The sequence below is a fragment of the Enterobacter sp. UPMP2061 genome (assembly GCF_053709615.1).
This window is the reverse complement of the sequence record NZ_JBSKJP010000003.1, coordinates 286,069-343,037: the sequence shown is the minus strand read 5'-3', so window position 1 is coordinate 343,037 and position 56,969 is coordinate 286,069. Positions and strand designations below refer to the sequence as shown.

General features: G+C 53.3%; 57 protein-coding genes (1 of these 57 running past the window's edge). 43 read left to right on the top strand and 14 right to left on the bottom strand.

Going from position 1 to position 56,969, the window contains the following annotated elements; genetic code table 11:
- Together ACWKXX_RS10400 and ACWKXX_RS10395 are read left to right on the top strand one after the other, a co-directional pair.
- Positions 1-763, top strand: partial view of an ABC transporter substrate-binding protein gene (locus tag ACWKXX_RS10400; protein WP_454540821.1) — the end only. Its footprint begins 833 nt before the window's first position; only the last 763 of its 1,596 coding nucleotides appear in the window; its start codon lies off the left edge, out of view; its stop codon occupies positions 761-763.
- 134 nt (positions 764-897) lie between these two features.
- Complete coding sequence (locus tag ACWKXX_RS10395) at positions 898-1,572, top strand: DUF3313 domain-containing protein (RefSeq protein ID WP_003857221.1); 675 nt, start codon at positions 898-900, stop codon at positions 1,570-1,572.
- A gap of 32 nt (positions 1,573-1,604) precedes the next feature.
- On the opposite strand, the gene ACWKXX_RS10390 is transcribed toward ACWKXX_RS10395, so the two are convergent.
- Positions 1,605-2,501: a DMT family transporter gene (locus ACWKXX_RS10390; protein ID WP_261666250.1), complete on the bottom strand. Its 897-nt coding sequence runs from the start codon at positions 2,499-2,501 to the stop codon at positions 1,605-1,607.
- 174 nt (positions 2,502-2,675) lie between these two features.
- On the opposite strand from ACWKXX_RS10390, the gene ACWKXX_RS10385 reads away from it, so the two are divergent.
- Positions 2,676-3,548 (top strand): helix-turn-helix domain-containing protein, encoded by an 873-nt coding sequence (locus ACWKXX_RS10385; RefSeq protein ID WP_006810606.1) that lies wholly within the window; start codon positions 2,676-2,678, stop codon positions 3,546-3,548.
- Here ACWKXX_RS10385 and ACWKXX_RS10380 read toward each other — a convergent pair.
- Entirely contained in the window at positions 3,528-4,715 is a 1,188-nt protein-coding gene (locus tag ACWKXX_RS10380; RefSeq protein WP_333077198.1) for a benzoate/H(+) symporter BenE family transporter, read from the bottom strand. The two genes, ACWKXX_RS10385 and ACWKXX_RS10380, sit on opposite strands and share 21 nt — an antisense overlap.
- Before the next feature lie 71 nt (positions 4,716-4,786).
- On the opposite strand from ACWKXX_RS10380, the gene ACWKXX_RS10375 reads away from it, so the two are divergent.
- Entirely contained in the window at positions 4,787-5,314 is a 528-nt protein-coding gene (locus ACWKXX_RS10375) for a helix-turn-helix domain-containing protein (RefSeq protein WP_015570550.1), read from the top strand.
- Between the two features lie 80 nt (positions 5,315-5,394).
- Positions 5,395-7,359, top strand: coding sequence for a peptidase U32 family protein (locus ACWKXX_RS10370; RefSeq protein ID WP_015570549.1), 1,965 nt, complete (start codon positions 5,395-5,397; stop codon positions 7,357-7,359).
- Here the strand turns inward: ACWKXX_RS10370 and ACWKXX_RS10365 are convergent.
- Positions 7,356-7,589: a DUF2554 family protein gene (locus tag ACWKXX_RS10365; protein WP_015570548.1), complete on the bottom strand. Its 234-nt coding sequence runs from the start codon at positions 7,587-7,589 to the stop codon at positions 7,356-7,358. The genes ACWKXX_RS10370 and ACWKXX_RS10365 overlap by 4 nt on opposite strands.
- Positions 7,590-7,832: 243 nt before the next feature.
- Here ACWKXX_RS10365 and ACWKXX_RS10360 point away from each other — a divergent pair, with 243 nt between their 5' ends.
- The gene (locus ACWKXX_RS10360; protein ID WP_015570547.1) at positions 7,833-8,195 is read left to right on the top strand and encodes a hypothetical protein; all 363 of its coding nucleotides are present in this window, start codon (positions 7,833-7,835) and stop codon (positions 8,193-8,195) included.
- A 148-nt stretch (positions 8,196-8,343) separates the two neighbouring features.
- Here the strand turns inward: ACWKXX_RS10360 and ftrA are convergent, their stop codons facing one another.
- Positions 8,344-9,342 (bottom strand): transcriptional regulator FtrA, encoded by a 999-nt coding sequence (ftrA, locus tag ACWKXX_RS10355; protein WP_261666248.1) that lies wholly within the window; start codon positions 9,340-9,342, stop codon positions 8,344-8,346.
- A gap of 73 nt (positions 9,343-9,415) precedes the next feature.
- Between ftrA and ACWKXX_RS10350 the strand changes: the two genes are divergently transcribed.
- The 8 genes from ACWKXX_RS10350 to zinT all read left to right on the top strand — a co-directional run bounded on the left by ACWKXX_RS10350 (position 9,416) and on the right by zinT (position 17,424).
- Complete coding sequence (locus ACWKXX_RS10350; RefSeq protein ID WP_096205641.1) at positions 9,416-9,826, top strand: rhodanese-like domain-containing protein; 411 nt, start codon at positions 9,416-9,418, stop codon at positions 9,824-9,826.
- Positions 9,827-9,982: 156 nt separating this feature from the next.
- Positions 9,983-11,086 carry a cobalamin-independent methionine synthase II family protein gene (locus ACWKXX_RS10345; protein ID WP_261666247.1) on the top strand — a complete coding sequence of 368 codons (1,104 nt, stop codon included), beginning with the start codon at positions 9,983-9,985 and terminating at the stop codon, positions 11,084-11,086.
- Positions 11,087-11,286: 200 nt separating this feature from the next.
- Positions 11,287-12,558, top strand: a complete 1,272-nt coding sequence (urtA, locus tag ACWKXX_RS10340; RefSeq protein WP_015570544.1) for an urea ABC transporter substrate-binding protein — start codon at positions 11,287-11,289, stop codon at positions 12,556-12,558.
- Positions 12,559-12,580: 22 nt separating this feature from the next.
- Positions 12,581-14,155: an urea ABC transporter permease subunit UrtB gene (gene urtB / locus ACWKXX_RS10335; RefSeq protein ID WP_015570543.1), complete on the top strand. Its 1,575-nt coding sequence runs from the start codon at positions 12,581-12,583 to the stop codon at positions 14,153-14,155.
- Positions 14,155-15,228 (top strand): urea ABC transporter permease subunit UrtC, encoded by a 1,074-nt coding sequence (gene urtC / locus ACWKXX_RS10330; protein WP_015570542.1) that lies wholly within the window; start codon positions 14,155-14,157, stop codon positions 15,226-15,228. The genes urtB and urtC overlap by 1 nt, the downstream gene beginning before the upstream one ends.
- On the top strand, positions 15,228-16,025 hold the full coding sequence (gene urtD, locus ACWKXX_RS10325; RefSeq protein WP_261666246.1) for an urea ABC transporter ATP-binding protein UrtD: 798 nt from the start codon (positions 15,228-15,230) through the stop codon (positions 16,023-16,025). The genes urtC and urtD overlap by 1 nt, the downstream gene beginning before the upstream one ends.
- A gap of 9 nt (positions 16,026-16,034) precedes the next feature.
- Entirely contained in the window at positions 16,035-16,733 is a 699-nt protein-coding gene (urtE, locus tag ACWKXX_RS10320) for an urea ABC transporter ATP-binding subunit UrtE (protein WP_032103021.1), read from the top strand.
- 52 nt (positions 16,734-16,785) lie between these two features.
- Positions 16,786-17,424, top strand: coding sequence for a metal-binding protein ZinT (zinT, locus tag ACWKXX_RS10315; protein WP_017383986.1), 639 nt, complete (start codon positions 16,786-16,788; stop codon positions 17,422-17,424).
- 46 nt (positions 17,425-17,470) lie between these two features.
- On the opposite strand, the gene ydeE is transcribed toward zinT, so the two are convergent.
- Positions 17,471-18,688, bottom strand: a complete 1,218-nt coding sequence (gene ydeE / locus ACWKXX_RS10310) for an efflux MFS transporter YdeE (protein ID WP_261666245.1) — start codon at positions 18,686-18,688, stop codon at positions 17,471-17,473.
- Positions 18,689-18,881: 193 nt separating this feature from the next.
- Between ydeE and eamA the strand changes: the two genes are divergently transcribed.
- Entirely contained in the window at positions 18,882-19,781 is a 900-nt protein-coding gene (gene eamA / locus ACWKXX_RS10305) for an O-acetylserine/cysteine exporter (protein WP_261666244.1), read from the top strand.
- A 38-nt stretch (positions 19,782-19,819) separates the two neighbouring features.
- On the opposite strand, the gene marB is transcribed toward eamA, so the two are convergent.
- The 3 genes from marB to marR are packed head-to-tail and all read right to left on the bottom strand — an operon-like array spanning position 19,820 to position 20,903.
- The gene (marB, locus tag ACWKXX_RS10300; protein WP_015570538.1) at positions 19,820-20,035 is read right to left on the bottom strand and encodes a multiple antibiotic resistance protein MarB; all 216 of its coding nucleotides are present in this window, start codon (positions 20,033-20,035) and stop codon (positions 19,820-19,822) included.
- A gap of 32 nt (positions 20,036-20,067) precedes the next feature.
- Positions 20,068-20,448 (bottom strand): MDR efflux pump AcrAB transcriptional activator MarA, encoded by a 381-nt coding sequence (gene marA / locus ACWKXX_RS10295; RefSeq protein WP_001303241.1) that lies wholly within the window; start codon positions 20,446-20,448, stop codon positions 20,068-20,070.
- Between the two features lie 20 nt (positions 20,449-20,468).
- A complete protein-coding gene (marR, locus tag ACWKXX_RS10290) occupies positions 20,469-20,903 on the bottom strand; it encodes a multiple antibiotic resistance transcriptional regulator MarR (protein ID WP_017383983.1) in 435 nt (144 codons plus the stop codon).
- A 255-nt stretch (positions 20,904-21,158) separates the two neighbouring features.
- On the opposite strand from marR, the gene ACWKXX_RS10285 reads away from it, so the two are divergent.
- From ACWKXX_RS10285 to ACWKXX_RS10275, 3 genes are all read left to right on the top strand, one after another.
- Entirely contained in the window at positions 21,159-21,824 is a 666-nt protein-coding gene (locus ACWKXX_RS10285) for a MarC family NAAT transporter (RefSeq protein WP_003857180.1), read from the top strand.
- 176 nt (positions 21,825-22,000) lie between these two features.
- A complete protein-coding gene (locus ACWKXX_RS10280; RefSeq protein WP_261666243.1) occupies positions 22,001-22,420 on the top strand; it encodes a hypothetical protein in 420 nt (139 codons plus the stop codon).
- A gap of 24 nt (positions 22,421-22,444) precedes the next feature.
- Positions 22,445-22,843 (top strand): lysozyme inhibitor LprI family protein, encoded by a 399-nt coding sequence (locus ACWKXX_RS10275; protein ID WP_261666242.1) that lies wholly within the window; start codon positions 22,445-22,447, stop codon positions 22,841-22,843.
- A 48-nt stretch (positions 22,844-22,891) separates the two neighbouring features.
- Here ACWKXX_RS10275 and ACWKXX_RS10270 read toward each other — a convergent pair whose 3' ends face one another.
- Positions 22,892-24,088, bottom strand: a complete 1,197-nt coding sequence (locus ACWKXX_RS10270; protein WP_261666241.1) for a sugar transporter — start codon at positions 24,086-24,088, stop codon at positions 22,892-22,894.
- 176 nt (positions 24,089-24,264) lie between these two features.
- Between ACWKXX_RS10270 and ACWKXX_RS10265 the strand changes: the two genes are divergently transcribed.
- Both ACWKXX_RS10265 and ACWKXX_RS10260 read left to right on the top strand, forming a co-directional pair.
- On the top strand, positions 24,265-25,053 hold the full coding sequence (locus tag ACWKXX_RS10265; RefSeq protein ID WP_017693433.1) for a PhzF family phenazine biosynthesis protein: 789 nt from the start codon (positions 24,265-24,267) through the stop codon (positions 25,051-25,053).
- 22 nt (positions 25,054-25,075) lie between these two features.
- The gene (locus ACWKXX_RS10260) at positions 25,076-25,888 is read left to right on the top strand and encodes a PhzF family phenazine biosynthesis protein (protein WP_196344092.1); all 813 of its coding nucleotides are present in this window, start codon (positions 25,076-25,078) and stop codon (positions 25,886-25,888) included.
- Here ACWKXX_RS10260 and ptrR read toward each other — a convergent pair.
- Positions 25,885-26,763 (bottom strand): putrescine utilization regulator PtrR, encoded by an 879-nt coding sequence (gene ptrR / locus ACWKXX_RS10255; RefSeq protein WP_017382364.1) that lies wholly within the window; start codon positions 26,761-26,763, stop codon positions 25,885-25,887. The two genes, ACWKXX_RS10260 and ptrR, sit on opposite strands and share 4 nt — an antisense overlap.
- Before the next feature lie 99 nt (positions 26,764-26,862).
- Here ptrR and sad point away from each other — a divergent pair, with 99 nt between their 5' ends.
- The 8 genes from sad (at position 26,863) to ACWKXX_RS10215 (ending at position 35,631) form a co-directional block, all read left to right on the top strand.
- Positions 26,863-28,245, top strand: a complete 1,383-nt coding sequence (gene sad / locus ACWKXX_RS10250; RefSeq protein ID WP_261666240.1) for a succinate-semialdehyde dehydrogenase — start codon at positions 26,863-26,865, stop codon at positions 28,243-28,245.
- Positions 28,246-28,372: 127 nt separating this feature from the next.
- On the top strand, positions 28,373-29,962 hold the full coding sequence (locus ACWKXX_RS10245) for a methyl-accepting chemotaxis protein (protein ID WP_045334857.1): 1,590 nt from the start codon (positions 28,373-28,375) through the stop codon (positions 29,960-29,962).
- A 62-nt stretch (positions 29,963-30,024) separates the two neighbouring features.
- Positions 30,025-30,951, top strand: a complete 927-nt coding sequence (gene glsB, locus ACWKXX_RS10240; RefSeq protein WP_003857165.1) for a glutaminase B — start codon at positions 30,025-30,027, stop codon at positions 30,949-30,951.
- Positions 30,951-31,313 (top strand): DUF4186 domain-containing protein, encoded by a 363-nt coding sequence (locus ACWKXX_RS10235; RefSeq protein ID WP_003857163.1) that lies wholly within the window; start codon positions 30,951-30,953, stop codon positions 31,311-31,313. The genes glsB and ACWKXX_RS10235 overlap by 1 nt, the downstream gene beginning before the upstream one ends.
- Positions 31,314-31,371: 58 nt before the next feature.
- Positions 31,372-32,337: a sensor domain-containing diguanylate cyclase gene (locus ACWKXX_RS10230; RefSeq protein WP_261666239.1), complete on the top strand. Its 966-nt coding sequence runs from the start codon at positions 31,372-31,374 to the stop codon at positions 32,335-32,337.
- Between the two features lie 82 nt (positions 32,338-32,419).
- Positions 32,420-32,947 (top strand): GNAT family N-acetyltransferase, encoded by a 528-nt coding sequence (locus ACWKXX_RS10225; protein WP_023296618.1) that lies wholly within the window; start codon positions 32,420-32,422, stop codon positions 32,945-32,947.
- Between the two features lie 117 nt (positions 32,948-33,064).
- On the top strand, positions 33,065-34,516 hold the full coding sequence (locus ACWKXX_RS10220; protein ID WP_040117643.1) for a tagaturonate reductase: 1,452 nt from the start codon (positions 33,065-33,067) through the stop codon (positions 34,514-34,516).
- Positions 34,517-34,716: 200 nt separating this feature from the next.
- Positions 34,717-35,631: a bestrophin family protein gene (locus ACWKXX_RS10215; protein WP_003857155.1), complete on the top strand. Its 915-nt coding sequence runs from the start codon at positions 34,717-34,719 to the stop codon at positions 35,629-35,631.
- Here the strand turns inward: ACWKXX_RS10215 and ACWKXX_RS10210 are convergent.
- Positions 35,619-36,167 (bottom strand): GNAT family N-acetyltransferase, encoded by a 549-nt coding sequence (locus tag ACWKXX_RS10210; RefSeq protein ID WP_023303733.1) that lies wholly within the window; start codon positions 36,165-36,167, stop codon positions 35,619-35,621. The genes ACWKXX_RS10215 and ACWKXX_RS10210 overlap by 13 nt on opposite strands.
- 444 nt (positions 36,168-36,611) lie before the next feature.
- Here ACWKXX_RS10210 and ACWKXX_RS10205 point away from each other — a divergent pair, with 444 nt between their 5' ends.
- From ACWKXX_RS10205 to ACWKXX_RS10165, 9 genes are all read left to right on the top strand, one after another.
- Positions 36,612-36,944: a hypothetical protein gene (locus ACWKXX_RS10205; protein ID WP_071524110.1), complete on the top strand. Its 333-nt coding sequence runs from the start codon at positions 36,612-36,614 to the stop codon at positions 36,942-36,944.
- A gap of 497 nt (positions 36,945-37,441) precedes the next feature.
- A complete protein-coding gene (locus ACWKXX_RS10200; RefSeq protein ID WP_261666238.1) occupies positions 37,442-38,086 on the top strand; it encodes a CPBP family intramembrane glutamic endopeptidase in 645 nt (214 codons plus the stop codon).
- A 14-nt stretch (positions 38,087-38,100) separates the two neighbouring features.
- Positions 38,101-39,354: an HlyD family secretion protein gene (locus tag ACWKXX_RS10195; protein ID WP_032624257.1), complete on the top strand. Its 1,254-nt coding sequence runs from the start codon at positions 38,101-38,103 to the stop codon at positions 39,352-39,354.
- Positions 39,354-41,561, top strand: a complete 2,208-nt coding sequence (locus ACWKXX_RS10190) for a peptidase domain-containing ABC transporter (protein WP_163294039.1) — start codon at positions 39,354-39,356, stop codon at positions 41,559-41,561. Before ACWKXX_RS10195 ends, ACWKXX_RS10190 begins: the two co-directional genes overlap by 1 nt.
- A gap of 11 nt (positions 41,562-41,572) precedes the next feature.
- Entirely contained in the window at positions 41,573-41,800 is a 228-nt protein-coding gene (locus ACWKXX_RS10185; RefSeq protein ID WP_254909581.1) for a GNAT family N-acetyltransferase, read from the top strand.
- 134 nt (positions 41,801-41,934) lie between these two features.
- The gene (locus ACWKXX_RS10180; protein WP_023303737.1) at positions 41,935-42,930 is read left to right on the top strand and encodes an alpha/beta fold hydrolase; all 996 of its coding nucleotides are present in this window, start codon (positions 41,935-41,937) and stop codon (positions 42,928-42,930) included.
- Between the two features lie 44 nt (positions 42,931-42,974).
- Positions 42,975-43,715, top strand: coding sequence for a response regulator (locus ACWKXX_RS10175; protein WP_017382353.1), 741 nt, complete (start codon positions 42,975-42,977; stop codon positions 43,713-43,715).
- Positions 43,712-45,007, top strand: a complete 1,296-nt coding sequence (locus tag ACWKXX_RS10170) for an ATP-binding protein (RefSeq protein WP_261666237.1) — start codon at positions 43,712-43,714, stop codon at positions 45,005-45,007. Before ACWKXX_RS10175 ends, ACWKXX_RS10170 begins: the two co-directional genes overlap by 4 nt.
- Positions 45,008-45,142: 135 nt before the next feature.
- Positions 45,143-46,333: a cytochrome c biogenesis protein/redoxin gene (locus ACWKXX_RS10165; protein WP_261666236.1), complete on the top strand. Its 1,191-nt coding sequence runs from the start codon at positions 45,143-45,145 to the stop codon at positions 46,331-46,333.
- A gap of 6 nt (positions 46,334-46,339) precedes the next feature.
- Here ACWKXX_RS10165 and tam read toward each other — a convergent pair whose 3' ends face one another.
- Both tam and ACWKXX_RS10155 read right to left on the bottom strand, forming a co-directional pair.
- Positions 46,340-47,098: a trans-aconitate 2-methyltransferase gene (tam, locus tag ACWKXX_RS10160; RefSeq protein WP_261666235.1), complete on the bottom strand. Its 759-nt coding sequence runs from the start codon at positions 47,096-47,098 to the stop codon at positions 46,340-46,342.
- 84 nt (positions 47,099-47,182) lie between these two features.
- Positions 47,183-47,767 carry an NUDIX domain-containing protein gene (locus tag ACWKXX_RS10155; protein WP_017382349.1) on the bottom strand — a complete coding sequence of 195 codons (585 nt, stop codon included), beginning with the start codon at positions 47,765-47,767 and terminating at the stop codon, positions 47,183-47,185.
- Positions 47,768-47,853: 86 nt separating this feature from the next.
- Between ACWKXX_RS10155 and ACWKXX_RS10150 the strand changes: the two genes are divergently transcribed.
- The 6 genes from ACWKXX_RS10150 (at position 47,854) to ACWKXX_RS10125 (ending at position 56,443) form a co-directional block, all read left to right on the top strand.
- A complete protein-coding gene (locus ACWKXX_RS10150) occupies positions 47,854-48,612 on the top strand; it encodes a DeoR/GlpR family DNA-binding transcription regulator (protein ID WP_261666234.1) in 759 nt (252 codons plus the stop codon).
- 104 nt (positions 48,613-48,716) lie between these two features.
- Positions 48,717-50,009 carry a glycoside hydrolase family 28 protein gene (locus ACWKXX_RS10145; RefSeq protein ID WP_261666233.1) on the top strand — a complete coding sequence of 431 codons (1,293 nt, stop codon included), beginning with the start codon at positions 48,717-48,719 and terminating at the stop codon, positions 50,007-50,009.
- Between the two features lie 247 nt (positions 50,010-50,256).
- Positions 50,257-51,780, top strand: coding sequence for a site-specific integrase (locus tag ACWKXX_RS10140; protein WP_000331940.1), 1,524 nt, complete (start codon positions 50,257-50,259; stop codon positions 51,778-51,780).
- On the top strand, positions 51,743-53,413 hold the full coding sequence (locus ACWKXX_RS10135) for a hypothetical protein (protein ID WP_058671349.1): 1,671 nt from the start codon (positions 51,743-51,745) through the stop codon (positions 53,411-53,413). The genes ACWKXX_RS10140 and ACWKXX_RS10135 overlap by 38 nt, the downstream gene beginning before the upstream one ends.
- Positions 53,410-55,947, top strand: a complete 2,538-nt coding sequence (locus ACWKXX_RS10130; RefSeq protein ID WP_058671350.1) for a hypothetical protein — start codon at positions 53,410-53,412, stop codon at positions 55,945-55,947. Before ACWKXX_RS10135 ends, ACWKXX_RS10130 begins: the two co-directional genes overlap by 4 nt.
- On the top strand, positions 55,940-56,443 hold the full coding sequence (locus tag ACWKXX_RS10125) for a hypothetical protein (protein ID WP_001140767.1): 504 nt from the start codon (positions 55,940-55,942) through the stop codon (positions 56,441-56,443). The genes ACWKXX_RS10130 and ACWKXX_RS10125 overlap by 8 nt, the downstream gene beginning before the upstream one ends.
- A 173-nt stretch (positions 56,444-56,616) precedes the next feature.
- On the opposite strand, the gene ACWKXX_RS10120 is transcribed toward ACWKXX_RS10125, so the two are convergent.
- Positions 56,617-56,949: a helix-turn-helix domain-containing protein gene (locus ACWKXX_RS10120; protein WP_071598204.1), complete on the bottom strand. Its 333-nt coding sequence runs from the start codon at positions 56,947-56,949 to the stop codon at positions 56,617-56,619.
- Between the last annotated feature and the right edge of the window lie 20 nt (positions 56,950-56,969).

Genomic DNA, 56,969 nt, shown 5'->3' with positions numbered 1-56,969 from the left:
CCTGATGAGCAAGGCCGGTCTGAATACCGGTTTCCTGGCGTTTAACACGCAAAAGCCGCCGCTGGATAACGTAAAAGTGCGCCAGGCGCTGGCGATGGCGATTAACAAACCCGCCATCATTGAGGCGGTCTTCCACGGCACCGGCACGGCGGCGAAAAACCTGCTGCCGCCTGGCGTCTGGAGTGCCGACAGCGAGCTGAAAGACTACGATTACGATCCAGAAAAAGCGAAAGCGCTGCTAAAGGAGGCGGGATTTGCCAACGGCGTAAGCATCGATCTGTGGGCCATGCCCGTGCAGCGGCCGTATAACCCGAACGCAAAGCGTATGGCGGAGATGATCCAGGCGGACTGGGCGAAAGTGGGCGTGCAGACCAAAATCGTGACCTACGAATGGGGCGAATACCTGAAGCGTGTGAAGGGCGGGGAACATCAGGCCGCGCTGATGGGCTGGACAACGGCGACAGGCGATCCGGATAACTTCTTCGGCCCGCTGTTTACCTGTACGTCCGCCAACGGCGGGTCGAACTCAGCGAAATGGTGCTATAAGCCGTTTGATAACCTGATTGCCGAAGCTAAATCGATAACCGATCGCGATAAACGCGTGGCGCTGTACAAGCAGGCGCAGCAGATGATGCACGATCAAATGCCGGCGGTAATGATTGCCCACTCGACGATTTTTGAGCCAGTCCGTAAAGAGGTCACGGGCTATGAAATCGATCCCTTCGGCAAACACCTGTTCTGGCAAGTGGACCTGAAGGAGTAATATTTCACTGCCCGGTTTCGGTCGGGCAGTTTTTTCGCTATTTGTGCTGTCTTCGTCATTTTTTGCCACAACACATCGCCCGGTTTTTTGTTATAACTTCAAGTGCATACTTGCAGATAACATGGAATACCATCATGCGTACTCACACTTTTTTTAAAGTTGCAGTGCTTTCTGGTCTTTTGGCCCTTTCAGGCTGTGCGTCCAAAGTCGCAGCCCCCGATCAATATTCAGGCTTTTTAAAAGATTACTCAGGCTTGCAGGAGATGAAATCTGCAACAGGGAAGCCAACCCTGCGCTGGGTTGATCCTTCTTATAATGAGGCGAATTATGACAGCATTATCTGGACGCCGATAACCTATTATCCGACGCCAAAACCGACCACTCAGCTTGGGCAAAAAACGCTTGATGAGCTGTTGAATTATACCAATACCAAACTGAAAACCGCGATTGGCCAGCGTAAGCCGATTGTGACGACGCCGGGCAAACATAGCCTGATCTTCCGCGGCGCCATTACCGGTGTGAGCTCAGACAAAGAAGGTTTGCAGTTCTATGAAGTGGTGCCTGTGGCGCTGCTGGTGGCGGGTACGCAGATGGCAACGGGCCATCGCACCATGGATACGCATCTGTTCTTCGAAGGTGAGTTAATCGATGCGGCCACGAACAAACCAGTGATTAAGGTTGTTCGTAAGGGTGAAGGGAAAGAGCTGGCGAACGAGAATACGCCGATGGGCTTCGGCACCCTGAAGCAGGTTGTGGACGACATGGCGACGGATGCCACCATGTTTGATGTTCATCAGACAGCAAATTAATAAAAAACGGCCTGCTTTCGCAGGCCGTTTTTTTATGCCGTCCGGAGGCGGCGGAACCAGGTTTCCGGCTTCGTAAACATCACCATATTTCCCCCCAGAATCAACAGTAGGCCGACGATCCCGTTGAGGTGCCACACGTAACCCTCGTACACCGTTGAAATCGACAGCGCCACCAGCGGGAACAGCAGGGTGCTGTACGCGGCTTTACCAGGACCAATGCGGCCTACCAGCGTAAAGTAGGCGCCGAAGGCAATCACCGAGCCAAACAGCGCAAGATAGAGCAGCGCCCCCATATAGCTCACCGTCCATTCCGGCATAAAGCTGTCGCCCCTGAAGAGCGCGATAAAGCCCATCACGACGGTGCCGTACAGCATCGCCCAGGCGTTGGTGGTCATGGTTTCCAGCCCGTTTCGTTGATGACGCATGCTGATCATATTCCCCAGCGAGAAGCCGTAGGTGCCGAGGGCGGAAAGCCCGATGCCCGTAAGCAACGACGCGCTCCAGCCGCTGGCGAGCAGATCGTCCCAGAACAGGGTAATGATCCCGATAAGCCCCAGCGCTGCCGCCGTCCAGAAGCGGGCGGGTGGACGCTGGCCGAAGAAGATAAAGCTGTTGATGGCGTTATACAGCACGGCCATCGAGAAAATCACCGACTCAAGGCCGGTATTGATATGGGCGGCGGCGGTGTAAAAGCACCAGAAGTTGAAACAGAAAACGCAGCAGCCCTGAAGCATGCAGTAGAGATGATCCCGCAGCGCCAGCCTGCGCAGGCGGCGAAGGGCGACCAGGACGATCATCATCGTGGCGCTGGCCACGGCGAAGCGCCAGAAAATGGAGACCGGCGCTGCAACCGGCCCCTGTTGCAAAAAAATAGCGATCCAGGTCGTGCCCCAGATCACAACGACCAGCCCATAGAGTAATGCGTTCATGGTTTCTCTCTTCTCATACCGCGAAAAACAACAGTGTGGCGAAAGAAGGGGGGCCCGGCTTTCATCATCTTGCGCCGGACTTGCAAATTCTTGCGCTTTTTTCTCGCGCGATGGCTGGTAACAGGCTGCAACACTTCTTAGACTGACAGTCTGATTAATCACCTGTTTACGGCCATGTCTCTCGTTTACGACACCTTTGAAACGTTACGCCAACAAAATGCAGTGCTGCGGGAAACCGTCGCGCTCAATACTGGCATTCAACTGGCGGCGTGGTACAACAAACACGACACGATCACCGTGAAAAGCAACCATCACACCCTTAGCCTGTACGTGGCGGATGGTTATGAAAGCTATCAAAAAACGCCGGGTGGCTGGAAAAATGGCGGCGGGCCGGACCGTTTTTGTCTGATGCCGGAAGAGAGCGAATCCACGTGGGATATTCGTGACGACCTGTCGTTTGTGCACCTCTACTGCACCGATGAACACCTGCGGGACGTGGGGGAGAAAATCTGGGATAAACGACCGCTATCGCTGACGCTGGAGGAAAAAATCTTCGGCAGCGATCCGAAAATCACCGCCCTTTATCGCCAGTTTTTGCTCGGCTGCGACTGGCAGCAAAACGCCAATCAGCTCACCCTGAGCACCGCGTCGACCTTATTGCTGACGCATTTGGTCCAGCACTATTCCAGCGTACAGTGGAAGCTGCCGGTAGTGACCGGCGGGTTATCACCGTTTGTACTGCGCAACGTGCTGGCCTTTATCGAGGAAAACCTGGCGCAACCCTTAACCCTGGCGGAACTGGCGGGCCAGGCCGCACTCAGTGAGTATCACTTTGCGCGGATGTTCCGCCAGTCGATGGGGCTGGCGCCGCATCAGTATGTCATGCAGCGCCGCATGGAGAAGGCCAAAGCGCTGGTGCAGCACACGACCACGCCGCTCACCGACATCGCGCTGGCCTGCGGATTTAACTCCGCCAGCCATTTCAGTAACCGTTTTCGCAGTATGACCGGCATCACGCCGTCACAGCTACGCGCGGCGAAGGCGTGAGAAGACGGCGTAACAGATCCCACCCAGCACCAGCCCCCAGAAGGCGGAGCCAATTCCCAGGAGCGTGACGCCGCTGGCGGTCATCAGGAAGGTAACGATCGCCGCGTCGCGCTCTGCTTCATGGTTCAGTGCCTGATACAAGCTGCCGCTGATAGTGCCGAGCAGGGCCAGCCCGGCCAGCGTCTGGATGCCGCTCAGCGGCAGGGCGGCCATCAGCCCGGAAATCGACCCGCCGAACACCCCCGCCAGCAGATAAAACCCGCCTGCCGCCGCCGCGGCCAGCCAGCGTTTACTGGCATCCGGATGGGCGTCCGGGCTCTGGCAGATGGCGGCAGTGATGGCGGCGATGCATATAGAATAAACGCCGAAGGGGGATAACAGCAGCGCCAGCCCGCCGGTGGCAACGATCAGCGGTGAGACCGCCAGCGGATAGCCCGATGCCTGCATGGTGGCGAAGCCGGGCGCATTCTGCGACGCCATGGTCACCAGGAAGAAGGGTAAGCCGATACTGATCAGGCTGGTGATGGTGAACGCAGGGGCAATGAATTCCGGCATGATGACCGATAACGTCATCCTGTCCGTGACAACGTCACCTCCGGCCGAGGCCACGAACACGCCCACCAGCAGCGTGGCGACAATGGCGTACCGGGGCGCGACGGCTTTGGCCACCAGCCAGGCGGCCAGCATACTGCCGCAAAGAAAAATATGTCCCTCAAGATTGCTGAATGCCTTCAGGCCAAACTGTAACAGCACGCCCGCCAGCATAGCGGCGGCAAGCGAGTGCGGGATTAGTTTCATCAACCGGGCAAACAGGCCGGTGACGCCGCACAGCAGAATCAGCGCATTCGCGAATATAAATACCCCGATGGTTTCCGCCAGCGTCACGCCTTGCAGGCTGGTGGCGAGCAGCGCCGCGCCGGGAGTCGACCAGGCGGTCAGCACGGGGGCTTTATACCACCACGACAATGCCAGCGTGCTGATCCCCATCCCGAGCCCCAGCGCGGTCATCCATCCGGCAATTTGCTGTGTACTGGCGCCAGCCGCAGCAGCCGCCTGCCAGATAATGGCGGCAGAGCTGGCATAGCCCACCAGAACGGCAACAAAACCGGCCAGCACGGCAGGAAAGAGAGAGGCAGTCGATCGCATGGATACTCCGTTGTGCGTTATAACGTCCAGGATAAGGTATCACTGTGCGCTATAGCGTACAAGTGGTATGCTTTGCCGCAACGGGAGGAACTATGGATATCACTCAACACCTGGCAACCACACTGAAAGCGCTGCGTCAGGCGCGGGGCTGGAGCCTGTCGAAACTGGCGGAAGAGACGGGCGTGTCGAAAGCGATGCTTGGGCAAATCGAACGCAATGAGTCCAGCCCGACGGTCTCTACTTTGTGGAAAATCGCCACCGGGCTGAACGTACCTTTTTCGGCGTTTATCACTCCAGAAAGCGAACCGCAGGCGGTGTTCGATCCGCAGCAGCAGGCGATGGTGGTGAAACCGCTTTTCCCCTGGGATGAACAGCTTAAGTTCGACCATTTCTCCATCACCCTGTCGCCCGGCGCGCTGAGTGAGTCCACGCCGCACGAAGCCGGGGTGATCGAGCACGTGGTGGTGATAAGCGGTGAGCTGGACATGCAGATTGACGGTGTCTGGCGCACGCTATACGCTGATTCCGGCGTGCGTTTTGCCGGCGATAAACCGCACGCGTACCGCAACAGCAGCGCCCGGACGGTGCATTTTCACTCTCTGATCCATTATCCCCGCTAAAGCGTCGCAAAACGGTTTCACTGGCACAGACTTCTGACTACAATAGCCGCCATTTTGACCATAACGGATAACGACGAAGTATGCGCCTGCACTCCCATCATCTTGAACTGCTAAGCCCGGCCCGCGACGCCGCCATTGCCCGTGAAGCCATTCTTCACGGAGCAGATGCCGTCTACATTGGCGGCCCTGGCTTCGGTGCCCGTCATAACGCCAGCAACAGCCTGCGCGACATTGCCGAGCTGGTCCCGTTCGCCCACCGTTTCGGGGCGAAGGTGTTCGTGACCCTGAACACCATTCTTCATGATGATGAGCTTGAGCCCGCGCAGCGTCTTATTACCGATCTCTACCAGACCGGCGTTGACGCCCTGATCGTTCAGGATATGGGCGTTCTGGAACTGGATATCCCGCCGATTGAGCTGCACGCCAGCACCCAGTGCGATATCCGCACCGTTGAGAAGGCGAAGTTTCTTTCGGACGTCGGGTTTACGCAGATTGTTCTGGCGCGCGAGCTGAACCTGAACCAGATCCGCGATATCCACCAGGCGACCGACGCGACCATTGAATTCTTTATCCACGGTGCGCTGTGTGTGGCGTATTCCGGGCAGTGTAATATCTCTCACGCCCAGACGGGGCGCAGCGCTAACCGGGGCGACTGCTCTCAGGCCTGCCGTCTGCCGTATACCCTGAAAGACGATCAGGGCCGCGTGGTGGCATTCGAAAAACACCTGCTGTCGATGAAAGATAACGATCAGACGGCCAACCTCGGCGCGCTGATCGATGCCGGTGTACGCTCCTTCAAAATTGAAGGGCGCTACAAGGACATGAGCTACGTGAAAAATATCACCGCCCATTATCGTCAGATGCTGGATGCCATCATCGACGATCGCGGTGACCTGGCGCGCGCGTCCGCCGGTCGTACAGAGCATTTCTTTATTCCGTCGACGGACAAGACCTTCCACCGCGGCAGCACGGACTATTTCGTGAATGCCCGTAAAGGGGATATTGGCGCGTTCGATTCACCGAAGTTTATCGGCCTGCCGGTGGGTGAAGTGCTGAAAGTGGCGAAAGATCATCTTGACGTTCAGGTTACAGAGCCGCTGGCGAATGGCGATGGTCTCAACGTGATGATCAAACGTGAAGTGGTGGGTTTCCGCGCCAATACGGTGGAGAAAACCGGCGAAAATCGCTATCGCGTCTGGCCGAACGAAATGCCTGCCGATCTCTACAAAGCCCGTCCTAATGCAGCGCTTAACCGTAACCTGGATCACAACTGGCAGCAGGCCTTGCTCAAGACCTCCAGCGAGCGCCGCATTGCGGTGGATATCGCGCTGGGGGGCTGGGAAGAGCAGCTGATCCTGACCATGACCTGCGAAGACGGTATCAGCGTGACGCATACGCTCGACGGCCTGTTCGAGGTGGCGAACAATGCGGAGAAAGCGCTTAGCAACCTCAAGGATGGCGTGGCGAAGCTGGGGCAGACCATTTATTACGCGCGCAATATTGAGGTGAATCTGCCGGACGCGCTGTTCGTGCCGAACAGCCTGCTGAACCAGTTCCGCCGTGAAACGGCAGAGATGCTGGATGAAGCACGGCTGGCAAACTATCCGCGCGGCAGCCGTAAGGCCGAAACGGTGCCTGCGCCGGTCTACCCGGACACGCATCTCTCGTTCCTCGCGAACGTTTACAACCACAAAGCGCGTGCGTTTTACCATCGTCACGGCGTGCAGCTGATTGACGCCGCGTATGAAGCGCATGAAGAGAAGGGCGATGTGCCGGTGATGATCACCAAACACTGCCTGCGGTTTGCCTTTAACCTTTGTCCGAAACAGGCGAAAGGCAATATTAAAAGCTGGAAAGCGACGCCGATGCAGCTGGTGAATGGCGATGAAGTGCTGACGCTGAAGTTTGACTGCCGTCCGTGTGAAATGCACGTTATCGGCAAGATGAAGAATCACATCTTCAAAATGCCGCCGCCGGGAAGCATTGTGGCCTCCGTCAGCCCTGACGATTTGATGAAGACCCTGCCGAAGCGTAAAGGCAGCTAACCCGCAGAGTGGGTATCCGGTTTGCGCGATTTCTGCCAGGCATGGTGCTCGCGCAACCCCTCCGCAGACTCCTCAGCCGCGCTGCGTAACTCGTCGCTGTCAGCTTCATGACGAAGCTGATGGTCGGCGTTTTTCACATACACAAATTCATGCCCTTTGTGCTCCGCCATAATCTGCCCTGAGAACAGGGCGCTAATCACCAGCAGTAGCGAAAATTCTTTTCTGAACATCCTTTATCCCCTGAAAATACGCTACGGTCATCGTAGGGATAATTTCATAGAGTAATTATTCGACTGTTTAAATTTGAGAAAATAGACTGTCAAAAATTGTGGTCGCAATAAAACCCACTTAAGACTATTCTTAAAAGCAATATCGCCGTTGTAAACTCCCATTTCTGGTATGCAAAGAGCAGCTAGATTTATTGGGAAATCATTTACAATAAGATTTTTCTGGCTAAGGATTGGATCGAATAAATGAAAAAAATAATCGTGCTATCACTTCTGGGCGTAGTGGTTGCGGTGGGTGCTGCGGCCAGCATCTATTCAAATGAAGAACCAGAATATATTCAGTCAGCAAAAAGCCGTGTCGGATCGTATTTAACCAGCGATTACGGACGTGTCGAATGTAATAGCACCCAGGTAAGTGAAGATCGCTGGGAGCTGGGCTGTACCAATAAGGCGAGGGGCAAAACCTTCCAGTTCGCCGTTTATCCATCCGAGCAGGCGCCGTATGGGGTCTCTCGTGCGTTTTATCTCGAAGCGATTAATGATGATGCCCGCCAGAGTGCAGAGCAGGGGCTGATGCGTTATCTGCAAATTAATACCAAAGCGGGTTAATCGATTCGTTTATGCTTCGTTGAGGCTCACAGTGGTAGATTGCAGATGATCCACATCCCGGTATGGAATACCGGAGCGTAGATACCAAAATACAAATCTATCCATGCAAGCATTTACCGCCAGATTATGGCGGTTTTTTTTTGCCCGTTTATCGTACCGGCTGTGAAAATTGTTTGCGATATTGCGCGGGCGAAAGCGCAAATTGCTGCCGGAAATGGTGGCGCAGCGTGCCGCTTTGTCCAAATCCGGTTTGTTCCGCAATATTGTCGATGCTGAGCCGACTGTTTTCGAGATAATCTTTTGCCCGCTGCAATCGCGCAGTTAATAACCAGCGCGCGGGCGTTGTTCCGGTCGCGTCCTGGAAACGGCGCAGAAAGGTGCGCTGACTCATACCCACCCGCAGGGCCAGCGATTCGACGGTATGGGAAACGGCCAGATGCTGGTGAAGATAATCAAACAGCTGGCCCAGGCGCTGGCTCTCCCGCAACTGAGCCACCGGTCGGCTAAGCTGCTGGGTTTGCGAGCCGTCCCGATGAGGCGGGATCACCAGCCGACGCGCCACGCGGTTTGCCGCTTTAATACCGTAATTCCGGCGCACCACGTGCAGGCACAGATCAATCCCTGCGGCGCTTCCGGCGGAAGTGAGAATATCGCCTTCGTCCTGGTAGAGCACATCGTCGACCACGGTGATGGCGGGATAGCGCGTTTTCAGAGCTTGCGTGTAGCGCCAGTGGGTGGTTGCCTTCCGCCCGTCAAGCAGGCCTGAGGCTGCCAGAACGAAAACGCCAGAACAGATTGAGAGTAGCTGGCAGCCGCGGGCATGTGCCGCGCGGAGCGCCTGGCAGAGCGCGTCGGGTACGGGTTCGTCCAGCCCTCGCCAGCCGGGTACGACAACCAGTTCCGCCGTCTCCAGCAGACGCAGATCGCCATCGGCCAGAATACGGATCCCGCCCGTTGCCCGGAGCTCGCCGTCATCCACGCTCGCCACGGCGAACTGATACCAGTCCTCGCCCATCTCCGGGCGCGGCAAGCCAAAGATCTCTACCGCCACGCCAAACTCAAAGGTACATAAACCGTCATATGCCAGCACGACCGCGCGCGGCGAGGGATGTCTTAAGTTTGTCATCTTTTTGCTGTTTTCTGGCATAGGCGGACGCATTCATGGGCTGAATTAAGGGATAAAGTAGTGTTAACACAAACACCACAAATGAGGAAGATTCATGAGCCATGTTACTGAATTTCCGGCTGCTGAGCCGCAGGAAGCCGTGGGGCATTTCCTGCGTCGTCTGAGCGTCGAGACGGACTGCGCCGATGTCCATCACGCGGTATCCAGCGGTGAGCAGGACTTTGTTCTGCTGCACGTTGTCGGAAAACCTGAACATTTTGCCCGGCGGCATCTGCCCGGCGCGCTGCATTTACCCTGGAGCCAGATCACCGCCGAGCGGATGAAAGCGTGGCCAGAGGGCACGCTGTTTGTCGTCTATTGTGCAGGCCCGCACTGCAACGGGGCGGACAGGGCGGCGCTGAAGCTGGCGCGTCTGGGTCTGCCGGTCAAGATTATGCTCGGGGGCATCACCGGCTGGGAAGATGAGCGGTTCGCGTTTGCAGGATCTTCATCACCCGCCCTGTGAACATGAATTTATTTCAACACAGATGAAATTTTCTCGTTTGTCGGCGGCGAGCCGGTATGACATCTTTTCAGGACGTTTAGACATCCAGAAGTCTAAAGATTCAAGAGATGAATTATCACTGTGGGCAATTAACGCCGACAGACAGAGGAGATTTCCATGCAGCGACACCACGCCCCGTACCGCGCCGATGTAGTCGGCAGTTTTTTACGCCCGGATTCTGTTAAACAGGCCCGTCTGCAATTTGCCAGCGGTGAGATCGATGCCGGTCAGCTTCGCGCGGTTGAGGACGAGGCCATTCGCCATGTTGTCGAGCAGCAGTGCGCCTGCGGTCTGCATGTGGTAACGGACGGTGAATTCCGCCGCGCCTGGTGGCACTTTGACTTCTTTGACGGGCTACAGGGCGTAGAGCGTTATGATTCGCAGCAGGGCATTCAGTTCAACGGGGTGCAGACCAAAGCCCATGGCGTGCGCGTAACGGGCAAACTGGGCTTCGGCAATCATCCTATGCTGGAAGATTTCCGCTACCTCAAAAGCATCAGCGGTAACGCACAGCCGAAGATGACCATTCCGAGCCCGAGCGTGCTGCACTTCCGCGGTGGCCGCAAGGATATTGATGCCACGGTATACCCGGATCTGAAAGATTACTTTGACGATCTGGCGACCACCTGGCGAGATGCCATTCGGGCCTTTTACGATGCAGGCTGCCGCTATCTGCAACTGGATGACACCGTCTGGGCCTACCTTTGTTCAGAAGACCAGCGCCGGCAGATTCGCGAGCGCGGTGATGATGCAGACGAACTTGCCCGAACCTATGCCCGGGTGCTGAATAAGGCGCTGGAGGGCAAACCGGACGATCTGACCATCGGGCTACACGTCTGCCGCGGCAACTTCCGCTCAACCTGGATTTCCGAAGGCGGCTATGAGCCGGTGGCGGAGGTGCTGTTCGGTACGGTGAACGTCGACGCGTTCTTCCTGGAGTACGACAACGACCGTAGCGGCGACTTTGCGCCACTGCGTTTTGTGCGCCCGGGTAAACAGCAGGTGGTTCTGGGGCTAATCACCACCAAGCACGGTGAACTGGAGAACCCGGAAGGGGTGAAAGCGCGTCTGGAAGAGGCCGCGCGCTACGTGGCGAAAGAGCAGATTTGCCTCAGCCCACAGTGCGGATTTGCCTCCACGGAAGAGGGTAACAGCCTGAGCGAAGCCCAGCAGTGGGATAAAGTTCGCCTGGTGACGCAAATCGCCAGCGACGTCTGGTAACATCGTTCACAGCGCTGCATTATTACAGTGCAGCGCTGTACCATTCTGAGTCGTTTCCCGTAGATCCTCTCTTCGAACCCGTTTAAATCCTGCCTCTGCAACCTGGCACCCTTTTTGCTCTCCTGAAACTGACGTTACTTTTTCTGCGTCCGGGCGGTAACGGACGTCTTCGCACAGCTTTCTTTTTCAGGAGTGAAAATATGCACCGTCGTACCTTTATAAAAGCGTTCGCCTTGTCCGCCTCCGTGGTCGCCATGGGGGTCAGTTTTGGCGTCCAGGCCGCAGAGACCATTAAAGTCGGGATCATGCACTCACTCTCCGGCACGATGGCCATTTCAGAAACGCCCCTGAAAGATGTCGCCCTGATGACCATCGACGAAATCAACGCCAAAGGCGGCGTGCTCGGGAAAAAGCTGGAGCCGGTGGTGGTTGACCCGGCATCCAACTGGCCGCTGTTTGCCGAAAAGGCCCGCCAGCTTCTGAGCCAGGATAAGGTCGCCGTGGTGTTTGGCTGCTGGACCTCCGTATCGCGTAAATCAGTTCTGCCGGTTTTTGAGGAGCTGAACGGTTTGCTGTTCTATCCGGTGCAGTATGAAGGTGAAGAGATGTCACCTAACGTCTTCTATACCGGCGCGGCGCCTAACCAGCAGGCGATCCCGGCGGTGGAGTACCTGATGAGCGAGGACGGCGGCAGCGCGAAACGCTTCTTCCTGCTGGGAACGGACTACGTTTACCCGCGCACCACGAACAAGATCCTCCGCGCCTTCCTGCACTCGAAAGGCGTGGAAGATAAAGATATTGAAGAGGTCTACACCCCGTTTGGTCATAGCGATTACCAGACCATCGTCGCCAGTATCAAGAAATTCTCCGCGGGCGGTAAAACGGCAGTGGTCTCCACCATCAACGGTGATTCCAACGTGCCTTTCTATAAAGAGCTGGCGAACCAGGGGCTGAAAGCCACGGACGTGCCGGTGGTGGCGTTCTCGGTGGGCGAGGAGGAACTGCGCGGCATTGATACCAAACCGCTGGTGGGTAACCTGGCGGCGTGGAACTACTTTGAATCCGTCGATAACCCGACCAACCAGACCTTTGTCGCGGCCTACAAAGCCTACGCGAAAGCCCATAAGCTGCCGAATGCCGATACCGTCGTCACCAACGATCCGATGGAAGCGACCTATGTCGGCCTGCATATGTGGGCGCAGGCGGTTGAAAAAGCGGGGACAACCGACGTGGACAAAGTGCGCGCAGCAATGGCGGGCCAGTCGTTCAACGCGCCGTCCGGCTTTACGCTGACCATGGATGCCACCAACCACCACCTGCATAAGCCCGTCATGATTGGTGAAATCGAAGGCAACGGCCAGTTCAATGTCGTCTGGCAAACCGAACAGCCGGTACGCGCTCAGCCGTGGAGCCCGTTTATCGCCGGGAATGACAAAAAACCTGACCAGCCGATGAAAACCGCCAGCAACTAAGCCACCACCAGGGAGAGACGTCATGAACGCCATGCGCATAATTATTGCGATTGTGTGGCTTACCGGACTGCTGCCAGGGATGGTGCAGGCATCGGATGCCGATGATTTCGTTGCCGCTAGCCGCAGCCAGCAGACCGCCATGCTGACCCGCTGGGCAGCCACGCCGGAACCTGCACGTTTGCCGTTGCTTAAAGCGCTGCAACAGGAGAACCTCTACACCGACAGCCAGAAGAAGGCTTTTACCCGCATCGACGGCGAAATGGTTGCCCTGGGCGCGGCAAAGAGCGCCGAAGGAACGACCAAAGCCGTGCGGCTGACCAACCGGCTGCGCGTGTTAACCGTCACGGCGCTGGCGACGCATCAGCTTGTCAGTGACAGTGTCACCGAAAGGCGTCATGCCGCGCGGCAACTTCAGCGTGACGCCCAGCCGGATATGCTCGGGTTTCTGCAACAGCGGGCTAACCGCGAAACGGATGACGTCACCCGACAGTCGCTGAGGCTGGCGCTGGCAAATCTTCAGCTGGCGAGTCCGCAGGCGGAAACGCGCCTCAACGCGGTTGAACTGTTGGGACAGTCTGACGATCCGGACGTTCAGGCCACGCTGACGCCGTTCACCCGGGCGCAAACCGAGCCGGACGCACGGGTACGTGCCGCCGCCGCTGAGAGCCTGGACCGTATTCAGCACCGGCTGATGTGGGGCGAACTGCTGGGGCAGGCCTTCATGGGCTTGTCGTTGGGATCGGTACTCTTGCTGGCCGCGCTCGGGCTGGCTATCACCTATGGTCTGCTGGGGGTGATTAACATGGCCCACGGCGAAATGCTGATGCTCGGGGCGTATGCCACCTGGATGGTGCAGCAGGTTATGGCGCAGTGGATGCCTCAGTGGCTGGCGCTTTATCCGGTGGTGGCGCTGCCGGTGGCGTTTTGCCTGACGGCAGGTATCGGGATGGTGCTGGAGCGCACGGTGATCCGCCATCTGTATGGCCGCCCGCTGGAAACCCTGCTCGCCACCTGGGGGATCAGCCTGATGCTTATCCAGCTGGTGCGCATGACCTTTGGCGCCCAGAACCTTGAGGTCGCAAACCCGGCCTGGCTGTCCGGCGGGGTGCAGGTTTTCGCCAACCTGACGCTACCGTGGAACCGCATTGTGGTGCTCGGGTTTGTGCTGATGGTGCTGTTCTTCACCTGGCTCATTCTGAATAAAACGCGTCTGGGGCTGAACGTGCGGGCGGTGACGCAAAACCGCAGCATGGCGGCCTGCTGCGGCGTCCCCACCGGACGGGTAGATATGCTGGCGTTTGGCCTCGGGTCCGGCATTGCCGGGCTGGGCGGCGTGGCATTGTCCCAACTGGGGAACGTGGGACCGGAGCTGGGCCAGGGATACATCATTGATTCGTTTCTGGTGGTGGTGCTCGGCGGCGTCGGCCAGCTGGCCGGTAGCGTCGCGGCGGCCTTTGGTCTGGGGATCTTCAATAAAATTCTTGAACCGCAGATGGGCGCCGTGCTGGGCAAAATCCTGATTCTGGTGGCGATCATTCTGTTTATTCAGAAACGTCCGCAGGGGTTATTCGCACTTAAAGGGAGGGTGACAGACTGATGAGCCAGCCATTGACCTTAACACTGGCGCGCAGGGCACCGCGCTCCACGCAAATCTTCGGTAGTCTGCTGGTTGCGGCGCTGCTGGTGCTGCCTTTTCTCGCGCTGTTGCCCGCAACGCATCCGCTGGCCGTTTCTACGTGGATGTTGACGCTCATCGGCAAGATCCTCTGCTACGCAGTTGTCGCCGTCGCCCTCGATCTGGTCTGGGGCTATGCCGGTATGCTCTCACTGGGGCACGGCATATTCTTCGCCCTGGGCGGCTATGCGATGGGCATGTACCTGATGCGCCAGGCGGCCGGGGACGGGCTGCCCGCGTTTATGTCGTTTCTCTCGTGGAGCGAGCTGCCCTGGTTCTGGTGGGGAACGCAGCATTTTGCATGGGCTCTGGTGTTAATTGTGACGATCCCCGGCCTGCTGGCGCTGGTCTTCGGCTGGTTTGCTTTTCGCTCGAAGATCAAAGGGGTCTATTTCTCCATCATGACCCAGGCGCTGACCTACGCGGGCATGCTGCTGTTCTTTCGCAACGAAACCGGCTTTGGCGGCAATAACGGCTTTACCGGCTTTACCACGCTGCTCGGGTTTTCCGTCACGGCGACCACCACGCGGATCGCGCTGTTTCTCGCAACGGTCGTGCTGCTGCTTCTGGCCCTGGGCACAGGCTACGCGCTGGCGAAGAGTAAATTTGGCCGCATTTTAACGGCGGTGCGCGATGCGGAAAACCGTCTCACGTTCTGCGGCTACGATCCGCGCGGTTTCAAGCTGCTGGTCTGGACGCTTTCCGCCGTGCTGTGTGGCTTGGCGGGAGCGCTGTACGTTCCGCAGGTGGGCATTATCAACCCGGGTGAAATGTCGCCGACCAACTCGATTGAAGCGGCCATCTGGGTAGCGCTGGGTGGACGCGGCACTCTGGTGGGCCCGGTGATTGGCGCGGCGCTGGTCAACGGTGCGAAGAGCTTTTTCACCGTGGCGATGCCGGAGTACTGGCAGCTGTTTCTGGGGCTGATTTTCATCGCCGTGACGCTGTTTTTACCGCGGGGCGTGTTCGGTCTGTTTCGTAAGGGAGAGAATTAATGCAGCCCTCTGAAGGACTCTTTACCCGCCAGCTACCGGGCGACCGTTACCGCGAGCAGACCGATCCGGTGTTGCAGCTCGAGGCCATTAACGTCAGTTTCGACGGTTTTCAGGCGTTGACCGATCTCTCGCTGAACATCGGCGTCGGAGAATTGCGCTGCATCATTGGCCCTAATGGCGCCGGTAAAACCACGCTGATGGACGTGATTACCGGCAAAACCCGGCCAAAAAGCGGGAAAGCTATTTACGATCAGTCCATCGATCTGACTGCCCTGGAACCGGCGGCCATCGCCCGTCAGGGCATTGGCCGTAAGTTCCAGAAGCCGACCGTGTTTGAAGCGCTGACCGTAGGGGAAAACCTCGAAATCGCCATGAAAGCCGACAGGTCCGTCTGGGCGAGCCTGCGGGCCACGCTCAGCGGCGAGCAGCGCGACCGCGTTGATGAGATGCTGGTTTTGCTGCGGCTTGGCAGCGAGCGCGATCGCCGTGCCGGGCTGCTTTCCCACGGACAGAAGCAGTTTCTGGAGATCGGCATGCTGCTGGTGCAGGACCCGCATCTGTTACTGCTGGACGAACCCGCTGCCGGTATGACCGACGCAGAGACGGAATTCACTGCCGAGCTATTCCGAACCCTGGCAGGCAAGCATTCGCTGATGGTGGTTGAGCACGATATGGGTTTCGTCGAGACCATCGCCGACCACGTCACGGTGCTGCATCAGGGGCGGGTACTGGCGGAAGGTTCGCTTCGAGAGGTACAGGCCAATGAACAGGTAATTGACGTCTATCTGGGACGTTAAGGAGAGGTGATGTTACAGGTTAGCGAACTGAATCAGTACTACGGCGGAAGTCATATTCTGCGCGGGGTGAGCTTTGAGGCGGTCGTCGGGGAAGTTACCTGCCTGCTGGGGCGCAACGGGGTGGGCAAAACCACGCTGCTGAGGTGCCTGATGGGGCTGATCCCGGTGAAAGGCGGGGAGGTGGTCTGGCAGGGAAAGAGCATCACTCACAGTAAACCGCACCAGCGGGTGCAGTCCGGCGTGGCGTATGTTCCGCAGGGGCGGGAGATTTTTCCGCGTCTGACCGTAGAAGAAAACCTGCTGATGGGGCTGTCACGCTTCTCCGCGGGAAACGCAAGGAGCGTACCGGAGGAGATTTGGCAGCTTTTCCCGGTGCTGAAGGAGATGAAGCACCGACGCGGAGGCGATCTTTCCGGTGGTCAGCAGCAGCAGCTGGCGATAGGTCGCGCGCTGGCGAGCCGTCCACGGTTACTGATTCTGGATGAACCCACGGAAGGTATTCAGCCGTCGGTGATTAAAGAGATTGGGCAGGTGATCCGCAGCCTGGCGAACCGGGGGGATATGGCCATCCTGCTGGTGGAGCAGTTTTATGATTTTGCGGCAGAGCTGGCCGACAGCTATCTGGTGATGTCGCGCGGCAGCATCGTCCAGCAGGGGCGCGGGGAGAACATGGAGCAGGAGGGCGTTCGCGGGCTGGTTGCGATCTGAAATGTTATAATATAACATCCTCATTCTTATAAAACGGAATGAGGATTTTGCTGTGGCTGCACAACTTGCAAAAATTGCGCTGACTCTGGGAACGCTGCTGGTAAGCGGCTCGCTTTTTGCCCATTCGCACGGTCATCAGATGACGGAGGCGGAACAGAAGGCGGCAAACGGCGTCTTTGAGGATAAAGACGTCAGGGACAGGACGCTGTCTGACTGGGACGGGACCTGGCAGTCCGTTTATCCGTTCCTGCTTGATGGTTCGCTGGATCCGGTTTTCGAAAAGAAAGCGCAGAAGGGAGAAAAATCCGCTGCCGAGGTGAAGGCCTACTACCGTAAGGGGTACGCGACGGACGTGGACGCCATCGGCATTGAAAACAACGTGATGGAATTCCACCGAGGCAAAACGGTGAGCAGCTGCCGCTACGACTACAGCGGCTACAAAATTCTGACCTATGCGTCGGGGAAAAAAGGCGTGCGCTACCTGTTTGAATGCAAGGATAACGCGAGCCAGGCGCCTAAGTTTGTGCAGTTCAGCGACCATATCATCGGGCCGAAAGCCTCTTCACACTTCCATATCTTTATGGGCAACACCTCCCACGAGGCGCTGCTGAAAGAGATGGATAACTGGCCGACCTACTACCCGAATGAGATGTACAAAGAGCAGGTGGTGGAGGAGATGTTGCACCACTAGGGTGTTGGTTTTGCCGGGTGACGGCTTCGCCTTACCCGGCTTACGATTAGGGTTTTGTCGGTCGGGTAAGCGCAGCGCCACCCGACACGCTATCTTCACTTTTCACGCGCATCCCGCGCAATATCATCAGCCAGGCCGCAATGATGGCGGCCATCATAATGATAAATAATGACCAGTGCGGCAGATGGGTCAGGATGAGCCCGGTGATCATCGGGTTCGCCGCCGCGCCGAGCCAGCCCAGCGCCTGGGCGGAGAAATAGCTCGCCTTCATGCCCGGCGGGGCGATATTGTCGATCAGCATGTATTCACCCGGTGCATAAATAATTTCACCCAGGGTGAAAATCGCCGCCGCGATCCCCCAGTAAATCAGGTTCTCGCCGGAAAGCATAAACCCGCCCAGCCCGAGGATGAAAAAAAGCGTCGCGGCGGTCATTAGCGGACGGATATTGCTGGCGGTGATCTTACGTCCAAGCGCGTATTGCAGGGTGACGACCACCGCCGCGTTGACGGGCAGCACAACGGCCACCACCTTTTCTGCGAAATCACTGTCCGCATGTGCGGCGAGGACATACTGGGAAATGCAGGTGGCGAACGATCCACCCACATACGACGCCAGCAGGCCGGAGAGCGTGTACCAGAACAGCGCCCGGTCTTTCAGCAGCACCGAGGGCTGCCACGGCATTTTCTCCTCAGGGCTGTCTGAGGCTATGCTTTTCTGCACAAAGAAATGGATAAACCCGAGCGGCAGTGCGGCGCAGAAGGCGGCCAGCCAGAACGGCAGTTGCAGGCTGTACATCACCAGCAGGGTGCCGATCGGCGGCCCGATCGTCCAGCCAATGTTCAGGAAACTGTAGTTGAGTGAGAAAACGCGCGCCTTTTCGTTGGAGGTCAGCACGTCGGCAAACCATGCTTTCAGCACCGTTGAGAAGACGGAATAGGCGCAGTTAATCAGGGCAAAGAACAGCACCACCAGCGTCACGTTATTCACCAGCGGAATCGCCACAAACCCGGCGATAAAGGCCACGATGGCGATCAGCATATAGCGTTTTTTGTCGAACTTATCCGCCAGGATGCCAAACCCCAGGCTAAACACCACGCCGATGGTCAACGCCACGGTAAGGGCATAGCCAATATTCTCCACGCTCATATCGTACACGCGTGTGAGATATATGGTCATAAAGGGCAGCGTTGCCCCGCGGCCAATTGTTAATAACAATGACGATGCCAGCAGCGCTGCGGTTGAGCGCCTGATTGATGGTTTCATTTTCCTGCCCGACAAATGCTTATGCTTTTTTTGTTGTGTTATTACAGGATTATCATGGGATCGGCAGCTTGTATAGCACCCAATTTATCCGCAGGTGCTTCTCTCCAGTACCAGAATTAATGATCTTCTCGCGGGGCTATTTTTTCTGTTACCTTGAAGTGTTTACAAAATTTTAATAATTCAGGGGCGGAAAATGACGCGGAAAGACGGGCTGTTAGCGTTGCTGGTTGTCGTGGTGTGGGGACTCAATTTTGTGGTCATCAAAATGGGGTTGCACAACATGCCTCCACTGATGCTGGCGGGGCTGCGCTTCCTGCTGGTGGCCTTCCCGGCGCTGCTGTTCGTTGCCCGCCCGAAAATTCCCCTTAAGCTGCTGCTGGGCTACGGCCTTACCATCAGCTTTGGTCAGTTTGCGTTTCTTTTTTGCGCCATCAAATTCGGTATGCCTGCGGGCCTGGCTTCGCTGGTGCTTCAGGTGCAGGCGTTCTTTACCATCATTCTCGGCGCATTTGTCTTCGGCGAACGCTTGCAGGGCAAGCAGCTGGCGGGCATTAGCCTTGCGGTCTTTGGCGTGCTGGTGCTGATTGAAGGCAGCCTCAACGGTCAGCATGTCGCGCTGCTAGGCTTTATGCTCACCCTGGCGGCGGGGCTGAGCTGGGCGTGCGGCAATATCTTTAACAAACTGATAATGCAGCACGAGACGCGTCCGCCGGTCTTATCGCTGGTGGTCTGGAGCGCATTGTTCCCAATCGTGCCGTTTATGGCCGCGTCGTTTATTCTGGATGGTCCGCAGGCGATGTTGAAAAGCCTGGTGGAGATCGACCTGACGACCATTTTGTCGCTGATCTACCTGGCGTTAGTCGCCTCAATCATTGGCTATGGTATCTGGGGATCGCTGCTCGGACGCTATGAAACCTGGCGTGTGGCGCCGTTATCGCTGCTGGTACCGGTGGTCGGGCTTGCCAGCGCCGCACTGTTGCTGGATGAAACGCTCAGCGTGCTGCAACTGTGTGGCGCAGGGCTGATTATGGCCGGGCTGTATATCAACGTCTTTGGCTTGCGGGTGCGTCGGGCAACGCAGGTGCGGGGTTAAGGCAGAAAAAAGCCCCGCATTAGCGGGGCAAAAACGAATTACAGGTCGTGGTTGTAATACGGCACGCCTAATTCGTCGGATTTGTCGCTGCCAGCGCCCATGTGATTGAAGTCCCAGGGCGACTGGTTTTGCGTGGACGGCATAATCATGGTGTCACGATTATTTTGCTGCCCCGCATTGGGGGTTTGCTCCGCGAAGCTCTGGCCGGAAACCAGCACCAGCAAGGTGAGGGCGGCGGAGGCGATAAATTTCATGATTTCCTCGGTTACGTCTTAACAGGCGATGATTAACTGCAATGTTTTAGCGGATACAGATAACGGGATTCACCCGGCATACTGGTAATACGGTACTTATGAGGCGGCACGTCAAAGTAGTTCTTGAACGTACGCGTCAGGGTCTGTTGCGATTCAAATCCGTAGCGTTCCGCCAGATAGAGGATCGGCTCATTGCTTTCTTTCAGTTTTTGGGCAATCTCCGTCAGCTTGCGGCTGCGAATATATTGTCCTAATGAATGGCCGGTCTCTTTTTTAAACATCCGTTGCAGGTGCCATTTTGAGTAACCTGAACGCTCAGACACTTTCTCAAGAGAGAGTGGAGATTCCAGGTTATCTTCGATCCAGTCCAAAATGCTATGAATGGTGATAGCGTCAGTATTGCGTCTGGACATCGTCATACCTCTTTTTCTGTTTACGGCAGGATTTTCTTGAGTAAGAGCTCAAGCGTTGCCACTTCATCTGCCGATAAGTTTTTTGTCAGTTCCTGGTGCAGTGTTTGTCCTACTAATTGATGACATTGCTCACACATGGCCGCGCCATCGCTGGTCAGTTTCACCAGTACGCCACGTTTGTCATTCGGGTTAGGGCTTCGTTCTATCCATCCTTTACAGACGAGACGATCCAGCATGCGGGTTAACGCACCCAGATCGACAGAGAGCACCTTTTTCAGCTCAACCGGCGTGATACACACTTCGCAGCGAATGGAACACAGCACTTTGAACTGTGTTGCGGTGATATCCAGCGGTGACAGATAGTCATTGAGCAGGCGATCTTTTTTCTGGTTAACCATATGAATAAGACGACCCAGTGGGATTATGTCGTTAAAGAGGTCACTGGTGCTTTTCACAATGGTTGCCCTGGCAAGTAGTTTAGTCACGGCAGATATTATTGCTCAGGCAAGTATAAGTCAACTGAATGAATCGGCCGATGCCACGAAATGCTAAAACGCTTCAGGAACTTATTCTGTACGCTTTCAAATCATACAGATAATCTGGGGTTATGAATTACGCGAGACAATTATGGTTACGCTGTCGGATGGCTCCGGACGAGGATTTGCCCCTATAATTGCGATGTTGAATAAGGATAAGGACTGCGGTGCATTATGTTGGATTTGATTAAAGCAGTGGGGCTTGGACTGGTGGTGTTGCTGCCGCTGGCGAACCCGTTAACGACGGTGGCGCTTTTTCTGGGGCTGGCGGGGAACATGAACAGCGCAGAGCGCAATCAGCAGTCGATGATGGCCTCTGTCTATGTCTTTGCCATAATGATGGTGGCTTATTACGCCGGGCAACTGGTGATGAATACCTTTGGTATTTCGATTCCCGGTCTGCGTATTGCTGGCGGGCTGATTGTGGCCTTTATTGGTTTCCGGATGCTGTTCCCGGCGCACAAAGCGCACGAATCCCCGGAAGCCAAAAGCAAATCGGAGGAGCTTGAAAGCGAACCGAGCGCCAACATCGCGTTTGTGCCGTTAGCCATGCCGAGCACGGCGGGGCCGGGGACGATTGCGATGATCATCAGTTCCGCCTCAACGGTGCGTGATGGGTCGACATTTCCGCACTGGGTTATCACCGTTGCGCCGCCCATCATTTTTGCGCTTATCGCCATTATCGTCTGGGGATCATTGCGCAGCTCCGGGGCGATTATGCGCTGGGTGGGCAAGGGGGGGATTGAGGCTATCTCCCGTCTGATGGGCTTCCTGCTGGTCTGTATGGGCGTGCAGTTTATTATTAACGGCGTGCTGGAGATTGTTAAGACGTATCATTGAGAACGTTGCCGGGTGGCGGCTTCGCCTTACCCGGCCTACTCGCAATGGATATAATTCTTATGAATATAAATACATTCTGAAAATCGAATTTTTTCTGCATTAATATAATCCACTGCCTTGCTGTGTATTACCGCTTAAAGTAACGTTCAGCATTCATTTCTTTTCGGGTTATAGACATGCGAGCAAAATATTCATTTATCGCAGTGAGTACACTGCTTTTTTCATTAAATGCCTATGCTGGGTTGTTTGATTCCACGCCAGATTTCAAATGCGGTCGCGATGATGCCATCTCTGCTGCTCAGTCAAAAATAAGAGATGATGCAGTCAGTAAGTTACAGGTAGCTTATCTCGCTAACCCCTCGGATTTCTACGGTAAACCGCTCAAGGACTACATTGCAAAAGCTAATGAAATCGCAATTGTAATGGCAAATGTCACAACAAAATCGTCTGATGACGAAGCGCAGGCGCGGAGCTGTAGCGCGACTGTCACGCTCACTGTGCCTTCTGAAATCATGGGTTACATTGCATCCTACCCTGACAGACTGAGACGTATAATTAACGATGGTGGAAAGGTGCTTAACAATAGCGTTCAATGAGACAAGTTTACCTACTCGTTATCGATGGCGGATAATGGGAAAGATATTTCAGTTTCATATGAATACAATAATAAAGATTATATCTCTGAATCAATAGCGGCGATGGCTACCCTCGCCATGAATAAAGATGAACTTCAAAAGGCTGAACTCAATAATAAATTAAATATTGCCGCGCGTAATTATTCTGATAGCGATCGCCAGTTAAACGAACTATGGAAGTATCTTCCTGATTCCGTCAAAGCTTCGATGAAAAAGGAGCAGAACATGTGGATCAATGAAAAAGCTAAAAAATGCGGCAAAATAAGCGATGCGTCTTCTGCAACCACTCCTCTGGCAACGAGAATCGGTATCTATGATTGTCAGACCAAAATGACAGATGAAAGATTCCGTTATCTTGGCGGTGATGAAGAACACGGATATTAATGCTTCGTAGGCCGGGTAAGGCGAAGCCGCCACCCGGCATAACAAACGTCAACCGTGGCTGGACTGTTCTTCCATCGCGACCGGCCATTTACGGAAGATAAGCACCGACCAGATCAGCGCGATCAGCGCCGGAATCGCCCCGAGATAACCAATGGCCGACATCGATACATGCAGGCTGATCTGATTTCCCACCAGCGCACCGGCTCCAATCCCCAGATTAAAAATCCCGGAGAAGAGCGACATCGCTACGTCCGTGGCGTCCGGGGCCAGCGCCAGCACTTTGACCTGCATTCCCAGACCAATAATCATGATTGCCACGCCCCAGAACAGACTGAGGATCGCCAGATGACTCTCGCTGCCTGCCGCAGGCATCAGTAACAGCAGGCATGCCAGCAGCAGACCAATCGCACTGCTTACCAGCGCAGACGCGTGCTTATTGCCCAGCTTCCCGAACAGGATGCTGCCGATAATCCCCGCGCCGCCCAGGATCAGCAGCAGAACGGTGGCAAAGTTAGCGCTAAAGCCCGCCACAACCTGAACAAACGGCTCAATATAGCTGTAGGCCGTGTAATGGGCGGTCACCACAATCACGGTCAGCAGATAGATGCTCATCAGCGCCGGTCGACGCATCAGCAGCGGCAGACTTTTCAGCGAGCCGGAGTGTTCGCTGGGCAGTTTTGGCAGCAGTTTGATCAGACACACCAGGGTGATCAGCGCCCCCATGCCGATGGCAAAGAAGGTGGTGCGCCAGCCGAAGTATTGTCCCACAATGCGCCCGATCGGCAGGCCTAACACCATCGCCAGCGCCGTTCCGGTGGCAATCAGGCTCAGCGCCTGGGCGCGTTTTCCCGCCGGAGCCAGACGAATGGCGAGGGACGCGGTGATCGACCAGAAAACGGCATGGGCAAACGCGATGCCGACGCGGCTGATGACCAGCACGGTAAAGCTCCATGCCATAAATGACAGCACATGGCTGGCAATGAACACCACAAACAGCCCAATCAGCAGCTTACGACGTTCCATCTGGCTGGTCAGCAGCATAAACGGCAGCGACATCAGCGCCACCACCCATGCATAGATGGTCAACATAATGCCAACCTGTGCCGTTTCCATATGGAAGCTGGCGGCGATATCGGACAGCAGCCCAACCGGAACAAATTCCGTGGTGTTGAAAATAAACGCTGCGATGGCGAGCGTGACCACGCGTAGCCACGCGACCCTGCGGGAAACCGTGTGTGTTGTCATAGGGATATCTGGGATTCGTTGCCTGAAAGATGAGGAGACGATCTTAAAGCCTTAAACGGCGAAAACTCAACCGTTATGTGATGTGAATCACAAAATTTACCTTCATGCAGCGGTAGCGAACGGGGTTGTTTTCATCGAAGATAAAGAACAACACAACAAAAACAGGCGGTAACACGATGCAGGAGATTGATTTTTATCTGGTAGATGCGTTCAGCGCATCCTCCTTTGGCGGCAACCCGGCGGTGGTGTGCCCGCTCGACGCGTGGCTACCGGATGAGACGTTACTGCGGATGGCACAACAGCATAACCAGTCAGAAACCGCGTTTTTTGTGTGTACCAAAGGGGGGATCGAGTTGCGCTGGTTCACCACGCTCACCGAGGTTAATCTCTGTGGTCACGCGACGCTTGCCGCGGCGTATGTACTTTTTCACGAACTGGATTATCCGGACTCACGCCTTCATTTTGACACCGCCTCTGGTCGCCTGACCGTCAGTCGTGAAGGTGACTGGATGACGCTGGACTTCCCGGCCTGCCCGACGCAGGCACAGACGCCGCCACCGGAGATGCTCACCGCACTCGGTATCAGCCACTACGTCGAGGCGCGAAAAGGCCGCGCCTGGGTGCTGGTACTGGAGAGCCGCGAGCAGGTTGAAGCCCTTAATCCGGATTTCTCCGCCATGACGCCGGGCGAGCATAAAGTGGCCGTCACTGCCCGGGACGAGGGGGAATACGACTTTGTCAGCCGTTTCTTCTCGCCAGGCGTGGCCGTGCCGGAAGATCCTGTCACCGGCTCCGCGCACACCATGCTGATCCCGTACTGGAGTGAACGGCTTGGCAAAACACAGATGTTTGCCCGCCAGGTTTCTGCCCGTGGTGGCGACGTACGCTGCGAACTCAAGGGCGACCGCGTGCGGATGGGCGGGCAGGCGGCACTGTATCTGAAGGGCACAGTATTTCTGCGCTGAACAAATCTAAGAGGAACCAACGATGCAGGAAATTGATTTTTATCTGGTAGATGCCTTCAGCGACAGGGCGTTCGGCGGCAATGCGGCGGCGGTGTGTCCGCTGGAAGCGTGGCTGCCGGATGAGACGCTGCTGAAGATGGCGAAGCAGCATAATCAGTCAGAGACGGCGTTCTTTGTCCGAACGGATAACGGGTTTGAACTGCGCTGGTTTACCACGCAGGATGAAATTAACCTGTGCGGCCACGCAACCCTCGCGGCTTCTCACGTTATTTTCGAATACCTGGATTATCCGCATACGGAAATCACCTTCACCACGCGCTTTGTCGGCGAACTGACGGTACAACGCAGCGGCGACTGGCTGACGCTTAATTTCCCGGCGTGGTCAACCGAGGTTGTCGATACTCCACCCGCGGTGCTGTTCAGCGCGCTGGGCATTAACGCGGCAAACGAGGTGCGTGTGGGGCGTGACTACATGGTGGTGCTCGACAGCCAGCGGCAGGTGGAAGCGCTGACGCCGGATATCGCGGCTATGCTCCCGCTCGGGAAAATGGTCTGCGTTACGGCGCCGGGGGATGAGTATGATTTCGTCAGCCGCTTCTTCTGCCCGGGGGAAGGGGTACCGGAGGATCCGGTGACCGGATCAGCTCACAGCATGCTGATCCCGTACTGGAGCGAAAAGCTCGGAAAAACGCAGATGTCGGCCCGCCAGGTCTCCTTGCGCGGCGGGGATCTGCGCTGCGAGCTGAAAGGCGACCGCGTGCTGATTGGCGGGCAGGCCACGTTGTATATGAAGGGGAAAATTTTCCTTCGACTCCAGGACTACGTTCAACATTAACAACTGGGCGCTGGTGGCTGACGCTCGTTGAGCAGCGCGATAAAAGCCTCGAGCTGGCGGGTCATCGCCCCGCGTCGCCACACCAGCCAGGTGGTGAGCCAGCGCCAGTTTTCCGCCAGCGGCCACGCCGCCACCTGATGATGGCCCGGCATGCTCTCCAGCATGGAGCGGGGCATCAGCGCAATGCCTGCCCCGGCAATCACGCAGGCGAGCATCCCGTGATAGGACTCCATCTCATGGATCCTTCCCGGCGTGACGCGGTCGGCATGGAACCAGCTCTCCAGATGACGCCGGTAAGAACAGTTGGCGCGAAAGGCATACACGTCGCTGCCGCTCACCTGCGTGGCTTTTGATACTTCCGCGTGACCCGCAGGGGTGACCAGCATCATCTCTTCCCGGTAAACCGGCATCCCTTCCAGTTCCGGGTGCGAGAGCGGCCCGTCGACAAAGGCGGCGCTGAGCGTCCCCTCAAGCACGCCGTCAATCATCGTACCGGAAGGTCCGGTGGACAACGCAAACTGAATGCGCGGATAGCGCTGGTTAAACCGCGCCAGACTTTCCGGAATGCGTACGGCGGCGGTACTTTCCAGCGCGCCGAGCGAGAATAATCCCTGCGGTTCATCCCCGGCGACGACCATTCGCGCTTCGTCGACCAGCGCCAGGATCTGCTTGCTGTAGCGCAAAAAATTGTGCCCGGCGGGGGAAAGCCGCAGGCGCTGATTCTCGCGAATAAACAGTTCCACGCCGAGATCCGCTTCTAGCTGTCGGATGCGGGTGGTGAGGTTTGACGGCACCCGGTGTACCTTCTGCGCCGCCTGGGTAATGCTGCCGGTCAGTGCGACGGCGTTAAACATCTCAAGCTGAGTTAAGTCCATACCATTCTCAATTCGTGAATAAGGTGGTGAGTATTATTCATTTTTAAGAAATAGCAGAGTAGGCCACAATCAATCAACTGTTATTACGTGGAGAACATCATGACCTATTCATCTGCTACCCATGCCCACTCTGTCAACCCGGCTACCGGCGAAACGCTGGCTGCTTACCCGTGGGCAACGTCCCATGACGTTGAGCGTGCCATTGCGCAGGCGGATACCGGTTTTCGTCAGTGGCGACGCGAAAGCGTGGCGCACCGGGCGCAAAAACTTCGCGATCTGGGTGCGGCGCTGCGTAGTCGTGCGGAAGAGATGGCGCAGACTATCTCCCGGGAGATGGGCAAGCCCATTATGCAGGCGCGTGCGGAGGTGGCTAAGTCCGCCAGCCTTTGCGACTGGTACGCTGAACACGGCCCGGCGATGCTGCACCCGGAATCTACCCAGGTCGAAAATGCGGTGATTGAGTACCGCCCGCTTGGCCCCGTTCTGGCGGTGATGCCGTGGAACTTCCCGCTCTGGCAGGTGCTGCGCGGTGCGGTGCCGATCCTGCTGGCAGGGAACAGCTATCTGCTTAAACATGCGCCTAATGTGCTCGGCTCGGCGGAGCTGATCGGGAAGGTATTCGCGGATGCCGGTTTCCCGGAGGGGGTCTTTGGCTGGGTGAACGCGACGAATGACGGCGTCAGCCAGGCGATTAACGATCGTCGTATCGCGGCGGTGACCGTAACCGGCAGCGTTCGGGCTGGTGCGGCAATTGGCGCGCAGGCGGGCGCGGCGCTGAAGAAATGCGTGCTGGAGCTGGGCGGTTCCGATCCGTTTATCGTTCTGAACGATGCCGATCTGGATCTGGCCGTCAACGCGGCGGTGGCCGGACGTTATCAGAATACCGGGCAGGTTTGTGCGGCGGCAAAACGCTTTATTGTGGAAGCGGGCGTGGCGGACGCCTTTACCCAACGCTTTGTTGACGCGGTCAAGGCGCTGAAGATGGGCGCACCGGATGAGGAAGATAACTATATTGGCCCGATGGCGCGATTTGATCTTCGCGATGAACTGCATCAGCAGGTGCAGGCTACGCTGGCGGAAGGGGCGACCCTGCTGCTGGGCGGAGAGAAGATGTCCGGGACCGGTAACTATTATGCCCCAACCGTACTCGGCGGCGTCACCCCACAGATGACGGCCTTTCGTCAGGAGCTGTTTGGTCCGGTGGCGGCAATTACCATCGCGAACGATGCGGCGCACGCATTGCAGCTGGCTAACGACAGCGATTTTGGCTTATCGGCGACGGTCTTTACCGAGAACGATGCGCTGGCTGAAACCTTCGCGCGTGAGCTGGAGTGCGGCGGGGTGTTTATCAACGGCTACAGCGCCAGCGATGCGCGCGTCGCGTTTGGCGGGGTGAAGAAGAGCGGCTTCGGGCGAGAGCTTTCTCATTTCGGTCTGCATGAGTTCTGTAATGTGCAGACGGTGTGGAAGGATCGCGTCTAGTCTTGTTGCCGGGTAAGACCAGGCCGCTACCCGGCAGTTCACGTTTCCTGTCATTTTTGCGTAATGGTTCTGTCATTTTCGTTTCGTAGACTCGCTCGCGTCTAACGTATTGTTACAGAAGAAAATTATGAACCTAACGCAAATTTTTAGTCGTCTTGCGCCGCGCTTTATTCCTCGTCAGTTTGGCCTGTTGACCGGCATCTTTTGTATCATTGGCCTTTTCTCCGCCCTGCAACTCTCTTCCTCCTTCCTGCTCACCGCCTCCCTGAATGAAGCCCAGCGTAACGAACAGCGCAATCAGCTGGCCTGGCAGCAGCAGAGCAGGCTGGATCAGGCCCGTATTTCTCTGCTGGCCGCAAGCGATCTGCTCAACCGCTCCGGCGTGTACTTTATGCAGGATAAAGAGACCGGCTCGGAAGGGAGCTGGCATAGCCTGATGGACGAGGCGCAAAAATCCCTGGCGGCGTCACAGCAGGCATGGCAGGCCTGGCTCGCGCTTAATCCGCCGAAAGACGACGGGCTGGTTAACAGCTATCAGCTGTTTTTCGACGCCATCCGAGAGCAGGCGGAGGGGCTGGTGAAAACCAACAGCATCGACCTCTTTTTCGCCGTACCCGCCCAGGCGTTTCAGACCGATTTTAATGACAATTTCGCACGCTATCAGCAACGAAGTGAGAAGCAGACGATACAGGGGCGTCAGTCGCTCATGGAACAACTCTCAGGCCTGCAACGGCTGTTCCTGTTTGCGCCGCTGGTGCTACTGGCCATTGCCATAGCCGTCTGGTTCGGAATGGCGAAGTGGGTGATATCCCCGCTACGCCGTCTGATTATCCAGATTAACCAGCTTGCGGCAGGGGATTTGTCAGGCACGCCGCCTGACGTTGTGCGCTTTAACCGTGAAATCAGCCAGCTCAGCGGCAGTATTACCGCCATGCAGCGCGGGCTCCAGCAACTGGTGACCCAGGTCAGCGAGGCCACTACCTCCATGGTTGAAAATATCGGATCGCTTGCGCAGGGGAATCAGAAGCTTTATCAGCAGTCTACGCGACAGGCCAAAGAGCTGGAGGAGGTGACCGCACACATCGCCGATCTCGAAACCCACGTTGAGGGGAACACGGGTTATGCAAAACTCGCCCGCTCGCGCGCGGATGAAGCCCGACAGGCTGCCGCTGGTGGGGAGCAAATGATGTCAGCGGTGAATGGCTCGATGCAGACGATCGTCGACCGATCCTCAGAGATGCGCGGGATCGTCGCGATGATCGACAGCGTGGCGTTTCAGACCAACATTCTCGCCCTCAACGCTGCCATTGAAGCCGCCCATGCAGGAGAGCAGGGGCGCGGATTTGCGGTGGTTGCCCGGGAAGTGGGGCTGCTGGCCAGAAAAAGCAGTCACTCTACGCAAACCATCCAGGCGCTGATTAACCACTCGCTACAGGGCATTGAAGAAGGTTCTCAGGTGGTAAACCGTCTGGAAGAGAATTTGCAACAGGTCACCGGGCTGGTGGCGAATCTGAGCAGCTTGCTGAATGATATTTCGCTGGCCACCCTGAATCAGGGGGACAGCATTCATCAGATGACCCGTCAGCTTCAGGCGCTGAATCAGGTATCGCGTCGGACAGATGTGCTGGTTAGCGAAGCGTCAAATGCCTCTGAGCGCCTGCATCAGCAGTCCGATCTTTTGTTGCAGGCCGTCTCGCGTTTTCGTCTCCCTGCCTGACGTGACGTATCAGCCTCTGTTATACTCGCAGCCCGTTTTAGCCTGAGGGCAAGGAGCAAAGTGTGGCTGCGGTCATCCATAATGAGATGCTGGACGAGATTCTGGCGCAGGTTCGTCCGTTACTGGGTCAGGGTAAGGTTGCCGATTACATTCCCGCGCTGGCTTCGATCAGCGGTAATAAGCTCGGTATCGCCATTTGTACTGTCGACGGTCAGCGTTTTCAGGCGGGAGACGCGCTTGAGCGCTTTTCGATTCAGTCGATCTCAAAAGTGCTTAGCCTCGTTGCCGCCATGCGCCAGTATGACGAGCAGGAGATCTGGCAGCGGGTGGGCAAAGATCCGTCCGGTCAGCCGTTCAACTCCCTTCTCCAGCTGGAAATCGAACAGGGTAAGCCGCGTAACCCGTTTATTAACGCCGGGGCGCTGGTGGTGTGCGATATGCTGCAAAGCCGGCTGAGCGCGCCGCGCCAGCGGATGCTCCAGATTGTGCGGCAGCTTTCCGGCGTGCAGGACATCGCCTACGATCCGGTGGTAGCGCGCTCTGAGTTTGAACACTCTGCACGTAACGCCGCCATCGCCTGGCTGATGAAGTCCTTCGGCAACTTTCATAATGACGTTGCCACGGTGCTGCAAAACTATTTTCATTACTGCGCGCTGAAGATGAACTGCGTCGAACTGGCGCAGACTTTTCTGTTTCTGGCGCATCAGGGCCATGCCCCGCATCTGGGCGAGGACGTTGTCTCCCCGATGCAGGCCCGGCAGATCAACGCCTTAATGGCAACCAGCGGGATGTATCAGAATGCCGGGGAGTTTGCCTGGCGCGTGGGGCTGCCGGCTAAATCCGGCGTTGGCGGTGGGGTCGTGGCGATTGTCCCTCACGAGATGGCGATTGCCGTCTGGAGCCCGGAACTGGACGAGACCGGAAATTCACTGGCGGGCGTGGCGGCGCTGGAACAGCTGACCAAACGCCTTGGACGGTCCGTATACTGATGTCCACGTTAGATCCTCTGTTCGCGCGCCTGGCTCGCTCCACGTTCCGTTCACGATTTCATTTAGGGACGAAAGAGCGGCAATACTGCTGGGATAAGGGCGCGGAGACTATCGATAAGCATGCTGCTGATTTTGTCGCCGCGCGGCTGGCGCCTGCACACCCGGTGAATGACGGTAAGCAGACGCCAATGCGCGGCCATCCGGTTTTTATCGCCCAGCATGCCACGGCAACCTGCTGTCGGGGCTGTCTGGCTAAGTGGCACGCTATCCCGCAGGGCGTGCCGCTGAGTGCGCAGCAACAACAGTATATCGTCAACGTAATCCATCATTGGCTGGTCATAGAGGTAAATCGTGCCTCCTGAACTGACAATGTCTCTGTTTAAGCTACGCTTTTACTAATGCTCAGCGTCAGGAGACGTTATGAAGGCACCTCAAATTCCCGTGAATGAAGCGGAGCGCATGAATGCTCTGCGCGAGTCCGGTCTGCTTGAGATCGACAATTACCCTGCGTTTGATCGTCTTACGCGGCTGGCAACACGCTTTTTCAGGGTGCCGCTGGCGATGATTACGCTGGTGGATGACCACGCCGCGATCGTGAAGTCTGCCGACGGCCAGGTACCTCCCACCCAGCCTCGCGATCTCTCGTTTTGTGGTCATACGATCCTGGGTGACGCGCCGCTGGTGGTGAGTGACACGCTGCTGGACGAACGCTTTGCGGATAATCCGCAGGTGGTGGGAGATCCGGGCGTGCGCTTTTACGCCGGTTTCCCGCTGCGTTTACGTGACGGGGCGTGCGTGGGATCGTTGTGTCTTATTGATTACGCGCCTCGTGAGTTTACCGCGGCGGATGCCGCCGTACTGGCCGATCTCAGCGCGCTGGCAGAGGATGAATTTGCGGCCGTTAGCGCGGCCACAACCGATGAACTCACGGGGCTGTTTAACCGTCGCGGGTTTAACCAGTTTGCGCAGTTTGCACTGTCGGTTTCGCAGCGTCGGGCAGAACCCTTAACCCTTGGCTGGCTGGATCTGGACCATTTCAAAACCATTAACGATCGCTTCGGACATCAGGAGGGGGACAAAGCTCTGAAAGCTATGGCCGCCCTGATGCGTTCCTCGTTCCGCGAGGCCGATCTGCTGGTACGTTTCGGGGGAGATGAGTTCGCGGTGCTGTTTGCGGATACCGATGAGCCTGGCGCCTGGATCGCCATGCAGTATCTCGTGGAACAAACGGAAAAGTATAACGCGCGTCAGCTGCATCCCTGGTCGTTACAGTTCTCCTGGGGACTGAGCGAGTTCGATCATCACCGCAACGATATGCAGGCATGGCTAAAACACGCGGATGCGCAAATGTACGCCATGAAGCGGCAACACCACGGCGAAAAATGACATAACGAAATCCTATGTCATCACTTATTGCGTTACAAAAATGTTAATAGCAAAGTGGAGAGATTCAACCTAAGGACGCGCAATGAACTCTCCCATGCTGATTAAACCTCTCTCCCGGCAGGACATCCTCACCCACATCGATGCCCTGAACGATATTCTCGTCAACTGTGTCAACGGCGGCGCCTCTGTCAGCTTTATGCTGCCTTTTTCTGCCGGGAAAGCCCAAACCTTCTGGGTCGGCGTCGCAGACAGCGTCGGGCGCGACGAGCGTACCGTCCTGGGCTGTTTTGATGCGGAGCAGGGGCTGGTTGGCACGGTCCAGCTGATCACCGATCAGCCTGAAAACCAGCCGCACCGTGCAGATGTCGCGAAACTGCTGGTTCATGAGAACGCGCGCCGTAAAGGGGCGGCAATGGCGCTGATGGAAGCCCTGGAGGCGGTTGCACGTGAAAAAGCGCTTACGGTACTGGTGCTTGATACCTCAACCGGCAGCGGCGCGGAGACGTTTTACCAGAGAGCAGGCTGGCAAAAGGCGGGGGAGATCCCACGCTACGCCCTGATGCCGAACGGGGACATGACGGCGACCTCGGTGTTCTATAAATTTCTGTGATTATTTTTCACCATCGCATCCTGAGTTGATCCAGACAGGGGTTATGGTCCTGAAGTTTTGATAAGTTATCACACCAATCTTATCAGGCTGTATGACTAATCATAAAGGACCTCCATTGTGAACACACTCAACCGTCGTGATTTCCCCGGTGCGCGCTATCCTGAACGTATCATCCAGTTTGGCGAAGGTAACTTCCTGCGCGCGTTCGTTGACTGGCAAATCGACCTCTTAAACGAGCATACCAATCTCAATGCCGGTGTGGTGATTGTGCGGCCGATCCAGAGCGATTTTCCGCCGTCCCTGAGCACCCAGGATGGTCTGTATACCACGATTATTCGTGGTCTGAATGAGCAGGGGGAAGCGGTAAGCGATGCGCGTCTTATTCGTTCCGTGAATCGTGAAATCAGCGTCTACAGCCAGTACGATGAATTTCTGAAGCTCGCCCATAACCCGGACATGCGGTTTGTCTTCTCCAATACCACGGAGGCGGGGATCAGCTATCACGCGGGGGATAAGTTTGACGATGCGCCAGCTGTCAGCTATCCGGCCAAACTGACGCGTCTGCTGTTCGAGCGCTTTACCCACTTTAACGGGGCAGCGGATAAAGGCTGGATTATCATTCCTTGCGAACTCATCGACTACAACGGCGATGCCCTGCGTGAACTGGTGCTGCGCTATGCACAGGAGTGGGCGCTGCCGGCGGCATTCATTGCGTGGCTGAATGATGCTAACACTTTCTGTTCGACGCTGGTTGACCGCATTGTTACCGGCTATCCGCGTGATGAGGTGGCAGAGCTGGAAGCCGGGCTGGGCTATCACGACAGCTTCCTCGACACGGCGGAACATTTCTATCTGTTTGTTATTCAGGGGCCGAAATCACTTGCAGCTGAACTGCGCCTGGATAAATACCCACTCAACGTCCTGATTGTTGACGATATCAAACCGTATAAAGAGCGTAAGGTGGCGATCCTCAACGGCGCGCACACGGCGCTGGTTCCGGTCGCTTTTCAGGCCGGCCTGGATACGGTAGGGGAAGCCATGAACGACGCGGAAATTTGCGCGTTCGTAGAGAAGGCTATTTATGAGGAGATTATTCCGGTCCTGGATCTGCCGCGCGACGAGCTGCACTCCTTCGCCAGTGCCGTAACGGGGCGTTTCCGAAATCCGTACATTAAGCATCAGCTGCTGTCGATTGCCCTGAACGGGATGACCAAGTACCGCACCCGCATTCTGCCGCAACTGCTGGCAGGGCAGAAGGCGACCGGCAAACTGCCAGCACGTCTGACCTTTGCTCTGGCGGCGCTGATTGCATTTTACCGTGCCGAGCGCAACGGTGAGCGCTATCCGGTGCAGGACGATGCGCACTGGCTTGAACGTTACCAGCAGTTGTGGACGCAACATCACGACAAACAGGTCACTACCCGTGAACTGGTATCGTCAGTGTTAAGCGTGAGCGAGCACTGGGAACAGGATCTCACTCTGGTGAACGGACTGGTAGACCAGGTTGCGCTGGATTTGGATGCAATTTTAAGCAAAGGCATGCGCGATGCGGTAAAACCGCTCTGCTAATCATAATGCCCGGCGTTGGCCGGGTTTTTTAAAGACCCTATTTAGTTACAACATACTATACGTTTTTTTTTTAAAAACACATGCAGCACCGTGCGGTTGAGGCTTAACAGGTCAGAAAATGCAATGAACTATTAACATGCTTGCAACCGTGAGGGGGATCACGTTTAATAGCCGCGCTCTTTACTTTTCTGAAGCTGATTATGATTGTTCGTCCTCAACAGCACTGGCTGCAACTGATTTTTGTCTGGCATGGTTCGGTACTTCCCAAAATTTATACCCGACTGCTGCTTAACTTCCTGCTTTCCATCGCCGTGATTGTCATGCTGCCGTGGTACACCTCGCTGGGTATCCGGTTTACCGTCGCGCCGTTCAGCATTCTGGGCGTGGCTATCGCCATCTTCCTGGGATTTCGCAATAACGCCTGTTATTCGCGCTACGTTGAGGCGCGTCTGCTTTGGGGGCAGTTGATGATAGCGGCGCGCTCGCTGTTTCGCGAGGTAAAAAACACCTTGCCGGATGATAAACATCTTGGAGAGTTTGTCCGCCTGCAAATCGCGTTTGCTAACTGTCTGCGTATGACCCTTCGCAGAGAAACCAATGCCGATCAGCTGTCCCGCTATCTGGCTCCTGACGATTTACGCAAAGTGATGGACGCCAACTCGCCGGCGAACCGTATCCTGCTGATCATGGGGGAGTGGCTGGCCGTACGGCGGCGTAGCGGGCACCTTTCAGACATTCTGTTTCACAGCCTCAACAACCGCCTGAATGATATGTCCATCGTGCTGGCTGGCTGTGAGCGTATCGCCAATACGCCAGTCCCGTTTGCCTATACGCTGATCCTGCACCGGACGGTGTATCTGTTCTGCATCATGCTGCCGTTTGCGCTGGTAGTTGATCTGCATTACATGACGCCCTTTGTCTCTGCGCTGATTTCCTACACCTTTATCTCGCTGGACACGCTGGCGGAAGAGCTGGAAGATCCGTTTGGGACGGAAGATAACGATCTGCCGCTGGACGCCATCTGCAACATGATGGAGCGCGATCTGTTGCAGATGAACGATGAAGAGAACATCCCTGAAAGACTGATGCCTGATAAGCATTATCAGCTGACCTGACGGGCATTCCACTCGTCGCGGGTGATTTCCCACAGCTCCGAATCCAGCAGGCCGCTGACATAGGCTTTCTTCTCCGTCCTGATAAGCCGCATGCCGCTGCTGTCTGAAATACGTCGGGAGCGGCTGTTGGCCGCCGCTTTCGGCGCGCGTAACACCGGTTTATTGAGTGTATTGAACCAGTAATCCGTGGCCGCAATACTCGCCTCGCGCATATATCCCTGGCCCTGAAATTCCGGCGCGAGCCAGAAGCCCCGATTGTTGTCCTCCACGTCATACAGGCAAATCAACCCCATTAGTTCGTCAGGCGCTTCGCGACGGCGAATCGTCCAGAACCACGCAATCCCTTTGGCCATATCGGGCAGTGCAACGTTGTTGACATAATTTTCTGCACCGTTTTCCGGGTAGGGCCAGGGGACTGAAGCCACCATATAGCGGACAATCTCCCAGCGCGGATAGCGTTGCTGGATCTGGACGGCATCGGCGGCAACAAGGGGTTTAAGTAATAAGCGTTCTGTCGTAAGCGTGGGTATCGTCATCCGGTGATCTCCATATTTGAGCGTTATCATTTGTTTGGGTTCTGATATTTCATCAATATCACATTCCAGTTGGTCGTGCTTTTGTTATTCAGATTTATCCATAAAGGAGTATGTAATGCCAAGAAAAGCCAGGCCCGAAGAAGCCGAAACACTCTGGCACGTCCGTAACGAAGCGATGCGCCATGGCTGTAAAATCTGTTACGACGCAGAAGTGATTGCGCGCTGGACGTCAGAAAAGATGCCTGAACATTACCGTACCTCCAGGTCGATTTCGTGTTATAGGCCTGCCCATGCAGGAGCTGAACTGCTCCCAAATGGAGCTACGGTTTACGAAGTTCAATAGCTTATTTACATTTGCTTACATAAATACACTTTCTTTACATTAAGTAATGTAAGATATTTTTTTAGCACAAAATGCAAAACTAAATTAAATGGAGATGATTTATGTCGAATATAAGAGCATTAAGCCTTAATGAGATAGCATTAGTAAGTGGCGGCAATGGAAGCGGTAATTATGAAGGTGCCGGTAGTCGTAACACCAGCTCTAAACCTGGTAATTCAAAAGGAAACAATGGCTCTATTTACAAGGGCGTTGACTCATGCGGCGCAGGAATCATCGGTGGTCTAATCGCCGGCTCTCCTGGGGGGCCAGTGGGTATGACCGCTGGGGTAATTGGTGGAGCTATAGCTGGCCAGTGCACAAAAGATAGTTTTTCAGATCGTGGTAGTAAAGATAAAAGTAATAATTACAACGGCCCCGGACAATGCCGTTGGTAAGTAATTTGAGTTGTGTGTGATAATAATTTAAAAGCTCATTATAACTGAATGTTATTCTAGGTGTTTCGATATTTAATGATTATTCGAAGTAGTCATGATGAGCTATTATTTTTGATAAAGTTAATGTAATCACAAGTATCGGGTTAAGCATGAAACAATTTTTAAATTTCCTAATTTACTTATTTTTTTTCATTATCGCATTTACCCTTTTGAAATACGCTGAAGTTCTTGAGTTTGACGAAGTATCACGGCCAGGGATTATATCAAGGTTTCTTATTGCGTTGATTGTATTAATAGCAGTAACTCGATGGGGCGTTAACTTGATGAATAGGTTTAAAAGTAAATAAAGTACACTCCGATAAAAATTGTTGTGTTGCAGAATGGAATCATTACAAATGTTCACTGAAGTTAAAGTGCATGATATCAAAAAATGATTACGATATCATAGCCATATTTGTTGATTCTTATATAAAATATGAATTAATAATAGGTTGAACATGATAATCTTTAGGCATGTCTATCCATTCATTTATAGTAAGAAAAACGTAATTGTTCTTTTTATTGCGTCTGTTATCTCAATAATAATTACGTTATCGCCATCCATAACCCTCCGCTATCTTACTCTCGATGTGTCATTTTTCTTATTGTTTATTGCGGAATTTTCAATTGCATTTTTCTTGTATATTTTTTACTTAAGGAAGTTGGATGGTTTTAAATTACGCCCAAGTAAAGATTTAACTTCAATAAAATTTTCTATTGTTGTGTTGTTTGTCATTTTGCTGGTTCAGTATAATGTTTATCTTTACAGGGATAATTTATATCATTATGGACCTTCCCATATTAGTTTTATAGCATTTATAATAGCCACCTTCGTAGTCCCATATTATGAGGAGATTATATACAGGGGCTGTATCTTCGGTGTTTTCCACTCAATTTTTAATAAAAAGTATATTATCCCATGTATATTGACTTCATTGTCTTTTTGTCTGATGCATGGACAGTATTATAACATTTTAGATCAATCCATTCTTTTTTTGGTGTCAATATTGCTATTAATAGTTAGAATAAGAAGCAGAGGGCTTTTTTATCCTATTATAATTCATTCGTGCATGAATGCTTTTGTTTTGTCGTTAAATTTTTGAAGAGTATTTGGGATATGAATATCTTCAGGGAAGAGGCTTTAAATCATCAAACAGATTCTGATTATGGTGAGATTGTCTTACCTGCGTCATTCGGTTTATCAGTAAGCGCACTCACAACGTTATTCATATTTCTGTGCCTGATACTCTTTATTCTTTATGGTAGCTATACACGTAAGGCTCACCTTTCCGGAATCGTTATGCCCTCATCCGGGCTGGTAAAAATCACTCCTCAATATGCTGGCTACGTAACCAAATTGACCGCCTCAGAAGGTCAACACATTATTGCCGGTGAGACTCTTTATCATATCAGCGGTGAACATTTCAACGAACAGGGGGCAGGTACACTCGCTGCTATAAGACTTTCCCTACAAACTCAGTTTACAATGCTGACTTCTCAACAGACCCTGGAATTGCGTGACAACAGTCAGCAGCAGCATGCCATACAACAGCGAATAGTTTCCCTGAAACCTCAGGTTAAAAGTGCAGAAAAGCGTCTGTCACTTGCCGTGCATCAGGCTGCGCTGGCCGTGTCTGTTATGGAGCGCTATAAGAAACTTGCTGATACGCATTACGTATCAGATATCGAATACCAGCAGAAGCAGATTGACGTTTCAACGTCACAGCAAAACGTTGAGGATCAGCGTCAGGGGCTTCTGCAACTGCACACCGCGATGGAGGCTGCTAAAGACGACCTTGACCATCTCATCGTTCAGGGTGAAAGCCGGAAGGCTGAAATGGACAGGCAGTTGCAGGTGATCAGGCAACAGCAGGACGAACTGGCAGGTAAGGAAAATTTCACGCTGACTTCACCGGTATCCGGAACCGTTGCTGCCGTGCTGGTCAGGCAGGGACAGTCTGTCAGGGCATCTGAACCTGTCATGACCCTCATTCCCGACAATGCCCGTTTGCAGATAGAACTCTATGCTACCAGTCAGAATGCTGGCTTTATTCAGGCGGGGCAGCGTGTTGCCCTGCGGTTCTCTGCCTTCCCCTATCAGAAGTTTGGTGTGCAGTACGGGACTATCCGTGAAATAAGCCATACAACGCTGACATCTTCTGATTTACTCTCCGTATCTCCTGTGACCTGGAAGGAGAATGAAGGTCATTACCGCGTCATCGTTGAACCTGAAAATACTTTTATTCTGGCTTATGGGAAACAGGAAGCCCTGCGCCCCGGCATGGTTCTTGAGGGGGATGTCAGCCTGGATACCCGCAATTTGTGGGAGTGGCTGACTGAGCCGCTCTGGAGCCTGAAAGGAAAGCTGTGATGGATACACTTAAATGGACCGGGAGAAAACAGCTTCCTCTCACCCGACAGACAGAGTCAGCGGAATGTGGTCTGGCATGCCTGGTCATGATGGCCTGCTGGCATGGTCTGCAAACAGACTTACCCACACTGCGCGAACGTTTCAGTATCAGCTCACAAGGGATGACCCTGCAGAGACTGACTGAATGTGCGGCCGGTATCGGATTATCCAGCCGGGCAGTTCGGCTGGAGCTTGAGGACCTAAGATCCCTTTCTCTCCCGTGTATTCTCCACTGGAACATGAATCATTTTGTTGTGCTACATAAAGTTCGCGGAAGCAGGCTGGTTATTCATGATCCGGAAAAGGGAAAAGTAACGCTCTCCCTACAGGATGCTGGAAAACATTTCACCGGCGTCGCGCTGGAGCTGATGCCAGCCAGTGATTTTACCGCTCGGGATGAAAGGAAAAAAATCCATCTGCGCCAACTGACAGGTAAAACACCGGGTCTGTTGTCGGCAATGTCGCGAATTATCGTTTTTGCCGTGGCACTCGAAATCCTGACACTGGGAAGCCCGCTTCTCAACCAGCTGGTGATTGATGAAGTCCTGGTGGCTGCCGACCAGAGTTTGTTGACCGTCATTATTATTGCGCTTCTGCTGATGTCACTGACCCAGATGCTGCTGTCACTGGCCCGCCAGTGGGCGAGTATTACACTGTCCGTCAATTTTAACATGCAGTGGACAGCACGGGTTTTCCATCATCTGGTCCATCTTCCTCTGGCCTGGTTTGATGCACGCAGTAAGGGGAGTATTAATGCTCGTTTTGAGGCGGTAGATACCATCCAGCAGGCGCTGACTACGCAAGTGCTGGAAGGTATTCTGGATGTGTTGCTCGTGGTGACTGCGCTTTGCATGATGCTGCTGTACAGTCCTGAAATGACATTGATCGCCGTACTTGCAGCCATTTTCTATGGTGTGTTGAGGGCACTGTGGTATCCGTCCCTTCGACAGTCGGCAGAAGATGCCTGGGATGCAGGTGCCAAGGAGTCCGGGCATTTTCTTGAAACACTCAACGGGATCCTCAGCCTGAGAATTAACGGTGTGACGGCACATCGTGAGGCCGCCTGGCTGAATCTCAACGTTGCCCGCAGAAATACGCAGTTGCGTCAGAGCCGTCTGCTGATGTGCTATGACATTGCTCACACTCTTACCGGCAGCGTGGTATCAGCAATCATTTTGTGGAAAGGCGCCGGGGAGGTATTGAATGGAACCTTCACCGTCGGCATGCTGGTTGCTTATTTATCCTATCAGACGCGTTTTTCTTCCAGTATCAGTAGCATGACTGATAAGTTTTTTTCCTGGCGTATGCTCGATGTTTACAACGAACGACTGGCTGATATTGTACTGACCACGACAGAAGGCCTTCAGCAACAGCCTTTTCGTGAGCATAACAACGCTTCGCACATTCCTTCTGTATCCCGCAGGGAGATGGATGAATATGCTCATGCTCCTCTAGTACTTGAGCACATCATCTTCAGCCACAAGGGAGGGGAAAATCCGATAATCGGCGGGGTGTCGCTGACACTCAATCCCGGAGAAGTCGTTGCCATTACAGGTAAATCCGGATGCGGGAAAACGACACTGGTGAAGCTTATCCTTGGGATCCACATCCCTGATGAGGGCAGGATCAGGGCATTTGGCATATTGCATACGCATCCGGATTATTTTCAGGTTCGTCAGCGTATCGGTACCGTACTGCAGGATGACCATCTTTTCAAAGGTTCTGTAGCAGATAACATTATTTTTTTCAGTGATGACCGAAATTATGAACGAATGATCCAGTGCGCAAGACTGGCACTTATCGACAGCGATGTTATGGCAATGCCGATGGGGTATCAGACGCTGATTGGTGAAACCGGCGGAGGGCTTTCCGGAGGACAAAAACAACGCATTCTGCTGGCAAGGGCGTTGTACAAGAAACCGGGATTCCTGTTACTGGATGAAGCGACCAGCCACCTTGATGTTGAGAGTGAAATCCGGATAAGCCAGACCTTACGTCAACTGGGGCTTCCTGTTCTGCTGATAGCCCATCGCCCGGAAACCATAGCCTCTGCAGACCGGGTTTTGTATCTGGCAGACGGCTACTTAACGGAGCTGAATCTCCAGCATACAGTCAATAATGGCGAGTCTGTTTGTGAATATACTAATGACGTGATGGCAAAAAATTAACCTTAACGTACATAATTTTCGATATCCAAACTTACCCCTATCTGGAAGATCTATTTGTTGACGCTGCCGAACGTGGCGCAGGGGCGGGTAAAGCGCTTATCGACGCCCTGATCGATGAGGGTAAGCGGGAAGGGTGGTCAAAACTCTACTGGGTAACCCGCATGCACAATCCGGCGCGTAAGCTGTATGACCACTATGGTGAAGCCGACGATTACGTCCGGTACCGAATCACCCCTTAACCGGGTTTGTATCACACTGTATCTGCGTCTGTGATACATACACAGGTATGCAATAAAACCGCATCCGCACACATCTCCTATACAAACGCATGGTGTTATATCTCCGTCAACTGAACTTACCCGGAGATAACATCATGTTTAATAAACTCGCATACTCAGCCGTCGCCCTGACCGTTTCACTTGGCATCGTGATGTCCTGTCAGGCAGAAGCGACGGGTAAGGATTACGCGTCGGCCTTTAACCAGGTTAAACAGATTAACGCTGGCGATTTGAACGTCGGTTACGTCGATATCGGGCCAAAAGAGGGGCAACCGGTGATCCTGCTGCATGGCTGGCCGTACGACATTCACAGTTATGCAGACGTGGCCCCCGCGCTGGCTGCGAAGGGGTATCGTGTCATTGTGCCGTCCCTGCGCGGGTACGGCACCACGCGCTTTATTTCTGATAAAACGCCGCGAAACGGCCAGCCTGCGGCAATGGCAAAAGACATCGTTAACCTGATGGACGCTCTGAATATCAAACAGGCGGTGTTTGCCGGTTATGACTGGGGGGCGCGTACGGCGGATATCGTTGCGGCGCTCTGGCCGGAACGGGTGAAATCGCTGGTCTCGGTAAGTGGCTACCTGATCAGCAGCCAGGCGATTGGCAAACAGCCTTTACCGCCGAAGGCAGAGGTTCAGTGGTGGTATCAGTTCTATTTCGCCACGCCACGCGGTGCGGAAGGCTATGCTAAAAATACGCACGATTTTGCCCGGTTGATCTGGTCCCAGGCTTCGCCTGACTGGAAATTCAGCGATGCCACCTTCAATGCGAGCGCCAAATCCCTCGATAATCCGGACCACGTTGCCGTCACGCTCAGTAATTACCGCTGGCGTCTGGGGCTGGAGAAGGGTGAGCAGAAATATGACGCCTACGAACAAAAGCTGGCTACGCTGCCGAACATTACGGTGCCGACCATCACCATCGAGGGCGGTAACAACGGAGCACCACATCCTGCACCCGCCGCCTATGCGGGGAAATTCACCGGAAAATATGAGCACCGTACTTTCGGCGCAACGGTTGGCCACAACCCGCCGCAGGAAGATCCGCAGGACTTTGTTAACGCCGTTGTCGACGCGGATAAGCTCTGATATGTGCTATTTTCAATCCGTTACCTCTTAATCAGGAGCCTGCGGTGGAGCATATTGATCACATCCTTGTCGTCGATGACGACAGGGATATTCGTGAACTGATTGTCGATTACCTCGTGAAATCCGGCTACCACGCCTCTGGCGCGGCGAACGGGAAAGAGATGCGCGCAGTGCTCGACAAACAGCATATCGACCTGGTGGTGCTGGACGTGATGATGCCCGGCGATGATGGCCTGACGCTGTGTCGGCAGCTGCGCAGCAGCAGGCATAAAGATCTGCCGATCCTGATGCTCACCGCGCGCAACGAGGACACGGACCGGATCCTGGGGCTGGAGATGGGCGCCGACGATTACGTGGTCAAACCGTTTGTGGCCCGCGAACTGCTGGCGCGTATCAAAGCTATCCTGCGTCGTTTTCGTACTATGCCGCCTAATCTTCAGGTGACCGAGGCAGGGCGCCTGGTGGTGTTCGGGGAATGGCAGCTGGATACCGTGGCGCGTCATCTGATTGATAACGAGGGTATGGTTGTGGCGCTCAGCGGGGCGGAATATCGCCTTTTGCGCGTATTCCTCGATCATCCTCAACGGGTGCTGACCCGCGACCAGCTGCTGAACCTGACGCAGGGACGTGATGCCGAGCTGTTTGAGCGTTCGATTGATCTCCTGGTGAGCCGCGTGCGACAGCGTCTGAATGAAGATGCCCGCACGCCCGCCTACATTAAAACCGTTCGCAGCGAAGGCTATGTTTTTACCATGCCGGTGACCATCGTCGAGGCCAATGAATGACGCTGTGGCCCCGCACCTTACTGGCCCGGCTGCTGATCATTGTGCTGCTTGGACTCTTGCTGGCTAACGCGCTCAGCCTGACGCTGGTCATGGTTGAGCGAATGCGCAGCGCGCGTACGGTTATGCTGGGCAATCTTGAGAACGACGTGGCGACCAGCGTGGCCATTCTCGACCGGCTTCCGGCCAAAGAGCGGCCAGAGTGGCTGGAACGGCTCAGTCGCGGTAATTATCGTTATATCCTTGGCCCCGGCGAGGCAGGCGCCGCGCCAACGGACAAGCGCTCGCGGGACGCGATTCGCACCCTGAAAGAGACGCTTTCAGCACAATATCCGCTCCACTTTACGGCGGTGCCGGGGCCGATTTCCCATATTCAGGCCCATCTGACGCTCCGCGACGGCGCACCGCTCACCATCGATCTGATCCCGCGCATGCCGCCTGTCGCCAGCTGGTTGCCCGTGGTGCTGGTTCTTCAGCTGTTACTTGTCGCGCTCTGCTCCTGGGTTGCCGTGCGCCAGGTTGTCCGGCCCTTCCTGCAATTCACGCGCGCGGTTGATTCCCTCGATCCTGCGGCCCATTCTCCGATGACTGAAAAAGGTCCGGTTGAGGTGCGCCAGGCAGCGCACGCTTTTAATGAGATGCAGTCGCGGATACAGACCTATCTGCGTGAACGCGCGCAGATTCTGGCGTCCATTTCTCACGATCTTCAGACGCCCATCACGCGCATGAAGCTGCGGATCGAAATGGCGGATCAGCCCGAACTCCGCGATAAGCTGCTGAGCGACCTGGATAATATGTCGCGCCTGGTACGGGAGGTGATTGCCTATGCCCGGTCATCAGAATCCCTGGAAGAGACCACGCTGAAGCTGGAGCTGAATGCGTGGGTTAACAGCATCGCCAGTGATTATCAGGACATTGGTAAAAACGTGCAGTTTCATGCACGCAATGCGCGTCTGCCGATCGTCACTCGCCCCCAGGCATTGCGCAGGGTAATGACCAATCTGCTCGATAATGCGCTGAAGTTTGGCGATAGCGCGGTAATAGAGATTGATGAAAATGAAAGGCAGGTAGCGATCCGCATTATGGATAACGGCCCTGGCATCCCGGAGGCAGAACTGGAGGCGGTGTTACAGCCGTTCTACCGGGTTGAAACGTCGCGCAACCGGGAAACGGGCGGCACCGGGTTAGGCCTCGCCATTGCCGCGCAGCTCACCGCCCAGCTTGACGGGAAATTGCATCTTGCAAACCGGGCAGAGGGAGGGCTGGCCGTAAGCGTGATCCTTCCGCGCGGTTAATTGTACGCCTGTGTATCTGCACCCCGCGCCGATACGCAGGCAGACAAAATCCAGCTTTTCAAACACGGCCTGAACACATTCGTACGATGAAATGACTTCACTGCATCTTCGCAGCAACCGTATCGTGAGGTCGTTATGTTTATGATAATCGCTTTTTTAGGCGGCATGATTAGCCTGCTCAGTCCGTGCACGCTTCCCGTCATTCCTCTGCTGTTCGCCGGCTTTCAGGGGCAGCGCAAACACATTCTGGCGCTTCTGGCGGGAATGATTGTGATGTTCATGTTGGTGGCGATGGTAGTAACGGTTGCCAGCGAGTGGATCGCTGACGCCACCGTTATCGGTCGCTGGATTGCGCTGCTGGTACTGAGCATTGCCGCCCTGGCCCTGATCTTCCCGCAGTTCGCTCAGCGCATTGCCCGCCCGGCGGTCAGCGCGGGAAACGTTCTCAACACCCACAGCATGCAGCGACGCGGCCTGGTTTCGGCTTTTCTGGCAGGGCTGGCCGTTGGGCTGCTGTGGTCCCCCTGTGCCGGACCGATTCTCGGGGCGATCTTCAGCATTAATATTGCGGGCCACTCGGCCATCGCAACCGGAGCGCTGTTAGCCGCTTACGGCAGCGGGTGCGCGTTGATGCTGGGGCTGCTTGTCGCGGGGGGCCGTAAGCTGATAACCCCTCTGAGAGCCAAATCCGCATTGATGGCACGTTTGCGTCAGGGAGCGGGAGTGATGATGTTAGCCGCCGTTGCGTTCAACGCCAGCGGAACGACCTCAGCCCTGAAAGGCGCCAACGGTGTTGCCGACCAGCTGGAAAACGCCCTGTTGAGCCTTGCGCAACCAACCTCCACGCAGGTGAAACTGCAACCGGTCGCTGACGCGACGCCGGGCAGCCAGCTACCGTCATTAAGCGGCGGTACGGGTTGGGTAAACGGTGACCCTGTCACGTCTGAGGCCTTGCGCGGGAAAGTTGTGCTTATCGATTTCTGGACCTGGGACTGTATCAACTGCCAGCATACCCTTCCGCATGTGCGTGACTGGGCGAAGAAATATCAGTCTGAAGGTCTGGTGGTGATTGGTGTCCACACCCCGGAATACCCCTGGGAAAAGCCGTTATCATCGGTGAAAAACGCGGTCAATAAATGGCAGCTGCCGTACCGCGTAGTGACGGATAATAACTACAAAATCTGGAGCGCGTTCGGAAATCAGTACTGGCCCGCACATTACTATTTCGATGCGAAAGGGCAACTGCGTTACACCGCGTTTGGCGAGGGGAGCTATGACAAGCAGGAGGCCGTGATTCAGCAGTTGCTCAAGGAAGCGCGTTCCTGATCCGGCTTACGGAACCCGCTGAGCCACCAAAAACAGGCGCGGAAAAGCCAGCAGTATCTGCCCGTTCTCCTGGAGCGGATACTGCTCTTCCAGCAGCTCAAGATAGCGTTTCAGATAGTTTTTCTGCTCGCTTTCGTTGAGTTCCTGTAACCACGGGCGTAACCCTGTCGCGCTGACCCAGTCAATAATCGCCTGATGAGAGCTCATCTGATGGAAGTAAGTGGTGCGCCAGATATCCACGTCGCATCCCGCTTCCGTCAGAATATCGTAGTAGGCATGGATACCCGGCAATGGCTCGCGGCCACGATCGGGGTAGCCCTGTTCCCAGGCAACTTCACGCATCAGGGCGTGCGTCGGCTCAAGCCAGTTGTCAGGCATTTGCACCGCCAGCACGCCGTTTAACTGGAGCAGCGAAACCAGGTGTGGCAGAAGGTGGTAATGGTCCGGGATCCATTGCAGTGAGGCGTTGGCGTAGATCAGGCTGAGCGGCTGGTCAGGTTTGTAGTGCCGGATGTCCGCCTCAACAAAGTGGCAGTCTGGCAGGGCCTGTCGGGCTTCCTCCAGCATGGCCGGGGAATTATCCACGCCGGCGATCTGCGCAGAAGGCCAGCGCTGTTTCAGCAGCGCGGTGCTGTTGCCTGGCCCGCAGCCCAAATCCACGCCAGAGGTTATGTCAGCAAGCGGCACCCGGGCGAGCAACTCAGCGGCGGGACGTGTGCGTTCTGCGCTGTACTGTAGATAAAGAGAGGGATCCCAGTCGTCCATTTTCGCATCTCCATGTTGAGGTGTTCAGCAAGAATAGCACAGGCAAATACCTACGCCGGGGCAGGTATCTGGCTAATGGTGAGATTATAAAATGCCTTTCAGGGCCAGGTGATAGAGCAGCATGATGGTTTTTCCGTCGACAATCTGCCCATTTTCAATGCCCCGAAGCGCGTCGTCCAGCGTCATTTCCAGTACGTCGATATCTTCTCCCTCTGCTTTAACGCCGCCGCCCGCGCTGGTCCGATCCTGCGGATGATATTCCGCCAGATAGAAGTAGAGTTTCTCGGTAACCGAGCCCGGGCTCATATAGGCCTCAAAAATTTTCTCTACGCGCGTCACCTTATACCCGGTTTCTTCTTCCGCTTCGGCCTTAATCCGGCTTTCCGGGTCAAGGTTATCGAGCAACCCGGCGGCCGCCTCAATGAGATCCTCTTCGTGACCATTTATAAACACCGGGAAACGGAACTGACGCGTCAGAATGACGGTTTTGCTGTCGCGATTATAGAGCAGGATCGTCGCGCCATTCCCCCGGTCATACACTTCACGCTCTTGTCGCTGCCAGTCGCCATCGCTGCGCTGGAGGTCAAAAGTATATTTTTTCAGGTTATACCAGTTGTCGGACAACGTTTCGCTGTTGATAATGCGTATATCTGCACGTTTTGATTGCACGTTTGGCTCTCCTCTCGTAGAGTAAGCATCATAAACAGCATTATCGTGCAAATACAAGGCATATCGTGCAACAGCAGGAATAATTCATGCTCACAAGCCAGCGTAAACAGTTGATTCTGGAAAAACTGGAGGCGGAAGGTCAGGTCCAGTCTACTGCGCTCAGCCTCTTTTACTCGGTGTCTGAGGACACTATCCGCCGGGATTTACGTGAACTGGCGGCAGAAGGGCGTTTGCAGCGTGTTCACGGCGGCGCACTGCCAGCATCGTCAGCGATTGCGCCTTTTGCCGAGCGTCAGTCCGTTAAAATGGATGCAAAAAAACGCGTGGCACGGCGAGGCGCGCAGCTTATTTCACCGGGGCAGGTGGTGATCATTGATGGCGGGACGACCACCTCCGAACTTATTACGTTCTTACCACCCGATTTACGGATAACCGTGGTGACGCACAGCCCGGGTATCGCTTTGGGGCTGGTCGACCATCCATGCATAGAGGTGATCCTGATTGGTGGTCGTTTGTATAAACACTCCATCGTCACGGTCGGCGCGGCCGCTATTGAAGGCATCAATAATATTCATGCGGATCTGTTCTTCATGGGGGTCACCGGCGTCCATCCTGAGGCCGGGCTGACCACCGGAGATTACGAAGAAGCGTGCATCAAACGTGCATTTTCCGGCAGAGCGGCGGAAACGGTGGTATTGGCCTCACCGGAAAAGATCAACACGGCCTCGGCGTTTGTGATTGGCGACCTGTCGCTGGTGAATACGCTGGTTGTTGAAAACACAACGGATGAACGCTGGGTGAGCGCTCTGAAAGAAAAGGGCGTTGCGGTGATCGCAAGCCAGTAAATATCTGCTTTTTTGCCAGCCTGACCGCGTGGCTGTCAAACAGACAAAGGTTATCCTTCACGCGGATTTCTAGACTAAGGCTTTCATCTGTTTAAGGACAAGCCATGAAAGCGGTCTCCATTCTGACGTGCGGCGCGGACCCAACCGCGCAACGCCTGTCAACGTCTGCCATTCAGCAGGCCATAAATAGCGCTCAACAGAACGATGTCATTGTTATTTCGCAAGGCCGTTTTCTGACCGGAGCACTGTTCCTGAAAAGCGGTGTTTCGCTTCGCCTGGACGCTGGCGCACAGCTCGTTGGAAGCCAGGATCTGGCTGATTATCCCCTGATAAACACCCGGGTGGCGGGCATTGATATGCGCTGGCCGGCAGGCATTATTAATATCATCGATTGTGAAAACGTCAGTATTACCGGTACAGGCACAATAGACGGGCAGGGTGTTATCTGGTGGCAACGCTTCTGGGGCGATGACGAGCGCAGCGGCATGGTCGGCGATTACAGCGCCAGAGGATTGCGCTGGGTGGTTGATTACGACTGTCAGCGCCCGCGCAATATTCTGGTCTTTGAAAGCCAGAGCATTCTGCTGCGTGATTTTACCAGTCGGGAGTCCGGATTCTGGAACATGCACCTCTGTTATTCGCGCCATATCACGGTTGAGGGCGTGCAAATCAGCAATTCTGCGGGGCCGAGCACCGACGGGATTGATATCGATTCCTGTGAACAGGTGCGGGTTGAACGCTGCATTGTTTCCTGTAATGACGACAATATCTGCATAAAATCAGGACGAGGACGCGAAGCGGCGCAAAAAGCACGTACCGCAAGGGATATAGTGGTTCGCGGATGTACGCTGAATAAGGGGTCCGGGATCACGCTGGGGAGCGAAACCTCTGGCGGCATTGAACGCGTCCTGATAGAAGATAATGCGTTTAACGGTACGGGCGTCGGGTTTCGCATTAAGTCGGCCCGCAACCGGGGCGGATTTATCCGTGATATCACCGTCCAAAATTTACGGCTTATGGACGTGCGTTTTCCGGTGCTGATCCAGCTGAACTGGTTTCCGCAGTACAGCTATGGCGACCAGAGCAATTTATCTGATAAACCTGAACACTGGCGCAAGCTGGCTGATGGCGTCGAGGGCGAAGCCGGTCTTACTGCGGTCAGCGGACTGACGATTAAAAATATGTCGGCGCGTCGCTCAGACAACAAAAATTTCTCGCGGGCATTTTTCATTGAGGGATATCCGGAGCGTCCTGTGGCCGGGTTAACGCTGGAGGGTATTTTTATTGACGCGTCAGAGTTCGGGAAAATTTCAGGTGTGGATGGGTTGCACTTTAAGGATGTACAGGTGACTGCCGTGGAGAACACGCATGACTGTAACGACAGTTATGAACGTTAAGGGCATAGAATCGATGGACATAATTCGCTGAATGAGCAGAACAAGGATGGGCCCGAAACGGCTGGATTTGTTCTTAATTAATCTTAGTGCGCATAATGTATATTATGTTAAATATGGTGGGTTTGCTCTTAAGTTCATGAGTCCCTCTCTTTCAGGAACTTACCGATGAATCAGTCAGTTGCCAAAGTTTAGTTGTGGACTTACGATGACTTCATAACACAAAAATTACGGGGCATCCGCTAAGTTCATGGCATATACCATCTTACATTTATCGAGGAACAACCAGAGAACTCATCTCATAGTTGATGATGTGACTACCCTACCGGTCATGTTCGCCACAATTTATGGAATGAATGAACTGAGCAAGAAAAGCCTAGGGACTCAAGAAAACATTTTGTGTTCGCTGCGTTTCTTTTACGTCTATTACTATAAGAAGCATAAACAAACATTTGACTACGATTTCTATCGGTCTGGCTACAATATCTCCTGTTTTATCAGGGAGCTTGATGGCTTCTTTACTTATCTGCTCGGGAAGCAGCACCTGAGTGACGAGACCGACATAATCTCTAACGGGTTTTTACATTCGGCACTCTCCAGAACCAACAAGTCCACCTATGGTAACCACGTCAGAAACGTTGGCCGATTCCTTAAGTATCTCAACTATAGATATATGAATCTGGCATACCAAGATATGTCACCTACTGAAGCTCACCAGATTAACCAGGCGAACCATAGAGATCTCGCTGCCAGAATTAAGGTCTTCAATAGAGTTGAAGTATCCAGGAACGAACCAGCTCACCGATACAAAAGTATCACCAGCCAGCAAAGTATCGAACTAACGAACATGTTAATCCCCTCCACTCCTGAATTTTCAGATATCGAGACCGGCGAACTATTCACGGCCGTGGTTAATCCCCAAAACCCATTCGATTCAGGATTTCAACAATACCGTAACTACCTTATTCACCGGTTAATGTTTAACTATGGCTTACGTGTTGGTGAAGTTCAATTGTTGATGAAGGATTGCGTGGGGCCAACCCTTCCAGACTCACGAGGTAACATTCGTTTCATCCTGATTGTACAAAATCTACCAGATGATGTAGTTGACCCAAGGAAACAACAACCTTCACTCAAGACTGAGCATTCACAGCGACAAATCGAACTAACCGAAGATGACTTCATTATGTTTACCATTTATATGGAGCAATATCGGTCCCCATTATTTGAAGAGAAAAAAATTGTTGACCATGAGTTTGTTTTTATTAAAGGCTCAGGTAGGTTAACTCCATTAACTTACGATGCAATTCGAACATTTTATAAGGAAAAAATTGATCCGGCATTCATTGCCCTATTCCCTCATTATCGTACGAAAAGTAATAAAAATATTAATAATATGGTTAATATAACACCACACGTTGGGCGGCATACTTGGGCTAATATCACTCTTGAGTTTATTTACAATAGTCTCCTGAGTGAATCACTAATACTGGCGCAAGACTATGGTATTCGAGCAAGGATGAATGGAGTACTTGAACCAGCTATTGAACAACTTCGTGCTTTAGGCGGCTGGTCACTGACCAGTAAAGTTCCATTAAGATATGCCAAGCGGTTTATTGAAGTGGTGAGTAACCAGAGCAACTATAAGCGTACGAAACATTCAGATATGCATTTAGCTTCCCCAGAAACAAACATTTCGCAAAGAAAAACCTCCAACTTGCTAGAAGATAATGTTTATGACGAAGACTTCACATTCAAAGATCTATTCAACTGAGAGCGGTATCACCGGGGGTGGTTTTTTTAAAACCCATCCCCTTCACTTTACAAAAGAACAGCTTGAATGGATTGAAAATATTCAGCTCCCTAAACGATTGTTTTTAATAAGTGCAACAGAATTTGATGACCGATATTTATATCTACATGATGATTGGCGTTACAGATTCTCAGGTAATAATTTGGCTATATTATTCTCTACTGGTAAATACTTTTGTGATTTATCACCAGTTTCACTCAAGCTCTTGAAATACTTAACGATCGCGTACATTAATGAGAACTCGGCAAGTGTTGCTGATAAATTTGCTCAGTTTGTCGCAAAAACTTTCAAACAAATTGAGGTTATCACTCGCGAAAGCCTTATTGAAAAAATGCAAATGCTAGTTGCGAAGACTGAGCGAAATCACTCAGACAGCAGTCAGTTCTATTACACCCTCTATGCATTACGAAAACTTGATCGTAATGGATTCTTCGAAAGTAAGGATGACAGTGATGAGCTGGAAGATCTATTGCTGGAAGTGCCACGCCCTAGGAACAATAACTGGGCTCGCTACCAAAACCTAGACCTCGTTATACCAGAAGAAGTATGCCTAATGATAGAAAATGGCATTCAACGTTGGGCATCTAAGCTATGTCCAAAAATTGATGTTGAAGAAAATAAAAACATTCATCTGGAAACTGTAAGGAAAACCATTAAAATTGATACATTACGGGACTGCATTATTATTGGCATAGTTTATTACATTGGGGCCAGACCTGTACAGATCGGTAAACTTTCCGGAGGCGATTTTATCGTTGATACCGAGAATAAGTACGGGATGCGTTATTCAGTACTTGTGCCATATGCCAAAAAGTCAAAACTAACTATCGATCGAGTTCGAGTTGCAATTCCGGAAGAACTTGGAAAGTTAATCTTACTGTATAAGTACCTAGTTGGAATTGGTGATACCGACCCGATGTTTTCCATCATAGTATCTTCAATGAAGATGGTGGAAGCGTCATTAAAGAAAATGCTTTTCAGATTTTCACCACAAGAGATTCAGGAGGCAGTAAAAAACGATGATTATCAACTACCTGTATATACCGCAAGCCTCTTTCGTCACAACGTTGGTCACTCAATGGCAATGAGTGGTGCCAGTGCTCCTGAGATAGCTTATATATTGGGACAATCCTCTTATGTTGTTGCAGATCGATACATTGCAGCCACCCCTGAGCTGGCTGATATTCGTGAGGCAGCTTTGGGTCGCAACCCTGTGTTTAAGAACATGATGGCACTCATGTTGACTGGGAATTTAGTTCACAGCAGCGAATGGGAAGGTCGCAATGTTGCAGGGTCAATTGGTGGGCAACTTCATTACCATCTCGGTGGATGTAATTATGAAGAAGACATTTGCCCCTTTGCACAGGGTCGTGGATGTTACGGTTGCCTGTATTTCAAACCATTTATAGATGGAAACCACAAAAAAGTATTTCTTTCGCTGAATGATGAAATCCAAAATGTTCGTGATGTTGCCGATGATGCTGGCATTTTAAATCATCCACTTCTCAAGGAATTAGTGCGGCGGAAAGAGCATGTAAATCAGGTTATGGCTCGCATTGAAATGGCAAAGGCCGGAGGACTATTTAATCGATGACTACACAAATAACAATACGTAATAAACAGGCGGATAATCTTCTTATTTATATAGAGAAATATAAAGCAAAATTTGAAGAGCGTCTTGTTGCCTACAATGCTGTTGGACAACTGGAGTGGAATGCCGGTTCCTGGCGTTTTGGTGAGAAAGGTGTTGCATGGCTTAAAGAAACAAAAGATCGCGGCTTTAAGTGGGACGAAGTTTCTAGTCGTATTAAGGGGCTCTCACAAATGAATATTTCTTCGGAATTTCAGGATTTTATGCGAGCTTATCACATGCATCTGGTGTGTATCATTGGCGGATTACCATCAGGTTCTACACTAGACAAACCATTACAGGTCATGAAGCGCTGGTATTGGGAAATGGTAAATAAAACAGGTCAAACGCATCCAATGTATCTGACTTCCGATATTATTCATGCAGCGATGGAGCGGCATCATGAGAATTCTGACAGTCCTGATAATGTCAGTGACTATTGCGATATTGCAGTAAAGGCCATTGCTTTACTACGTCAATATGATCTTTTCTTAGTTAATATTGAAGTCAAAAATAAGTATCCTTATCGAAATGGTTCTAACAGCACTAAAGAAAGGAAGAAAGCGCAAGAAGCCACCCCTGATCAAACTGATGATGAAAGACTCATATCAATCCGTGCATTTATGTGTGTTATTGAGTTGATCGCTTTAGCTGAGAATAGTTATCAGCGTATCTTTTACAATATGTTGTTACTCACAATTATTTGCGGTTTCCGTTTCCAGGAAATAATGTTGCTGAAAATGACTTCTTTGGTTAAGCGAGAAATTACGGATAAAGATAAACGTCAGCACGCAATAGATCAAGACTGGCCTACTTACAGGTTGGGTATTGAGTATCTTGGTGCAAAAAAGGCTGGATGGCGGATCCATTGGCTGGCGCCAAGCACTTATTCTGTCGTTGAGATGATTTATAAATCTGTTCGAGAATTGACCTCTGGGTTCCGTAAAACGATTCAGGGCTTCAGAGATTCTAATTTCACTAATATGCTCCCAGGTAAGATCGCTGATTTTCCTGATGAATGGATTGAGCAAAATTATCTTGAAGACATCATGTTTAGTGGTTCTGGTGGCTCCAGGAATGATCTTGGAAAGAGTATTCGGAATTCCATTGCGAACTTTAGCGGACATAAACCTAAGGTAATACCCGTTCATAAACAGAAGAACAGCTGGTACTTCACTAAAGAACAGTTGAATGATTATGTCTATCAGCGTTACGCTCAAGCAAAAAACTTTGAGCCTGGGCACCAGTGCATAATTTCAGCCAAAAACAATGGTGACTGGGAACACTTCAATTATGAAGACCTGATGTTCATCATGCCGGAAGGTGCATTTGGAATTGGTAAAGATTTTGTTTCATTGCAACATATTTTTCCACTTGATGAAAACTCAATAGAAGCTTGGTTAGGCGGAACACAAAACCGAAAATCTATCTTTGATCACTTTAATCTTTTTGAAGATGATGGGTCCCGTGTCATTATCAAAAAGCATGTACCGAGACATAACATAAATACATTCTTGGCAATCGCTGGAGTGACGGATCATATTCAGGCCATCCTAATGGGGCGTGTTGATATCACCCAGAATAAACACTATCAGCATCAGGCCGAATCACAGTCCTATCAGACCGCTTCTCTAGCAATCAATATGCTGGAAAAGGCTTATGATGAGAACAATCAAGCTCTCACGAAGAGTTTCCAGCTATCACTCTTTACTACGCAGCAGAAGCCCTGCATTCCGGTCAACCTACCCTCCCCCAGAACTGAGGTTAGCCGCAGAATGGCAGCTCTATCACGGTCTTCCAAGACGGTAAAAAACACAGGTGTTGGAAACGTTAAATTAACAACCTCACTAATGATAAATCCTGAGCTCAATACCGAGCATAATCTGAAGCAGAACATGCAGACTTTTGGTGAAACAACTGCTGAGGTTGTGGACTATATAACTGGCACAATGTCCGATAAGTTTCTGCCTGAACTAAAACGTGCACATGACAAGTTAGTACAACAAAATTTGGCTGATAAGGCGAAATCACTGCTTCAACGCCATGCAAAACTGCATCCTCTTGGATTTGGAGCCTGTACGAGAGATGTAGCTCGCTGGGGTTGTCCTCATGCGCTTAAGTGTCAGTCTGGTCTACCTTGTGGCTACTTCACTCTTACAGGTCGTCTTGGCGAAGCGGAAGAAGCATCACGACGTTTATCAAACAAGCGAAAAGAAATCATTCAACTCCGTAAGTTGACTATAGTGAATCCAGGCTTCATGCTGGCTTTAAAAGAACAGGAAGAAGCTCTCATCGTGCTCGAGGCTCTTGAAGCTGATGCTATAAAGGTTCAAGGCGAGAAAAAACTGGTTTCCCTGTTTTCTGATGATCTGAACAACCCATTATATAAAGTTATTGAGCGAATTAATAAACAAATGCTAATTGGCAAAACCCCAACAACCCTAGCTGATCTTTTCTTTATTGAACAGAAACGTATAGAGAGAAATAATAATGGCTAAGACCCCACGCAGTCGCAATGCAGACGATAAAGTCATTCAGGGTAAGGAACTTGATGCTTACATCAAAGCCGAGCTACAAGCCATGGTGCAAGAGGGACTGGAAAAATCCCCAATTCAGCCATCCACGTTACATGCCCGTCTTAAAGCCAAAGGAATAGTTAAAGGTGGCATTAGTACCCTCACCTCTCGAAAAATTATCATCAATAATTACAGGCTTCGCCAGCATAACAACTATGAAGATGGTAAACGAGAGTTGACAACAGATGAAAAGGCTAAATTGGCTATGGGGCGAACCGGCGCTGCTTATATAAGTAAGGCAAATCGTCTTGATGCTGAAATTATAGCATTGAAAGCTAAATATGAACGAAATGTACTGGCGCTCGCCGACATCATTGAGTATATCGACAACGCAACTCCTATCAAAGTTGAGGACATGCTTGCAGACGATCTCATTCGAGAACTTGCTGAGCGCAAAAGAAATTCAAGAATGAGCTAATGAGTAAACGCCCTAATCTATTCGTAAAATTAGCGCGCTAATTATCAATACTCCCTCTTCTATGTCCTTTATGTCGAAGGGAGTCTTCCATTCTAATGGCGATTTGGCTCTTTACACCAGTTTAATGCTGCACTTTATTACCTTCTAAAAGATCAATAGCCTTTTGTAGAACATCAGTTGTTACCACCATGTTTTACACCTGAAGACGTTTTGAGTGCTTCGATAAGATTACTTCGCTCTTCCTCTGTCATCCGGGATATGAGTAATGCAAGTTCTGCTGTGGTCTGATCATCACAAAAAAAGTAGTTTAACGGCACGTTTAACTCTGACGCCATCCGTCGAAGCGTATCAATATCGGGGACATGCCGCCCTTTCTCATAATGATTCATACGACTGCTAGCCGAAGCGGGATCAAACCCAACAAGGAGGCCCAGTGAGCGCTGTGATAAACCCGCCCTGCATCTCGCTTCCTTAAGTCGTTCTGGTATCGGATTTTTTTCAGACACTGATTCATCTTCATTGGTCT

What these genes read in the sequence shown, in the direction of transcription:
- ACWKXX_RS10395 (WP_003857221.1), top strand. Translation starts at nt 898, where the DNA reads ATGCGTACTCACACTTTTTTTAAAGTTGCAGTGCTTTCTGGTCTTTTG.
- ACWKXX_RS10390 (WP_261666250.1), bottom strand. Translation starts at nt 2,501, where the DNA reads ATGAACGCATTACTCTATGGGCTGGTCGTTGTGATCTGGGGCACGACC.
- ACWKXX_RS10385 (WP_006810606.1), top strand. Translation starts at nt 2,676, where the DNA reads ATGTCTCTCGTTTACGACACCTTTGAAACGTTACGCCAACAAAATGCA.
- ACWKXX_RS10375 (WP_015570550.1), top strand. Translation starts at nt 4,787, where the DNA reads ATGGATATCACTCAACACCTGGCAACCACACTGAAAGCGCTGCGTCAG.
- ACWKXX_RS10370 (WP_015570549.1), top strand. Translation starts at nt 5,395, where the DNA reads ATGCGCCTGCACTCCCATCATCTTGAACTGCTAAGCCCGGCCCGCGAC.
- ACWKXX_RS10365 (WP_015570548.1), bottom strand. Translation starts at nt 7,589, where the DNA reads ATGTTCAGAAAAGAATTTTCGCTACTGCTGGTGATTAGCGCCCTGTTC.
- ACWKXX_RS10360 (WP_015570547.1), top strand. Translation starts at nt 7,833, where the DNA reads ATGAAAAAAATAATCGTGCTATCACTTCTGGGCGTAGTGGTTGCGGTG.
- ftrA (WP_261666248.1), bottom strand. Translation starts at nt 9,342, where the DNA reads ATGCCAGAAAACAGCAAAAAGATGACAAACTTAAGACATCCCTCGCCG.
- ACWKXX_RS10350 (WP_096205641.1), top strand. Translation starts at nt 9,416, where the DNA reads ATGAGCCATGTTACTGAATTTCCGGCTGCTGAGCCGCAGGAAGCCGTG.
- ACWKXX_RS10345 (WP_261666247.1), top strand. Translation starts at nt 9,983, where the DNA reads ATGCAGCGACACCACGCCCCGTACCGCGCCGATGTAGTCGGCAGTTTT.
- urtA (WP_015570544.1), top strand. Translation starts at nt 11,287, where the DNA reads ATGCACCGTCGTACCTTTATAAAAGCGTTCGCCTTGTCCGCCTCCGTG.
- urtB (WP_015570543.1), top strand. Translation starts at nt 12,581, where the DNA reads ATGAACGCCATGCGCATAATTATTGCGATTGTGTGGCTTACCGGACTG.
- urtC (WP_015570542.1), top strand. Translation starts at nt 14,155, where the DNA reads ATGAGCCAGCCATTGACCTTAACACTGGCGCGCAGGGCACCGCGCTCC.
- urtD (WP_261666246.1), top strand. Translation starts at nt 15,228, where the DNA reads ATGCAGCCCTCTGAAGGACTCTTTACCCGCCAGCTACCGGGCGACCGT.
- urtE (WP_032103021.1), top strand. Translation starts at nt 16,035, where the DNA reads ATGTTACAGGTTAGCGAACTGAATCAGTACTACGGCGGAAGTCATATT.
- ydeE (WP_261666245.1), bottom strand. Translation starts at nt 18,688, where the DNA reads ATGAAACCATCAATCAGGCGCTCAACCGCAGCGCTGCTGGCATCGTCA.
- eamA (WP_261666244.1), top strand. Translation starts at nt 18,882, where the DNA reads ATGACGCGGAAAGACGGGCTGTTAGCGTTGCTGGTTGTCGTGGTGTGG.
- marB (WP_015570538.1), bottom strand. Translation starts at nt 20,035, where the DNA reads ATGAAATTTATCGCCTCCGCCGCCCTCACCTTGCTGGTGCTGGTTTCC.
- marA (WP_001303241.1), bottom strand. Translation starts at nt 20,448, where the DNA reads ATGTCCAGACGCAATACTGACGCTATCACCATTCATAGCATTTTGGAC.
- ACWKXX_RS10285 (WP_003857180.1), top strand. Translation starts at nt 21,159, where the DNA reads ATGTTGGATTTGATTAAAGCAGTGGGGCTTGGACTGGTGGTGTTGCTG.
- ACWKXX_RS10280 (WP_261666243.1), top strand. Translation starts at nt 22,001, where the DNA reads ATGCGAGCAAAATATTCATTTATCGCAGTGAGTACACTGCTTTTTTCA.
- ACWKXX_RS10275 (WP_261666242.1), top strand. Translation starts at nt 22,445, where the DNA reads ATGGCGGATAATGGGAAAGATATTTCAGTTTCATATGAATACAATAAT.
- ACWKXX_RS10270 (WP_261666241.1), bottom strand. Translation starts at nt 24,088, where the DNA reads ATGACAACACACACGGTTTCCCGCAGGGTCGCGTGGCTACGCGTGGTC.
- ACWKXX_RS10265 (WP_017693433.1), top strand. Translation starts at nt 24,265, where the DNA reads ATGCAGGAGATTGATTTTTATCTGGTAGATGCGTTCAGCGCATCCTCC.
- ACWKXX_RS10260 (WP_196344092.1), top strand. Translation starts at nt 25,076, where the DNA reads ATGCAGGAAATTGATTTTTATCTGGTAGATGCCTTCAGCGACAGGGCG.
- ptrR (WP_017382364.1), bottom strand. Translation starts at nt 26,763, where the DNA reads ATGGACTTAACTCAGCTTGAGATGTTTAACGCCGTCGCACTGACCGGC.
- sad (WP_261666240.1), top strand. Translation starts at nt 26,863, where the DNA reads ATGACCTATTCATCTGCTACCCATGCCCACTCTGTCAACCCGGCTACC.
- ACWKXX_RS10245 (WP_045334857.1), top strand. Translation starts at nt 28,373, where the DNA reads ATGAACCTAACGCAAATTTTTAGTCGTCTTGCGCCGCGCTTTATTCCT.
- ACWKXX_RS10235 (WP_003857163.1), top strand. Translation starts at nt 30,951, where the DNA reads ATGTCCACGTTAGATCCTCTGTTCGCGCGCCTGGCTCGCTCCACGTTC.
- ACWKXX_RS10230 (WP_261666239.1), top strand. Translation starts at nt 31,372, where the DNA reads ATGAAGGCACCTCAAATTCCCGTGAATGAAGCGGAGCGCATGAATGCT.
- ACWKXX_RS10225 (WP_023296618.1), top strand. Translation starts at nt 32,420, where the DNA reads ATGAACTCTCCCATGCTGATTAAACCTCTCTCCCGGCAGGACATCCTC.
- ACWKXX_RS10215 (WP_003857155.1), top strand. Translation starts at nt 34,717, where the DNA reads ATGATTGTTCGTCCTCAACAGCACTGGCTGCAACTGATTTTTGTCTGG.
- ACWKXX_RS10210 (WP_023303733.1), bottom strand. Translation starts at nt 36,167, where the DNA reads ATGACGATACCCACGCTTACGACAGAACGCTTATTACTTAAACCCCTT.
- ACWKXX_RS10205 (WP_071524110.1), top strand. Translation starts at nt 36,612, where the DNA reads ATGTCGAATATAAGAGCATTAAGCCTTAATGAGATAGCATTAGTAAGT.
- ACWKXX_RS10200 (WP_261666238.1), top strand. Translation starts at nt 37,442, where the DNA reads ATGATAATCTTTAGGCATGTCTATCCATTCATTTATAGTAAGAAAAAC.
- ACWKXX_RS10195 (WP_032624257.1), top strand. Translation starts at nt 38,101, where the DNA reads ATGAATATCTTCAGGGAAGAGGCTTTAAATCATCAAACAGATTCTGAT.
- ACWKXX_RS10190 (WP_163294039.1), top strand. Translation starts at nt 39,354, where the DNA reads ATGGATACACTTAAATGGACCGGGAGAAAACAGCTTCCTCTCACCCGA.
- ACWKXX_RS10180 (WP_023303737.1), top strand. Translation starts at nt 41,935, where the DNA reads ATGTTTAATAAACTCGCATACTCAGCCGTCGCCCTGACCGTTTCACTT.
- ACWKXX_RS10170 (WP_261666237.1), top strand. Translation starts at nt 43,712, where the DNA reads ATGACGCTGTGGCCCCGCACCTTACTGGCCCGGCTGCTGATCATTGTG.
- ACWKXX_RS10165 (WP_261666236.1), top strand. Translation starts at nt 45,143, where the DNA reads ATGTTTATGATAATCGCTTTTTTAGGCGGCATGATTAGCCTGCTCAGT.
- tam (WP_261666235.1), bottom strand. Translation starts at nt 47,098, where the DNA reads ATGGACGACTGGGATCCCTCTCTTTATCTACAGTACAGCGCAGAACGC.
- ACWKXX_RS10150 (WP_261666234.1), top strand. Translation starts at nt 47,854, where the DNA reads ATGCTCACAAGCCAGCGTAAACAGTTGATTCTGGAAAAACTGGAGGCG.
- ACWKXX_RS10145 (WP_261666233.1), top strand. Translation starts at nt 48,717, where the DNA reads ATGAAAGCGGTCTCCATTCTGACGTGCGGCGCGGACCCAACCGCGCAA.
- ACWKXX_RS10140 (WP_000331940.1), top strand. Translation starts at nt 50,257, where the DNA reads ATGGCATATACCATCTTACATTTATCGAGGAACAACCAGAGAACTCAT.
- ACWKXX_RS10135 (WP_058671349.1), top strand. Translation starts at nt 51,743, where the DNA reads ATGACGAAGACTTCACATTCAAAGATCTATTCAACTGAGAGCGGTATC.
- ACWKXX_RS10130 (WP_058671350.1), top strand. Translation starts at nt 53,410, where the DNA reads ATGACTACACAAATAACAATACGTAATAAACAGGCGGATAATCTTCTT.
- ACWKXX_RS10125 (WP_001140767.1), top strand. Translation starts at nt 55,940, where the DNA reads ATGGCTAAGACCCCACGCAGTCGCAATGCAGACGATAAAGTCATTCAG.